This window comes from Gibbsiella dentisursi (assembly GCF_039539505.1).
Classification (GTDB): Bacteria; Pseudomonadota; Gammaproteobacteria; order Enterobacterales; family Enterobacteriaceae; genus Gibbsiella; species Gibbsiella quercinecans.
This window is the reverse complement of the sequence record NZ_BAABDG010000002.1, coordinates 1,607,779-1,665,449: the sequence shown is the minus strand read 5'-3', so window position 1 is coordinate 1,665,449 and position 57,671 is coordinate 1,607,779. Positions and strand designations below refer to the sequence as shown.

The 57,671-nt window shown below is 56.9% G+C and carries 49 protein-coding genes (1 of these 49 running past the window's edge); 28 read left to right on the top strand and 21 right to left on the bottom strand.

Features of this window, described 5'->3' with window-relative positions:
• Positions 1-1,002: the 5' portion of an aromatic ring-hydroxylating oxygenase subunit alpha gene (locus tag ABFX35_RS08045; protein WP_346080211.1), read on the bottom strand. 30 nt of this gene lie to the left of the window's left edge; the window shows 1,002 of its 1,032 coding nt (coding positions 1-1,002); it begins with the start codon at positions 1,000-1,002; the stop codon falls past the left edge of the window.
• A 145-nt stretch (positions 1,003-1,147) separates the two neighbouring features.
• Between ABFX35_RS08045 and ABFX35_RS08040 the strand changes: the two genes are divergently transcribed.
• Complete coding sequence (locus ABFX35_RS08040; protein ID WP_279024198.1) at positions 1,148-2,062, top strand: LysR family transcriptional regulator; 915 nt, start codon at positions 1,148-1,150, stop codon at positions 2,060-2,062.
• 21 nt (positions 2,063-2,083) lie between these two features.
• On the opposite strand, the gene ABFX35_RS08035 is transcribed toward ABFX35_RS08040, so the two are convergent.
• Positions 2,084-2,986 carry a GntR family transcriptional regulator gene (locus tag ABFX35_RS08035; protein ID WP_095848711.1) on the bottom strand — a complete coding sequence of 301 codons (903 nt, stop codon included), beginning with the start codon at positions 2,984-2,986 and terminating at the stop codon, positions 2,084-2,086.
• Between the two features lie 194 nt (positions 2,987-3,180).
• Between ABFX35_RS08035 and ABFX35_RS08030 the strand changes: the two genes are divergently transcribed.
• The 7 genes from ABFX35_RS08030 (at position 3,181) to ABFX35_RS08000 (ending at position 10,023) form a co-directional block, all read left to right on the top strand.
• A complete protein-coding gene (locus ABFX35_RS08030) occupies positions 3,181-4,005 on the top strand; it encodes an ABC transporter substrate-binding protein (RefSeq protein WP_279024195.1) in 825 nt (274 codons plus the stop codon).
• A 42-nt stretch (positions 4,006-4,047) separates the two neighbouring features.
• The gene (locus ABFX35_RS08025; RefSeq protein WP_095848713.1) at positions 4,048-4,761 is read left to right on the top strand and encodes an amino acid ABC transporter permease; all 714 of its coding nucleotides are present in this window, start codon (positions 4,048-4,050) and stop codon (positions 4,759-4,761) included.
• Positions 4,762-4,771: 10 nt separating this feature from the next.
• On the top strand, positions 4,772-5,515 hold the full coding sequence (locus ABFX35_RS08020; RefSeq protein WP_346080208.1) for an amino acid ABC transporter ATP-binding protein: 744 nt from the start codon (positions 4,772-4,774) through the stop codon (positions 5,513-5,515).
• Positions 5,516-5,552: 37 nt separating this feature from the next.
• A complete protein-coding gene (locus ABFX35_RS08015; protein WP_279024190.1) occupies positions 5,553-6,716 on the top strand; it encodes a M20 family metallopeptidase in 1,164 nt (387 codons plus the stop codon).
• 10 nt (positions 6,717-6,726) lie between these two features.
• Positions 6,727-7,824 (top strand): mandelate racemase/muconate lactonizing enzyme family protein, encoded by a 1,098-nt coding sequence (locus tag ABFX35_RS08010; RefSeq protein ID WP_346080205.1) that lies wholly within the window; start codon positions 6,727-6,729, stop codon positions 7,822-7,824.
• Positions 7,821-9,023, top strand: a complete 1,203-nt coding sequence (locus ABFX35_RS08005; protein ID WP_346080204.1) for a M24 family metallopeptidase — start codon at positions 7,821-7,823, stop codon at positions 9,021-9,023. The genes ABFX35_RS08010 and ABFX35_RS08005 overlap by 4 nt, the downstream gene beginning before the upstream one ends.
• A 76-nt stretch (positions 9,024-9,099) precedes the next feature.
• Positions 9,100-10,023, top strand: coding sequence for a dihydrodipicolinate synthase family protein (locus ABFX35_RS08000; protein ID WP_121552601.1), 924 nt, complete (start codon positions 9,100-9,102; stop codon positions 10,021-10,023).
• Positions 10,024-10,062: 39 nt separating this feature from the next.
• On the opposite strand, the gene ABFX35_RS07995 is transcribed toward ABFX35_RS08000, so the two are convergent.
• Entirely contained in the window at positions 10,063-11,247 is a 1,185-nt protein-coding gene (locus tag ABFX35_RS07995) for a glutamine amidotransferase-related protein (protein ID WP_346080202.1), read from the bottom strand.
• A 168-nt stretch (positions 11,248-11,415) separates the two neighbouring features.
• Here ABFX35_RS07995 and ABFX35_RS07990 point away from each other — a divergent pair, with 168 nt between their 5' ends.
• Both ABFX35_RS07990 and ABFX35_RS07985 read left to right on the top strand, forming a co-directional pair.
• Positions 11,416-12,624 carry an aminotransferase class I/II-fold pyridoxal phosphate-dependent enzyme gene (locus tag ABFX35_RS07990; RefSeq protein WP_346080200.1) on the top strand — a complete coding sequence of 403 codons (1,209 nt, stop codon included), beginning with the start codon at positions 11,416-11,418 and terminating at the stop codon, positions 12,622-12,624.
• A 197-nt stretch (positions 12,625-12,821) separates the two neighbouring features.
• On the top strand, positions 12,822-13,739 hold the full coding sequence (locus ABFX35_RS07985; RefSeq protein WP_279024181.1) for a bestrophin family protein: 918 nt from the start codon (positions 12,822-12,824) through the stop codon (positions 13,737-13,739).
• Positions 13,740-13,857: 118 nt separating this feature from the next.
• On the opposite strand, the gene ABFX35_RS07980 is transcribed toward ABFX35_RS07985, so the two are convergent.
• The gene (locus ABFX35_RS07980) at positions 13,858-14,115 is read right to left on the bottom strand and encodes a hypothetical protein (protein ID WP_346080198.1); all 258 of its coding nucleotides are present in this window, start codon (positions 14,113-14,115) and stop codon (positions 13,858-13,860) included.
• Between the two features lie 889 nt (positions 14,116-15,004).
• On the opposite strand from ABFX35_RS07980, the gene ABFX35_RS07975 reads away from it, so the two are divergent.
• Complete coding sequence (locus ABFX35_RS07975; RefSeq protein ID WP_346080196.1) at positions 15,005-17,443, top strand: TonB-dependent siderophore receptor; 2,439 nt, start codon at positions 15,005-15,007, stop codon at positions 17,441-17,443.
• A 49-nt stretch (positions 17,444-17,492) separates the two neighbouring features.
• Positions 17,493-19,190, top strand: a complete 1,698-nt coding sequence (locus ABFX35_RS07970; RefSeq protein WP_346080194.1) for an ABC transporter ATP-binding protein/permease — start codon at positions 17,493-17,495, stop codon at positions 19,188-19,190.
• Between the two features lie 53 nt (positions 19,191-19,243).
• Here ABFX35_RS07970 and cbpM read toward each other — a convergent pair whose 3' ends face one another.
• From cbpM to ABFX35_RS07955, 3 genes are all read right to left on the bottom strand, one after another.
• Positions 19,244-19,549, bottom strand: coding sequence for a chaperone modulator CbpM (gene cbpM, locus ABFX35_RS07965; protein ID WP_279024173.1), 306 nt, complete (start codon positions 19,547-19,549; stop codon positions 19,244-19,246).
• Positions 19,549-20,484 carry a curved DNA-binding protein gene (gene cbpA / locus ABFX35_RS07960; protein WP_346080192.1) on the bottom strand — a complete coding sequence of 312 codons (936 nt, stop codon included), beginning with the start codon at positions 20,482-20,484 and terminating at the stop codon, positions 19,549-19,551. Before cbpA ends, cbpM begins: the two co-directional genes overlap by 1 nt.
• Before the next feature lie 101 nt (positions 20,485-20,585).
• Positions 20,586-21,347: a GntR family transcriptional regulator gene (locus ABFX35_RS07955; RefSeq protein WP_346080190.1), complete on the bottom strand. Its 762-nt coding sequence runs from the start codon at positions 21,345-21,347 to the stop codon at positions 20,586-20,588.
• Between the two features lie 253 nt (positions 21,348-21,600).
• On the opposite strand from ABFX35_RS07955, the gene ABFX35_RS07950 reads away from it, so the two are divergent.
• The 4 genes from ABFX35_RS07950 (at position 21,601) to ABFX35_RS07935 (ending at position 24,927) form a co-directional block, all read left to right on the top strand.
• Positions 21,601-22,392: an ABC transporter substrate-binding protein gene (locus ABFX35_RS07950; RefSeq protein WP_346080189.1), complete on the top strand. Its 792-nt coding sequence runs from the start codon at positions 21,601-21,603 to the stop codon at positions 22,390-22,392.
• Positions 22,393-22,430: 38 nt separating this feature from the next.
• The gene (locus ABFX35_RS07945; RefSeq protein WP_346080187.1) at positions 22,431-23,399 is read left to right on the top strand and encodes an SIS domain-containing protein; all 969 of its coding nucleotides are present in this window, start codon (positions 22,431-22,433) and stop codon (positions 23,397-23,399) included.
• 51 nt (positions 23,400-23,450) lie between these two features.
• Positions 23,451-24,263: a PfkB family carbohydrate kinase gene (locus ABFX35_RS07940; protein WP_346080185.1), complete on the top strand. Its 813-nt coding sequence runs from the start codon at positions 23,451-23,453 to the stop codon at positions 24,261-24,263.
• A gap of 451 nt (positions 24,264-24,714) precedes the next feature.
• Entirely contained in the window at positions 24,715-24,927 is a 213-nt protein-coding gene (locus ABFX35_RS07935; RefSeq protein WP_095848732.1) for a glycine zipper 2TM domain-containing protein, read from the top strand.
• A gap of 123 nt (positions 24,928-25,050) precedes the next feature.
• Here the strand turns inward: ABFX35_RS07935 and ABFX35_RS07930 are convergent, their stop codons facing one another.
• Entirely contained in the window at positions 25,051-27,009 is a 1,959-nt protein-coding gene (locus ABFX35_RS07930) for a glycoside hydrolase family 3 protein (RefSeq protein ID WP_346080886.1), read from the bottom strand.
• A gap of 269 nt (positions 27,010-27,278) precedes the next feature.
• A complete protein-coding gene (locus ABFX35_RS07925) occupies positions 27,279-29,021 on the bottom strand; it encodes a penicillin-binding transpeptidase domain-containing protein (RefSeq protein ID WP_428832182.1) in 1,743 nt (580 codons plus the stop codon).
• A gap of 330 nt (positions 29,022-29,351) precedes the next feature.
• On the opposite strand from ABFX35_RS07925, the gene ABFX35_RS07920 reads away from it, so the two are divergent.
• The 3 genes from ABFX35_RS07920 to ABFX35_RS07910 all read left to right on the top strand — a co-directional run bounded on the left by ABFX35_RS07920 (position 29,352) and on the right by ABFX35_RS07910 (position 31,953).
• On the top strand, positions 29,352-29,633 hold the full coding sequence (locus tag ABFX35_RS07920) for a YjcB family protein (protein WP_095848733.1): 282 nt from the start codon (positions 29,352-29,354) through the stop codon (positions 29,631-29,633).
• Between the two features lie 305 nt (positions 29,634-29,938).
• On the top strand, positions 29,939-30,745 hold the full coding sequence (locus ABFX35_RS07915) for a mannosyl-3-phosphoglycerate phosphatase-related protein (protein ID WP_428832170.1): 807 nt from the start codon (positions 29,939-29,941) through the stop codon (positions 30,743-30,745).
• Positions 30,742-31,953: a glycosyltransferase family protein gene (locus ABFX35_RS07910; protein WP_095848735.1), complete on the top strand. Its 1,212-nt coding sequence runs from the start codon at positions 30,742-30,744 to the stop codon at positions 31,951-31,953. The genes ABFX35_RS07915 and ABFX35_RS07910 overlap by 4 nt, the downstream gene beginning before the upstream one ends.
• 72 nt (positions 31,954-32,025) lie before the next feature.
• Here ABFX35_RS07910 and ABFX35_RS07905 read toward each other — a convergent pair whose 3' ends face one another.
• A complete protein-coding gene (locus ABFX35_RS07905) occupies positions 32,026-32,895 on the bottom strand; it encodes a helix-turn-helix domain-containing protein (protein ID WP_346080182.1) in 870 nt (289 codons plus the stop codon).
• A 182-nt stretch (positions 32,896-33,077) separates the two neighbouring features.
• On the opposite strand from ABFX35_RS07905, the gene ABFX35_RS07900 reads away from it, so the two are divergent.
• Positions 33,078-33,983 (top strand): DMT family transporter, encoded by a 906-nt coding sequence (locus ABFX35_RS07900; RefSeq protein ID WP_346080180.1) that lies wholly within the window; start codon positions 33,078-33,080, stop codon positions 33,981-33,983.
• Between the two features lie 70 nt (positions 33,984-34,053).
• Here ABFX35_RS07900 and ABFX35_RS07895 read toward each other — a convergent pair whose 3' ends face one another.
• Complete coding sequence (locus ABFX35_RS07895; protein WP_346080179.1) at positions 34,054-36,312, bottom strand: TonB-dependent receptor domain-containing protein; 2,259 nt, start codon at positions 36,310-36,312, stop codon at positions 34,054-34,056.
• A gap of 252 nt (positions 36,313-36,564) precedes the next feature.
• Between ABFX35_RS07895 and ABFX35_RS07890 the strand changes: the two genes are divergently transcribed.
• Positions 36,565-37,734 carry a pyridoxal phosphate-dependent aminotransferase gene (locus tag ABFX35_RS07890; protein WP_346080177.1) on the top strand — a complete coding sequence of 390 codons (1,170 nt, stop codon included), beginning with the start codon at positions 36,565-36,567 and terminating at the stop codon, positions 37,732-37,734.
• A 28-nt stretch (positions 37,735-37,762) separates the two neighbouring features.
• On the opposite strand, the gene ABFX35_RS07885 is transcribed toward ABFX35_RS07890, so the two are convergent.
• The 3 genes from ABFX35_RS07885 to ABFX35_RS07875 all read right to left on the bottom strand — a co-directional run bounded on the left by ABFX35_RS07885 (position 37,763) and on the right by ABFX35_RS07875 (position 40,305).
• Positions 37,763-38,284, bottom strand: a complete 522-nt coding sequence (locus tag ABFX35_RS07885) for a chromate transporter (protein WP_346080175.1) — start codon at positions 38,282-38,284, stop codon at positions 37,763-37,765.
• The gene (locus ABFX35_RS07880; protein ID WP_346080174.1) at positions 38,281-38,850 is read right to left on the bottom strand and encodes a chromate transporter; all 570 of its coding nucleotides are present in this window, start codon (positions 38,848-38,850) and stop codon (positions 38,281-38,283) included. Before ABFX35_RS07880 ends, ABFX35_RS07885 begins: the two co-directional genes overlap by 4 nt.
• Positions 38,851-39,009: 159 nt before the next feature.
• Positions 39,010-40,305: an aminotransferase class I/II-fold pyridoxal phosphate-dependent enzyme gene (locus tag ABFX35_RS07875; protein WP_346080172.1), complete on the bottom strand. Its 1,296-nt coding sequence runs from the start codon at positions 40,303-40,305 to the stop codon at positions 39,010-39,012.
• Between the two features lie 148 nt (positions 40,306-40,453).
• On the opposite strand from ABFX35_RS07875, the gene pdxY reads away from it, so the two are divergent.
• Positions 40,454-41,293, top strand: a complete 840-nt coding sequence (pdxY, locus tag ABFX35_RS07870; protein ID WP_095848743.1) for a pyridoxal kinase — start codon at positions 40,454-40,456, stop codon at positions 41,291-41,293.
• Positions 41,294-41,301: 8 nt separating this feature from the next.
• On the opposite strand, the gene ABFX35_RS07865 is transcribed toward pdxY, so the two are convergent.
• The 3 genes from ABFX35_RS07865 to olsF all read right to left on the bottom strand — a co-directional run bounded on the left by ABFX35_RS07865 (position 41,302) and on the right by olsF (position 44,695).
• Complete coding sequence (locus ABFX35_RS07865) at positions 41,302-42,018, bottom strand: flagellar brake protein (RefSeq protein ID WP_346080170.1); 717 nt, start codon at positions 42,016-42,018, stop codon at positions 41,302-41,304.
• 73 nt (positions 42,019-42,091) lie between these two features.
• Positions 42,092-42,874: an N-formylglutamate amidohydrolase gene (locus ABFX35_RS07860; RefSeq protein WP_346080168.1), complete on the bottom strand. Its 783-nt coding sequence runs from the start codon at positions 42,872-42,874 to the stop codon at positions 42,092-42,094.
• Positions 42,875-42,991: 117 nt separating this feature from the next.
• Entirely contained in the window at positions 42,992-44,695 is a 1,704-nt protein-coding gene (olsF, locus tag ABFX35_RS07855; RefSeq protein WP_346080166.1) for a bifunctional ornithine lipid synthase OlsF, read from the bottom strand.
• 272 nt (positions 44,696-44,967) lie between these two features.
• Here olsF and ogt point away from each other — a divergent pair, with 272 nt between their 5' ends.
• Positions 44,968-45,489, top strand: coding sequence for a methylated-DNA--[protein]-cysteine S-methyltransferase (gene ogt, locus ABFX35_RS07850; RefSeq protein ID WP_346080164.1), 522 nt, complete (start codon positions 44,968-44,970; stop codon positions 45,487-45,489).
• Between the two features lie 2 nt (positions 45,490-45,491).
• Here ogt and ABFX35_RS07845 read toward each other — a convergent pair whose 3' ends face one another.
• The gene (locus ABFX35_RS07845; RefSeq protein ID WP_121552578.1) at positions 45,492-46,445 is read right to left on the bottom strand and encodes a sugar-binding transcriptional regulator; all 954 of its coding nucleotides are present in this window, start codon (positions 46,443-46,445) and stop codon (positions 45,492-45,494) included.
• Between the two features lie 186 nt (positions 46,446-46,631).
• On the opposite strand from ABFX35_RS07845, the gene dalD reads away from it, so the two are divergent.
• From dalD to uspE, 5 genes are all read left to right on the top strand, one after another.
• A complete protein-coding gene (gene dalD / locus ABFX35_RS07840; protein WP_346080162.1) occupies positions 46,632-48,017 on the top strand; it encodes a D-arabinitol 4-dehydrogenase in 1,386 nt (461 codons plus the stop codon).
• An 11-nt stretch (positions 48,018-48,028) separates the two neighbouring features.
• Positions 48,029-49,498 carry a xylulokinase gene (xylB, locus tag ABFX35_RS07835; RefSeq protein WP_346080160.1) on the top strand — a complete coding sequence of 490 codons (1,470 nt, stop codon included), beginning with the start codon at positions 48,029-48,031 and terminating at the stop codon, positions 49,496-49,498.
• Between the two features lie 54 nt (positions 49,499-49,552).
• Positions 49,553-50,845, top strand: a complete 1,293-nt coding sequence (locus ABFX35_RS07830) for an MFS transporter (RefSeq protein ID WP_346080158.1) — start codon at positions 49,553-49,555, stop codon at positions 50,843-50,845.
• A 281-nt stretch (positions 50,846-51,126) separates the two neighbouring features.
• On the top strand, positions 51,127-51,891 hold the full coding sequence (gene fnr / locus ABFX35_RS07825; protein WP_095848752.1) for a fumarate/nitrate reduction transcriptional regulator Fnr: 765 nt from the start codon (positions 51,127-51,129) through the stop codon (positions 51,889-51,891).
• 125 nt (positions 51,892-52,016) lie between these two features.
• Positions 52,017-52,979 carry a universal stress protein UspE gene (uspE, locus tag ABFX35_RS07820; RefSeq protein ID WP_346080156.1) on the top strand — a complete coding sequence of 321 codons (963 nt, stop codon included), beginning with the start codon at positions 52,017-52,019 and terminating at the stop codon, positions 52,977-52,979.
• A gap of 102 nt (positions 52,980-53,081) precedes the next feature.
• Here the strand turns inward: uspE and fabV are convergent, their stop codons facing one another.
• From fabV to pntA, 3 genes are all read right to left on the bottom strand, one after another.
• Entirely contained in the window at positions 53,082-54,275 is a 1,194-nt protein-coding gene (gene fabV / locus ABFX35_RS07815) for an enoyl-ACP reductase FabV (protein WP_279028495.1), read from the bottom strand.
• Positions 54,276-54,476: 201 nt separating this feature from the next.
• Positions 54,477-55,871 (bottom strand): Re/Si-specific NAD(P)(+) transhydrogenase subunit beta, encoded by a 1,395-nt coding sequence (pntB, locus tag ABFX35_RS07810; RefSeq protein ID WP_346080153.1) that lies wholly within the window; start codon positions 55,869-55,871, stop codon positions 54,477-54,479.
• Between the two features lie 10 nt (positions 55,872-55,881).
• Entirely contained in the window at positions 55,882-57,417 is a 1,536-nt protein-coding gene (pntA, locus tag ABFX35_RS07805; protein WP_279028493.1) for a Re/Si-specific NAD(P)(+) transhydrogenase subunit alpha, read from the bottom strand.
• Between the last annotated feature and the right edge of the window lie 254 nt (positions 57,418-57,671).

Sequence of the window (57,671 nt, the reverse complement as noted above, 5' to 3'; positions counted from 1 at the left end):
TTTCTTCAAACCGCGGCGATAAGCGATCGAACTGCGGTCCGCCGGGATGTGGGCCTCCAGCGTCAGATCCAACGGCAAACGTTCCGGGCGCTGGGTTTCCACCATCAACCGATCTTCTTCAAACACCTTCAGGTTGAAAGCATGCACATCTTCCACCGGAATATGCTGGTCAAAATTACGTGCGATCGGCGCAAACAGCCGGGTTTTTCTGGCGGAGACCGGGCAAGCGGCGTTCATGATCACCAGCCGGGCATCGCCCGGGAAGTGAATGGTCAGCGTGGCGGTAAACGGCAGGTGCATTTCAAAATGCCGTAGCCATTTAAAATCTTCAGGCGCGCGGTAATCCGAGCTGGCCGGGTAGTTACCCACCGTGCTCCAGTAGTCGACGCTGAAACCGTATGGCGTTTCCACCGGGTTATAAGCCGGCACCACCTGGTTTTCCGGATCGGCAAAGGTTTCGGTGTGGATCCAGGCAAAGTGCGCCACGTCGAGGAAGCCTTCTACCTGGCGCCCGGCAAAGCCGGCAACATCAAACGCCGGGCATACGATCTGTTGAAAACCTTCATCTTCCCAATGCGGCATGGTCGGCAGCGCCGGCATTTCATCTTCCGCTGGCGCCAGGCAGGTCCACACCAGCCCATAGCGCTCGGCCACCGGGAAGGTCAGCAAGTGCAGTTTGGCAGGGATCGCCTGATCCGGGCTGGAAGGCACACGGTTGCAACGGCCGTTCTCACCAAAGCGCAGGCCGTGATACGGGCAGATAATCCCTTCGCTATCGTGCGTTGATAGGCTAAGCGGCACGCCCCGGTGCGGGCAGATATCCCGTGCGACCACCACATTGTCTTTCACACGGTAGATCACCAGTTGTTCATCCAGCAGCGTCACCTTTTGCGGTGCGTTGGTCACTTCAGAGGAAATGGCGATCGGGTGCCAATACTGCGCCAGGCGCAGCCAGTCATCGGGTTCAAAGCTGCATTGCGGCGGAGGGGTAATTTTCGTCATTGCATTCACCTGTCTTCATATCCAGGCCTGGGCGATGCCCGGCGCTGTTGTTATCAGTGCTTACATTGTGGATAATCGAAGGTGTTGCAGTCCATAACAGTTTTTTTACTTATCATCTGCAAAAATTAGTACAGGGCATTAACCTATGGATCCATTTTCACGTTTTTCACACTATTTTTTGGCCGTCGCTCGCACCGGCAGTTTGCGCAAAGCGGCGGAAGTGCTGCACGTTTCCGCCTCGGCAATTAACCGCCAGATCCTGCTGGCTGAAGAGATGATGGAAACCCTGCTGTTCGAACGCCTGCCCTCCGGCCTGCGCCTGACCACCGCGGGCGAACTGCTTTACGATGATATTTTGCGCTGGAACAAAGAGTACCGCCGCACCCGGGAACGCTTTGACGAACTGCAAGGGTTGAAGCGCGGCCACGTCAGCATTGGGCTGATTGCCGCGCTGAACGAGGGGCCGGTGGTTGACGCCCTGGCGGCCATCGCCCGGGAATACCCGTGGTTTACCTTCGATATCGGCATCCACGACAGCCAGGTGATCGGCGAGCAGGTGGCCAATGCCGACGTTGACTTCGGTATTTTGCTCGATCCGATTGAAAGCACCGGCCTGGAAGTGCGTGCGTTTTCTGAAATGCCGATCGGCGTAGTGATGCCGCCGGCGCACCCGTTGGCCGATCAGCCCCGGCTTTCCATCGGCCAACTGGGCGAATACCGCCACCTGATGCCGGCCGCGCCGCTGATCGTGCACGATCGCACCGCGCTGCTGTATAAACGCCACAATATGACGCCGGCAGCCAGCATGACCTGCAATGATATCCGCATGATGAAATCCCTGATCCGCGCCGGCGCGGGGATTGCGGTGCTCAGCGTGCTGGACGTCTTCACCGAAGTGGAAACCGGCGCTCTGGCGTTTGTCCCTCTACAGGGGCCGCCGGTTCGCCCGTTAACGCTGGCGCTGTGCGTCGCCCCGCGCCGGCAGCTATCGCGCGCCGCGCAGCTGGCGATTCAGAAAGTCAGCGCGGTGATAGAATCGCTGCAACAGGCGGACAAATGATCGGCATTTGGGCGGGGCCGTTTACTGACTGGCCTTGCCCACCTTATTCAACACCATCTGGTAAGCAGACTGTAAATGGCTGCGCATCATTTCCGCCGCCGCGTCCATGCGTTTATCCAGCACGGCGTCGATGATGGCCACATGCTCCTCGCACCATTCGCGCACCCGCTGCTTGTTGGTGTAGCTGCCAAACTCCAGCAACCGCCGCAGGCGGTTTTGTTGTTGGATCGCCTGCAACACAAAGATATTGCCGCTGAACTCGGCCAGCATCTCATGGAAGCTGGCATCGGTGTCGAAGATCTGCCGGCCGTCGACGGCCAAAATGTCCGGGTGGGAAATCAAATAGATATGCTGTAAACGCAGGCGCTTGAGCGCACTGCGTTCCGCCCGAAACGCCGGCGAAAGCAACGCGGCCGGCTCAATCATCAAGCGAAAGCCGTAGCCGTTGCTCAGCGCCACATCGGTATTGAGCGTCGGCAAAAATGACCAACCCTGCCCTTTGTTACGGGCGATCAGCCCATCTTCCGACAGGCGCAGCAGCGTGCGCGCCATTACGCTGCGATCCACATCATAGCGCTGGGCGATCTCAATCTGGGTGAGTGAATCCGGCAGCTTGCCGGCAATCCGATCGCGCACCAGTTGTTCATATAAATCCTGATCGCTGCTGACCGGAATATCAATATTGATCTGGTGCAGTTCATTAAAGGATTTAACCAAGAAGAATCCCTGATTGCGCCGGGCTTCGATAATGCCCAGCTCGCTCAGCAATTTCAGCGCCGAGCGCACCGGCGTGCGTGAAACGCCGAGCAAATCGGCAAGCTGTTGCTCCCTTAGGTGATGACCTGGCTCAAACTTTGCATCACGTATTACGTCAAGGATTTGGTTCGCCAGTCGCCGTCCGCTGGCTGTTGCTGTCTGGGTCATGGAAGAATGCGCCTGAAAAAGTATTTATTGTGATTATTGTACAATAGCACAGGTGATTTTCAGGGTGAATACAATCCAGAGAAAGCCCCACTATCGTGCATTTAATGCACCAAAGAAGAGCCTTGACGCACGCCATTAATTGTATTTAATGATGCATAAAGAGCAATTTTGATAACCGGAATGAGGAACCCCACATGTCCAAGAAAGCGTTTTTGCGCCGTTATGCCACCGCTTCGTTGGCGGCGCTCTGCCTGAATGCCTTTGCCCTGGGCCACGCACAGGCGGCGGAACCACAGTTGGTCAGCAAAGGCAAACTGACCTACGGCACGGCGGCCACGTTCATGCCGTTTGAGTACATGAAAGACGGCAAGCTGACCGGGTTTGATATTGATTTGATCAATGCCCTGGCGGCCAAAGTGGCGCTCACCCCGGCCCCGCTGTCCATGGAGTTCAAAGGCCTGATCCCAGCGCTGCAAGGCAAACGCATGGATATCATCAACTCGGCGATGTACATCAACCCCACCCGCGCGGAACAGGTGGATTTTGTTCCCTACTTGAAAATCGGCAGCCGCGTGGTGGTGGTGAAAGGCAACCCGGAAAAAATCACCGGCCGCGATTTATCGCTGTGCGGTAAGAACATCGCCGTCACCCTCGGCGGGATCGAAGAGAGCCAGGCGCGCGCAGACAACCAGAACTGCCTGGCCGCCAGCAAGCCGGCGATCAACGTGATGACCTTCCCGGCCGCCACCGATTCCGCCGTGGCGGTGGCGCAAAAACGGGCCGATGCGGAATACCTGTCCACCCCCGGCGCGGTAGCCCTGCTCAACGAGAAAGGCGACACCTTCGAAGCCGTCGGCGAAGAGTTTGAAGCCGGCACCCACATTGGTTTTGCAATTCGCAAGGGCGACGGCGAAATGAAAGCCTTGCTGGAAAACGGCCTGCAGGCGTTGGTTACCGACGGCACTTACAAAACGCTGATTGAGAAATGGCAGTTCCCGGATTCTGTCGCCATTTTCTGACCCACCGTTTAAACGCTCGGCCCTGAAAAGAGAGGAAAACTCATGTCTCTGGATCTTGTTTGGCAATACCTGATTTCGCCTGCGTTCTTTCAGGGCGCATTAATGACCTTGTTGATCACGGTGTGCTCACTGTTTTTCGGCATCATCATGGGGCTGATCCTGGCCCTGTTGCAGGAAGCCCGCTTCCGTGCGGGCCCGCTGCTGGCCTTTTTCTACCTGTGGGTGTTCCGCGGCACGCCGGTGCTGTTCCAGATCATTTTCGTTTACAACGTTCTGCCCACCTTCGGCCTGCGTTTTTCGGCATTCACCTGCGCGGTGTTGGCGCTGTCGCTTAATGAAGGCGCCTATATGGCGGAAATCCTGCGCTCCGGCCTGCAGGCGGTGCGCAGCGGCCAACGCACCGCGGGTATGGCGCTGGGCATGACCCAGGGGCAAATCATGCGCAAGATCGTGTTGCCGCAGGCGGCGCGCATTGTACTGCCGCCGATGGGCAACCAGATGATCAGCATGCTGAAATCCAGCGCCCTGGTCTCGGTGATCGCGGTGCAGGAACTGCTGCTGATCGCCAACCAGACCGCCAGCGCCAACTTCCGTTACTTCGAAGCCCTGTGTTCAGCCGGGATTTATTATCTGGCGCTGACTTCGCTGTTCATGCTGGGCCAGGCCTGGCTGGAGCGCGCGTTGGATCCTAAAAAACGCAAAAAAACACGGCTGTCTTTTACCGACCGTCTGCTGCGCAGCAGCACACAACATTGAGGAGATGCCCATGGCCCGCAAAAAACCGTTACTCGAAATCATTGGCATCGAAAAGCACTTTGGCGCCCAGCACGTCTTAAAGAACTGTTCGCTCGACATTACCCAGGGGGAAACCGTGGTGCTGATCGGCCCTTCCGGCTCCGGCAAATCCACGCTGTTGCGTTGCGTCAACCTGCTGGAACCCTTTGAAGGCGGCAGCATTTTCTTTCGCGAACAGGACATCGTGCGTTCCGGTGTTTCACCGCACCGCTTGCGCCAGGAGATCGGCATGGTGTTCCAGAACTACGAACTGTTCTCACACCTGACCGCCGGCGAAAACATCATGCTGGCGCCGATGACCGTGCTGGGCGTCAGCCGCGAACAGGCCCGCGCCCAGGCCCAGGAACTGTTGGGCAAGGTGCGCATCCCCGACAAGTTCGACGCCTTTCCGGACGAGCTTTCCGGCGGCCAGCAGCAGCGGGTGGCTATCGCCCGAGCGCTGGCGATGAAACCCAAGCTGATGCTGTTTGACGAACCCACTTCGGCGCTGGATCCGGAAATGATCCGCGAAGTGCTCGATGTGATGGCCGATCTGAGCGCCGAAGGGATGACCAGCATCGTCGTCACCCACGAGATGGGCTTCGCTAAGCGCGCGGCCAACCAAATCGTGTTCATGGAAAACGGCGAAATTATAGAAAACGCGCCGAGCGATAGGTTCTTTGGCGGCGATGTCAGCCCGCGGGCGCAGCGCTTTCTCAGCCAGATTTTACATTGATCTTTTTTAGCCACACCAAGGGAATCAGGAGTTAACGATGAGTCTTCCATCGCCCGATATTGACCGAATGAAACGCGATCTCGCCAGCCTGGTGGCGATCAACACCGAAAACCCACCCGGCCGCGAACGTGAAGCCGCAGAATGTATTCACAACTGGCTGGTAGCCGCCGGGTTTGATTTGACGCTCAGCGAATATGCGCCAGGCCGCACCAATGTGATCGCCCGGTTGGAAAACGGCGCCGGGCCGTGCTTTGCCTTTAACACCCATATCGACGTGGTGCCCGCCGGCAACGGCTGGAGCCAGGATCCGTTCACCCTCACCGAACGCGACGGCAAGCTGTATGGCCGTGGCGCCTGTGACGCCAAAGGGCCGCTGGTGGCCATGCTGGAAGCGATGCGGATGCTGGCTGCCAATCGGGAAAGCTGGCGCGGCACGCTGATGGGCATTTTTGTTGCCGATGAAGAAGTCGCCAGCGAAGGCGCCAAGTTCTACGTGCGCGAAGCGCCGGCGAAAATCGATTACGCGGTGATTGGCGAGCCCACCTCGAACAGCACCTACTCCGCGCACAAAGGCAGCCTGCGCCCACTGGTGCGGGTGCACGGCGTTACCGCCCACTCCGGCACGCCGGAACTGGGGGAAAACGCCATTTTTCGCGCTGCGCAACTGCTGGGGCTGGTCGAACAGGCGCATAACCAACAGGTGCGCTGCCGCTGCCACCCGCTGGTGGGCGCCGCCAGCCTGACCGTTACCCGCATTGCCGGCGGCCATGCCGACAACGTGCTGCCGGACAGCTGCGATCTGCTGCTCGATCGCCGTCTGGTGCCGGGGGAAGACCAACAGCAGGTGGAACAGGAACTGCGCGATCTGCTGGCGCTGGCTGAAGAAAAGTTCGGCGTTAAAAGTGACATAGTCACGTTTAAACCCACCACCGGTGGCGCCACGGAAACCCCGGCAGACGAGGCTATCGTGCAGGCTGGCCTGGCCGCCTGCCGCAAGCACGGCCAGCCGGATCCCGGCCCATTCGGCTTCCAGGGCGGCTGCGATTTAGTTCATTTCCGCAGCCTGGGAACCAAGGGCGTGGTGATCGGCCCCGGCGCGCTGGCGGTTGCCCATAAGCCGGACGAATTCGTTCCGGTCAGCGAGTTTATCGCCGCCAGTAAAATCTATCGCGATGTCGCCCTGGCGATGTTAAACCCTTAAGGAGTTGCCGGTGAAAGCCACTCTGTACCGCGCCAATGTGCATTATCAGGCGCTGCAGCTATATACCGCCGCCTCCGGCAGCGTGACGGCGCTCGAAGAACTTTACCTGCTGCTGGAGGCGGATGGTGCCTGCGGCCTGGGTGAAGTGCGCGTCAATATCGCCTACCTCAATGGCTATAGCCCGGAGCAGGTGCTGAACGATGTGATGCGCGCCCTGCGGCGGCTCGATCTCAGCCAAAGCGCCAGCACCCTGCTGCTGACGCTGGAAACCCAGTTGGCCGGCTGTCTGGCGCCCACGCGCATGCTGATTGATATCGCCCTGCACGATCTGTTCGCCCGCCAACAGGGCCTGAGCGTAGCGCAGTTGATTGGCGCGCAGCACCCGCTGCCCGTCAGCTATAGCACCAATCAGACGCTGTTCTGGGCGCCGGATGAACAGATGTTGCAGCAGGCCAGCGCCTATGTGGAACGCGGCTTTACCCAGTTGAAACTGCGTATCGCCGTCGGCAGCTTCACGCACGATCTCAAACGCATTGCCGCGCTGCGCGATCGCTTTGGCGACGGCATCAGCCTGTCGGCAGACGCCAATGGCCAATGGCGCCCGGATGAAGCGCTGGCAAAGCTGCAGGCGCTGGCGCCCTTTTCACTTAGCTATCTGGAGCAACCGCTGGCGGACAAGGATGCGCACCACTACGCCGCGCTGGCCGCCGCCAGCCCGATACCGCTGATGCTCGACGAAAGCATGAGCAACGAAAACGATCTGGAACGGATTATCGCGCTGCGCGGGCAGGTTTGGGCGCATCTCAAACTGGTCAAAATGGGCGGCATCGCGCCGGTGCTGCGCGCTGCCCAGCGGCTGCAGGCGGCCAATATCCCTTTCATGATCGGCCAGATGAATGAGGGCGGCGCCGCCACGGCGGCCGCGTTGCACGTGGCGCATGCCTGCCGGCCCGCCTACGCAGAACTGTATGGCGCCGACGGCGCCGCTGACGATCCGGCCAGCGGCCTGCGCTATTCCCAGGGGCTGGTCAGCAGCCCAAACGGCGCCGGGCTGGGGATCGCCTTTGACCCGGCTCAGGCACAATTCATTCAGGAGTTTAATTCATGAACCCACACAACGATGTACCAGACAGCGCGCTACCGGATTTAGGCCGCATCATCCGCGGGGCGGAATCTGCGTTCAGCGCCGGCGAATACCAAACGCGTGTCCAGAAAGCGCGCCAGTTGCTGACCCAGGCCGAGCTGGACGTGATGATCATTACCGGGCCGGAAAACATTTTTTACCTGACCGGCCAGCAAACGCCGGGCTATTACACCTTCCAGGCGCTGGTGCTGCCGGTCGAGGGCGATCCGGTGTTTGTGATCCGCCAGTTGGAATACTTTAACTTCAGCGCCAACACCTTTATTCGCGACGCGGCGATTTATACCGATGGCGATAATCCGGTGGGCTTTCTGCTCAACGTGCTCAACGCGCGCGGCTGGGCCGATCGCCGCATCGGCATCGACAAGCGCGGCTGGTTCTTGCCGATTGCGGTCTATGAAACCTTGCAGGCTGAACTGGGCACGCTGCACGATGGCGCCGGGGTGGTTGAGCAACTGCGGGCGGTAAAATCCCCCGCCGAGCTGGAAAAATTGGCCTATGCCGCGCGCTATGTCGATGCAGGCATGCTGGCCGGGCGTGAGGCCATCAGGGCCGGCGCCACGGAAAACGATCTGGTGGCTGCCATGATGGGTGCGGCGATCGCCGCCGGTTCGGAATACATGGGCATGGAGCCGTTAGTTTCCACCGGCCCGCGCACCGGCGTCCCACACGGCACCTGGCGCCGCCGCAAAATGCTCGATGGCGACCCGATTTTCCTGGAAATGGCCGCCGCTCACGATCGCTACCACGCCGCAATGATGCGCTCCGCCTGGCTGGGCAAACCGCCGGCCATCGCGCTGGAAATGGAAAAAGTCTGCCAGGAAGCCCTGCAGGCAGCGCTTGACGCCATTCGCCCCGGCGCCACCTGTGAAGATCCGCATCTTGCCTGCCAACGCGTGATCGACCGCGCCGGCTATACCGATAACTTCAAGAAGCGCACTGGCTACTCGATTGGTGTGTCCTTCGCGCCCGACTGGGGCGAAGGCGCGATCCTTAGCCTCTACAGCGGCATCACCACCGAGCTGCAGCCAGGGATGACGTTCCATATTCCGCCGGCGCTGCGGATCTATGGCGAATTCACCGTGGGCGTCAGCGAGAGCGTTGTGGTAACGGAAACTGGCTACCGCATTCTGGGGACGGTAGATCGCCCGCTTTACCTGCGTTAACCCGGCAGCAGGGTAAGCCAGGCGTATGCCCGGTTCCCCCGCGCCCTTTTTATCTTTCTTTAAGGAAAATGGCTGTATGAAAGACATCAGTGAAAGCAAAGCGCGCCTGCGCGGTATTTTCAACATCACCGTGACGCCGTTCACCGCCAGCGGCGAGTTTGATTTTGACGGGCTGGCGCGCAACATCGAACGCGTTATCGGATTGGGCTATGACGGTATTCTGATTGGCGGCACCTACGGTGAGTTCCCGGCGATGACCGCCGATGAACGCGCCGTGCTGTTCCGCAAGGTGATGGATGTGGTCGGCGATCGGGTGCCGGTGATGTTGTGCAGCGCCGGTTCCGACGCGCGTACCGTGCGCGATCTCACGCAGTTGGCCGGCGAACTGGGCGGCCTGCCGATGGTGACGCCGCCGTTCGTCTCGGAAGTGACCGATGCGCAGATCGTCAGTTTTTTCAAACAAATGGCGCCGCTGTCCCGCACCGGCATTCTGGTCTATAACGCGCCGGGCATCGGCATTACGCTGCCGCCGGTGGTGCTGGAACAGCTCGCGGATATCGGCGGCGTGGTGGGCATCAAACAGGGTGATTTGAACCCTACCGCCATCGACCAAATCGCCAACCGGCTGGCCGGGCGCCTGCGCCTGTTCTGCGCTTCGGATCTGGCCTTCCTTGGGCCAATGATGTGCAATTTTGACGGTATCAGCACCACCAACAGCTGTGCGCTACCGGAGTTGATTCTGGCCAGCTACCGCGCGCTGGAACAAGGCGATGCCAACACCGCCCGTGAACTGCATGCGCTGTGGTACCCGTACCGCGCGTTGGCGCGCCGCCACGGCCAGCCGCAGTGGGTGAAGGCGGTGATGAATCTGCGCGGCTTCGACGGCCACCACGTGCGTGCCCCACTGCTGGATCTGGGGCCGGAGGTGATTGAACAAGCCGCGGCCGAACTGCAACGTTTGGCGGCGGATCAACGCAGTGGCGTGACATTGTCACGATAACCTCTTGCGCCGGTGGCTAATCCGGCGCACCCAAGCGGCTTAATGCTGGCGGGCGGCAGCCCGTAAAAACGCCATCAGCAGTGGGTGTGCTTGCCCCACGCGAGACGACAATTCCGGGTGCCCCTGCACGCCAAGGAAAAACGGATGGCGGGTAAACTCAATGCCATCGGCCACGGCGCCGCTGGCATCGGTGGCGCTGATGCACAGGCCCTGTTGTTCCAGGTCCGCCTTTAAGAGCGGGTTCAACTGATAACGGTGGTTGTAACGCACGCTGTAACGCTCGCCCAATACCCCATGCATCAGGCTGCCGGGCCGGCAGTACAGGGGTTGGGCGCCCAGGCGGTGCAACGGTAGCCCGGCAGCGTCATGCAGCGGCGTGAAGGTTTTGATGGCCGCCGCCGGATCGGCCTCCGCCAGATTGGCCTGGGTGCTGCCCAACATCTGTTGCGCCACCGCAGTCGCCATGGTTTGCATGCCCAGACACAGCCCCAGCGTGGGGATGGCATGCGCCAGCGTATAGTGTACCGCCTGGATTTGCCCCGGCACGTTGGCCATGGCGGAGCCGCCCGGCAACAACACGCCGCTGAACCCGGCCAAACGCGCTTGCGCGCCGGCCTGATCGGCAATCTCCTGCGGTGCGAGGCAAACCACCTCCAGCGCCAACCCCAGGGCATCGGCCGCATCCCCCAAAGCAGCCAATGTGGCCGGGTAGGCATCCTGCTGATCCTGCCGGCGGCCGATCAGGGCGATCCGCAGCGCCACCTCCGGCACGCCGGTATCGTCGCCCTGCCGCCAACGGCCGAACCGGTCTTGCCGCCAGTGGCCCGCAAGCAGGCGGCTAAAACCAAAGCGGCCATTTTGTTGCTCAATATGCACCAGCTCATAATCCACGCCGCCGCGCTGCAACCGCTGTGCCAACGCAGGAAAATGCGCCAGCTGGCTGGGCCCGAGCGGCACCACCCCGTCCTGCCGCTGGCCGAGCAACGTTGCGGGCATGATGGGCGCCGCCAGCGTTTGCCCGGTCAGGCGTTCGTACCACACCAACCCGCTGGTGACCAACGTGCCCCCGGCGGTGACATGTTGGCAGGCGTCCGCGTAGTGGGCCAGGTTCCATGCTACCGGCAGGTGCGCCATCGGTAACCGCAGCGCGTTGGACAAGATCGCCGCCATGGCGCCGTATAACGCCGGCACCGGCGTGTTATGTGCAACAAAAATCAACGACATGGAACGCTCCCGTGGGGATGAGAACAACCGATAGCCGGCGTAGACAGACAGTGATGCCGTCATCAATGGCAGAAACCATGAGCAAAAGCATTATCGCTATGATAATTTAAAATTGGTTTATATGTATCATATAATACAATACAGATTAAGCATCAGAAAGGGGAAAAGATGTCTGCTGAATTTCTTGCGCCACGGCTACGGCGCGTACGCCCTTCACCAACCGGCGCGATATCCGACAAAGTGCGCGAGCTCTGCGCCGCCGGTGTCGATGTGATCAACCTGGGCGAAGGCGAGCTGGATTTTGACACGCCCGCGCATATCAAACAGGCCGGCATCGCCGCTATCGTACAGGGTGAAACAAAATATACCGCTGTTTCCGGCACGGCCGCGCTTAAGCAGGCGATCATCGATAAGTTTAAACGCGATAACCAGCTTAGCTATCAACCGCAGGAAGTGATCGCCGGCAGCGGTGCGAAACAGCTTATCTATAATGCGCTGTTGGCGACGGTGGCCGCCGGCGATCGGGTGATGATCCCCGCCCCGTATTGGGTTTCCTACCCGGATATGGTGGCGCTGGCGGAAGGCGAAAGCGATATCATCCCCTGCAGCGAAGAAAGCGGTTGGAAGCTGCAACCCGCCGCACTGGCGGCGGCCATAACCCCGCAAACCCGCTGGCTGATTTTGAATTCGCCCAACAACCCCACCGGCGCGGTGTACAGTGCACAAGAGCTGAAGGCGTTGGCGGCGGTGTTGCTTGATGCGCCACAGGTGCTGATCATCGCCGACGATATTTATGAGCATATCTGCCACGCGCCGGCGGCGTTTGCCACCCTGGCGCAGGTTGAACCGCGCCTGCGCGAACGCATTCTGACGGTGAACGGCATGTCGAAAGGCTATTCGATGACCGGCTGGCGGCTGGGCTTTGCCGGCGGCCCGGCCTGGTTGATTTCAGCGATGCAGGTGCTGCAATCACAAAGCACCTCCAATCCCAGTTCGGTTTCACAGGCGGCAGCCGTGGCCGCCTTGCGCCAGGAACGCGGGTTCATCGCCGGCTGGCTGCAAATCCTGGCCGATCGCCGCAGTAAAATCATGGCCTGCATTAACGCCATTCCCGGCCTGAACGTGGCACCGCCGCCCGGGGCATTTTATCTGTTCGCCAACTGCGCCGGTTTGCTCGGCAAGCGCACACCGGAAGGCGCCGTCCTGGAAAATGATGTGGACGTGGCCAACTATTTGCTACACGCCGGGCATGTGGCGCTGTTACAAGGCTCAGCGTTTGGCGCCGCCCCCTACCTGCGTATCGCTTACGCCATTGATGACGCGCGCCTGCAGGAAGCGTGCGAGCGCATCACCCGCGCCTGTATGGCCCTGCGCTAAACGGCCGCTGGCAACCCACGGGGCATTCGCGGCTTGCCGCATGCCCCGTGCAACGGCTTGCGCGCGGCGCCATTAGGGTTATACTTGTGCCGCCTGCAATAATAAAAACAACCGAGACGTAACCCCGTGGCAACACATTCCCACTACCTCAGGCCTGAAAAACACCTTCTCTTAACATATCGCTTGTACAGGTCATCATGATTGTTCGCCCCCCACAGCACTGGTTCCTACGTTTGTTCGACTGGTATGGTTCAGTGCTGTCCAAAATCCTTTTTCGCCTTAGCCTCAACCTGCTGATGTCGGTATTCGCCGTTATCGGCTACCAGTGGTATGAAACACTGGGCATCCGCCTGACCACAGCTCCATTCAGCCTGCTTGGGGTGGCCATCGCAATCTTCCTGGGGTTCCGTAATAGCGCCAGCTACGCCCGCTTTATCGAAGCGCGCCAGTTATGGGGAGGATTGCTGATCACCCAACGTTCACTGTTGCGGCAGATCAAAAGCGTGCTGTTGCACAAACCGCAAGAGGCCGAAACCTTCGCTGCTTTGCTGACGGCATTCAGTTGGAGCCTGAACCATCAGTTGCGCCATACCGATGATCGGGCAGATTTAGTCCGGCTGGTGCCCGCACGTTTTGCCGATGAGGTGCTGCGCAGCCCTTTCCCCGCCAACCGTCTGCTGCTGTGCATGGGCGTCTGGCTGGGTGAGCAGCGCCAACAGGGCAACATCTCCGATATGCTGTACACGGGTATCGATCACAATCTGAACGCGCTTTCTAAGGTGTTGGGCGGCTGTGAACGCATCTCAAATACGCCGATCCCGTTTGCCTATAGCCTGATCTTGCACCGCACGGTATACCTGTTTTGCACCCTGCTGCCCTTTGCGCTGGTCGAGGATTTACACTACATGACGCCGCTGGTTTCGGTATTTATCTCTTATACCTTTCTTTCGCTGGAAGCGCTGGCCGAAGAGCTGGAAGATCCGTTCGGCACGGCGCCGAATGATTTGCCGCTCAATGCCATTTGCAACACCATTGAACGCAATATGAAAGAGATGAACGATGATTTCCCGCTGCCAGAGAAACTGGTGCATGACAAACGGTACAATTTGATTTAACAGCGCGTGGGGAAAACGGGGATTGTGCCGGCACCGCCTGAGGCGAGGAGTGATCCATGCAAGGGGCATGGCAAGCGGCGCCGCGCAACCGGCTTCGTAGGAAGCCGGCAAACAGGGCCTAGGCCGGTAGGTAACGGATGGAGTGTTCCGGCGCGCTGCTTTCTGCGTCGATCACAAAATTCCATACGCCGGTGTACGGCACGCTAAGATATACCTCACCGTCCGCCCGGGTGCTAATAACGTTCGCGGAGTTTGCCTGTTTATTAATGCCGTCGTTTTGCGGTTCATTAATCATCGAGATACGGAAACTATCAGAACAGCGCACGATCACCGTATCGCCGCCAAAAAGACTTAAACATGTACGCACTATAGACATAACTCGCCCCCAACAGGATGTAGCCGAACAGCACCGCGACATTGATATTCCCAGACTCAAACTGGATAGCGCCTTATGTGATTCTGCTCACATAACGAACAAGGTTTATCAAAGCAAAACCCACGCGATTGAATCATGATCTGCATCAAGTTTTACACGGTTTTCGGTAACTTTGCGCGATTTTTTGAATCGTTTTACTGAAAGGATTCAGCCCGCATGATTTCTGTGGTTTATCACCGCGTTATCACGGGCATTTTCGTGGCGGTAAAGACGTTGTTGATCGCGTCCGTGCTGCACTACCATTTTTCTTCTCAATTCTGCTTCTGGCACTTTTTGGTAAAAAATTTGCGTTACGCCCAAAGCTGTAACGGTTTAGCTTTTTAGTCAAAACGGAATAATAATAAATATTATATTAATCATTGGGTTACAATACACAGTTTTCCATCCTAACCGCAGCAATATTGGCCAATCATTCGACATAAACGAACGCATCAGCGGATATCGCTACAATATTTCGTTTGAGATGAAAACCATTCTCATGTAAATATACACTTCCATACAGTTTTTTGTGATAAACCTCACGCCAAAAAGGCTTGCGCGGCATAACTCCATTATTTTTTAGTGCTAAAAAGCATATGAATATCGTTTTAGATCAGCGATACGGCTGAAGCTAACGATTTAGCTATAACGGTTCAGCTACGTGTCTGATGCAGCGAATTTGACCCATGACGTCGCCCTCGCCCGCCACCTGCTGAATGCCCACGCAATATTGGATCGCCGGGATGGCGCCAAGGCCGGTTTTGCCGTAACTGCACGCGGACGGTGCTCTGTTGTGCGGCGTAAGGCGTGAATAACAACGCGATTTCAATACTTCGTTCTCAGGAAAATTATGTCAGTACAATCGACAACGCCGCATGCTCACCCATTACGCCGCCTGCCTCTGGCAACCGCCATCCATTTACTGCTGCTGACCGGCACCGTCACATCTGGGATCCAGCCTGTTTATGCAGCCGAAACGGCGCAGGCCAAACAGTATCAGATCCCGGCTGGGCCGCTTTCCGTGCAGCTTGCGCAGTTTGCCCGCCAGGCCGGCATCCGCCTGACTGACGCAAACCAGGCCCAGGGCGTTAATGGTTCCGCGCTTGAAGGGCAATACAGCGTTGACGCCGGCCTGCAGGCCCTGCTGGCCGGGAAAGGGCTCACTGCCCTGCGCCAGCCCGATGGCAGTTATCTCTTGGCCCGCACCGGCGGCGAAGAGAATCTGCTGGTAACGGCCGCAGCGGATTACGGCGCCACCACCGAAGACACCGCCTCTTACACCACTAAACAGATGTCTACGGCGACGGGCCTGGCGTTGTCGCCGCGTGAAACGCCGCAATCGGTCAGCGTGGTAAGCCGCCAACGCATGAACGATCAGAATATGACTTCGCTTGATGATGCCATGAGCCAAACCACCGGGATCAATGTCGTCAACCAAAGCTCGTATCAGGTGAAGTTCCAATCGCGTGGGTTCAGCATGGATAACGTCAAGGAAGACGGCGTCAACTCATCGTTCCAAAACAGCGTCTCCGATATGGGCTTCTCTGAAGCTTCCAGCGAATCGCCCGATCTGGCGATTTACGATCACCTGGAAGTGCTGCGCGGCGCCTCTGGCCTGACGCAGGGCAATGGCGAACCCGGCGGCACCGTGAACCTGGTGCGCAAAAAGCCCACCTACGATTTCCGCGCCACCGCCGACGTCAGCGCCGGCCGCTGGGACAACTATCGCAGCACGGTGGATGTCTCCGGCCCATTGAACGACGATGCCACGCTGCGCGGCCGTTTCGTTGGCGTTTATCAGGATAAACAGAGTTTTGTCGACTACGTCGACAGCGATCGCCAGGTACTGTACGGCACGCTGGCCTGGGATATCACGCCGGATACCACCGTTACCACCGGCGTTAACTGGCAAAAAACCCACACCGTGCCCAATCTCTACGGCGTGCCGATGGCCAGCGACTATAGCGATCTCAAACTGCCGCGCTCCACCTTCCTGGGCGCCAGTTGGAACCGCATCACGTTTGAAAAAATTAATCCCTTCATTGAGTTCGAACACAACTTCGACAACGATTGGGCGTTGAAAAGCGCGTTGAACTATACGCGCGGCACGGCGGTTAGCAAGGCGATTGGGATTTATGGCAGCGCTACGCCGAAGCTTAACAACGCTATCCAGCGTGATAACCAATCCGACCAATGGGGCTATAACCTGACCTTGAGCGGCCCGTTTGACTGGCTGGGGCGCAGCCATGAGCTGGTGTTCGGCGGGGATTACCAAAAAGAGAACTTCGATAATCTGTTTGGCACCGTGGCTAACCGCGACGCGGTGGATATCTATGGCTGGCAGCCCAATGCGCTGGCCGAACCTGACTGGCCGGATTACACCAGCCGCTATCAGTACCGTGTCTATCAGCGTGCGCTGTTCGCCACCACCCGTTTTGAGCTGGCCGATAACTGGAAGCTGATCCTCGGCAGCCGCTATAGCGCCTACAGCTACGACATGTACACTACCAATCGCGCTACGGGCGTCACCAACCATTCCAGCAGCTATAAAGTGCGCGATAAGTTGATCCCTTACGCCGGCCTGCTGTGGGACTTTGCCGATAATTACACCTGGTATTTCAGCTACAGCGATATCTACAAACCGCAGGACTACCTCGATCGCAACAACGCCTTATTGCCGGCGATTACCGGGAAAAATTATGAAACCGGGATCAAAGGCGCCTTTTTTGATGGCGACCTGAATGCCTCGGTGGCGCTGTACCGCATTATCCAGGCCAACCGCCCGGTTGCAGACACCGACTGCCCGACCAGCGATGACTGTTACAGTGCGCAAGGGAAAGTACAAAGCCAGGGTGTGGAAGTGGAAATGTCGGGCAAACTGACTGATGGCTGGCAACTTTACGCCGGTTATACGCTGACCAATACCAAACGGCTGGAAGACGATACTAACGGTTCGAAGGGGGAAAAATACAGCCCCTACACGCCGCAGCATATGTTCAAGCTGTACAGTAGCTATACCCTGCCGGGCCAACTGAACCAGTGGACCATCGGCGCCGGGATGACGGCGCAGACCGATACCGACACCGTGTATAACATTCATCAGGGCGGCTACACGTTGTACAACGCCAACGTGACGTATCACTACAGTAAAAACCTCAGTTTGAGCCTGACGGGCAATAACCTGACCGATAAGACCTATTACCTCACGTTGAACAACCGCAGCATCAATGGCTACAACTTCTACGGCGAGCCACGCAATGTGGTATTCAACGTGAAGTGGACGTACTGATCGGGCGCAAAGGAACTCAAGCCGCACCCTGTGGGTGCGGCTACTTATTATGTTAATTCTCAAACGTTTTTTTCTTCTGATTAAGCCCTATTGGAACCACCCGCGCGAATGGTACTCCTGGCTACTGCTGGCCGGCACCGTCAGCGCCACGCTGGGGATTGTCTGGGTCAGCGTTCAGTACACTAACTGGAGCCGTGCGTTTTACGATGCGCTGGCGGAGTATTTCCAACATGCCTCCCCCTGGCAGTTAGGCTATCAATACGCCGGCTATACGCTGCTGTTTGTTTTACTGGTGGTCAGCAGCAACTGGTGCCGCAAGGCGTTGATTATCCACTGGCGCCAAAAAATGACGCTGCGCTATGAGACCGAGTGGCTGCGGCGGCATACTCACTACCATCTTGGGCGCGCCAATGGGCCGGATAACCCGGATCAACGTATTGCCGAAGATATTCGTCTGCTGATCGAACAAAGCCTGGAGCTGTTCCTCTCACTGTTGAAAAACGTCACCGGGCTATTTTCCTTTATCTTCATTCTGTGGCAGCTCTCCGGTGAACAGCGCTTTACCTTCATGGGCATGGATATCGTCCTTCACGGCTACCTGGTGTGGATCGCGCTGATTTACGCCTTTATCAGCAGTTTTCTGGCGCACCGAATTGGCCGGCCGCTGCACGATCTCAACGGTGAAAAACAACGGGCCGAAGCGGACTACCGCGCCAGCCTGTTGCGCATTCGCGAACATTCAGAACAAGTGGCGATTTATCACGGCGAACGCGCCGAATTGCGGCGCGCGCATGGTTTTTTCTCTGGGATCGTCAGCAACTGGCGGAGCCTGATGCTGCGCGAATTCAAACTGGAAAGCTTCATCACCAGCTACTTTCGCCTGAGCCTGATGCTACCGCTGTTCGCCGTGCTGCCGTTGTATATCAGCCGGCAGATTACGCTGGGGACCATCATGCAGGTGCGCGGCGCATTTAGCTATGTGCTCGATGCGTTTGGCTGGTTTATCGATTCTTACCGCCAGCTTGCCGCCTGGTCCGCCACCGTGGATCGTCTTTGGCGCTTCCAGCAGAGTATGCGCAATCTGCCGACAGCGGTGAACTATGCACGCGACGGCAGCCTGTTTTTTTTCCAACACTTTTCCCCTTGTAACCAGACCGGCGCCCCACTGTTCAACCCGGTGAATCAATGCCTTTCCCCTGGCGACTGGCTGATGATCAGCGGCGCCAGCGGCATTGGCAAATCGTCAATGCAGCGGGGGTTGGCCGGCCTGCAAAAGGAGATCACCGGCACATGGCAACTCCCACGCGGCAGGCAGCTATTTATTCCGCAGAAGGCCTACCTGCCGGAAGACACCCTGGCATTGGTGCTAAGCTATCCGCGCGTGGCCGCATTCAGCCAGGCGCAGCTTAAGCAGGCGCTGCAAGATGTGGGGTTGCCCTATTTGATCCCGGCGCTGGCGGAGAAAAAGAACTGGGGGGATATTTTGTCCGGCGGCGAACAACAGCGGCTGTCGCTGGCCCGCGCACTGCTGAACCAACCAGCGCTATTGTGCCTGGATGAAGCCACCAGCAACCTGGACGAAGAAAGTGCAGGAGAACTGTTGCAGATGATAAAACGTGCTTTACCGGAGGCGATCGTGATTGTGATCAGCCACCAGCACACGCTGCTGCAATACTGCGACTACCATTGCAAAATCACGCCAAAAACGGCCGCGCCGCCCTTGAACCGTGCACAAGGCCGTGCATGAGGTTTGCCACCTTGGCCCTGATGGGGCCAAGGGCAACATGCTGAACAAGGTGCTTAAAAACCGCCGGTGAACCTTTCCAACTGGCGGCGCAGCTGTTCATTCTCTTTGCGTAGCTGCGCAATATCGTCCAACAACCCCAGCGTAACCGCAATGCCGGGCCAGTCGATCGCCAGCTCCCGGTGCAGGCGACGGGCGCGGTTGAAATAGAACAGCGCCTGTTCATCAAACAACCACGTATCCGCTTCGTTATTGCAGGGCTCAATTACGCCCAGGCCGACCACTTCGGTCAGTTCGTCTTCCGTCACGCCGGTATGCAGGCAAAACTCACTTACGGTAAAGGTGACTTGTAGCGTTGTCATTATGCTTTACTCCATTCTTTACGCGGATCAAAGCCTTGCTGCTCTTCGGCCAGCTGTTTCCACAGCGCCGCGCTTTTTTCGTCTGGCTTCGGCGGCATAACAATTTTGATTACCGCAAACAAATCGCCGGTGGTTTTTTTCCCGACCAACCCTTTGCCTTTCACCCGCAGGCGCTGCCCGGCCTGGCTACCGGCAGGAATGGTCAGCAGGATATTGTCTTTCAGAGTCGGCACCGAGACTTTGCTCCCCAGCGCCGCTTCCCACGGCGCCAGCGGCAGTACGATTTCCAGATTATGCCCAACCACGTCGAACAACGGGTGCGGCGCGATTTGGATAACCAGATAAAGATCGCCGTTCGCCCCGCCGCCGATGCCGGGCGAACCTTGCCCTTTAAGGCGGATACGTTCGCCGTCGCCCACGCCGTCCGGGATTTTCACGTTCAGGGTTTTGGTGGTTTCCTGCTCGACCAGGCCAAAGGCGTTATATACCGGCAGTTGATAGCGAATGGTGCGCTGCTGTTCGCTGAGCGTCTCTTCCAGGAACATCGCCACCGGCATCTCCACATCTTGGCCACGCACCGCGTGCGCCTGGCGGTGCTGCTGACTGCGGGCGTGGCCGCCGAACATGGAGGAGAAAAAGTCGGAAAAGTCTTCGGCGTTGCCACTGTAGGCATGTTCCTGCTGCTGATGGTTGGCGGCGCGGCCAAAGTTGGGATCGTTGCGGTGTTTGAGGATTTCGTCGTATTCGGCACGGCGTTCGCTGTCTTTCAGCACTTCATAGGCTTCAGCGATTTCCTTGAACCGGGCCTCGGCATCGGGCTCGGTGCTGACATCGGGATGGTATTTCCTTGCCAGCCTGCGGTAAGCGGTTTTGATCGCCTTGATGTCATCCGCGGGTTTAACGCCCAGAATGGCGTAGTAGTCCTTGATTTCCATAATGCTAGGCTCTCTTTTTATCTGTTATCAGAGGAATGCCCCAATCCACAATTATCTTAGGGCATTTTGCCACCTACCGACAGGAGTTTTCATCCGCCGGCCTAACGCATACCGTGGTTGATCGAATAGCCGATTTTGAAAGAAACGCGATCCGGGTGGTTAACTGAAACCAGGTATTCCAGCGGCTGCTGGCCTGCGTCGAAAATCACGCCGCGGTAAACCAGCGCAGCGCTACCGGCCGGCGCTTCCAGCAGTTGCTGCTCATCTTCCGTCATCGCCGCCACGCTGATCAGCCCTTCGTCCGCCTCGCCGTGGAGCTGATAGCGCTCACGCAGTAGCTGATACAGCGATTCTCCCTGCTGAAGATCGCCGGCCTGCAACGTGGGCACTTTGCTGCGCGGCAAAAAGCTGGTTTCCAGGCAGAACGGCTTGCCATCCGCCAGGCGCAAACGCTTAATCATCACGATCGGTTCACCCTCTACGATCTGCAGGCGCTGGGCGATGCGCTGGCTGGCATTGGCCTCATGGAACAGGATCAGCCGGCTGCTGGGCGTGGCGGCATTCAGCTCGACGATTTTGCTGATCCCCTGCTGTATCGGCTGAGTCAACGGCCGTTCGATCGCGCTGTGCGCCAGGTAAGTGCCCTGGTTACCGCGCCTTTCCAACACACCGTCCTGAACAAATTCGGCAATCATTTTCCGCAGCGTCATACGGCTGACGCCCAACAATTGCACCAGCTCGCGCTCCGGCGGAATTTGATCGCCGGCGCTGTATTCCGCCGAGTGTAGCATCCCCTTTAAGGCTTCTTTCGCCGCCAGGTAGGATTTGCGCGGGCGGCGTGACGTGCCGGTTAATTCATTCATGGTCTAATTTCACCCATTAATACCCATCGTGATATTGTCAAAAATAAACCATAACATGGCTTTTTATCTACTCTTCGTTGTCTTCTCCGGTGAGCATAAGCACTGCAAATACCAGACCACAAGAAAACGCGCAATCCTTATATCATCATTTTGGTCTAATTATCCGCAAAAATCATTGCCAAAAGTTTAAATATCAGGCTAGATTTATTTTGTGGTCTATTTTTTGGTATTTTTAACATCACCAGGGGGAAGTATGGGCAAGATGAGGTTTCTGTCACCCGCGGCGCTGGTACTGGCGCTTGCCGCCAGCCACACCGCGTTCGCCGCGCCGCCGTTGCAGCAGATCCGTTTCGGCACCGACGCAACCTACCCACCTTTCGAATATAAAACCCCGCAGGGCAAGCTGGCGGGTTTTGATATCGATCTTGGCAACGCCATCTGCGCCGAGCTTAAGGTGAAGTGCGTTTGGGTGGAAAGCAGCTTTGACGGGCTCATTCCCGCGCTGCAGGCGCGCAAGTTTGACGCCATTCTTTCTTCGATGTCGATTACCGATGAGCGGAAAAAATCGATCGCTTTCAGTGACAAGCTGTTCAACACGCCGGCTTATATCGTCGTGAAGAAAAACAGCGGGCTGACCCCGGATGTTAACGCCCTGCGCGGTAAAACCGTCGGCGTGCAAAGCGGTTCAGTGTTTGAAACCTACGCGAAAAAATATTGGCAGGCGCATGGGGTGAATATTGTTCCCTACCCGGACGCCAGCGCCGCCTATGCCGATCTGATCGTCGGCCGTAATGATGCCGTACTGGATGACGCCACGGTGCAGGCGCTTTCATTGCTGGACAAACCCGAAGGCCAAGACTTTATCCAGGTGAAACAGCGCGTGAACGATCCGGACATCTTTGGCCCCGGCACCGGCATTGGCCTGCGCAAAGACAACCCGGAATTACTGGCGGCCCTTAACCAGGCGATCGCCAAGCTGCACAGCGACGGCACCTATGACCAGATCGCCAAGCGCTATTTCAATTTTGATATTTACGGCAACTGATACCGCCATTTTTTATTGTGAACAATCAAAGGTAAGTTATGAACACCAGAAAAATCATTGAATCCGTGGTACAGGCACGCCAGGGCAAAATACAGCACGTTTACCTGATTGCCTGCGGCGGTTCGCTGGTTGACATGTACCCGGCCAAATACTTCCTGGACAGTGAATCGGCCACGCTGTACAGCGGCATCATGACGGCAAATGAATTCGTGCAGGTGCCACCCAAAGCGCTGGGCGCCCACTCGCTAGTGATCGTGTGTTCACACGGCGGCAATACGCCGGAATCGGTGGCCGCCGCCGCGCTGGCGCAGCAACGCGGGGCGCAAACCGTCACGCTGACGCATAACCCGCATTCGCAGCTTGCCGAACATGCCGATCACAATATGCTCTACACGTGGGGCGATCACGCAGACGCCCAGGAAAACCCGGCGACGCTGATGCTGGGGCTGTGCGTCGAGCTGTTGCAGCAAACGGAAGGCTATGCGCATTATGCAGACTTCCGGCAGGCGCTTGCGCAGTTGGAGCCGGTGATTGCCGCTGCCTGCCGCCAGGTGCAGCCGCGCTGTGCGGCCTTTGCCGAGCGTTACCAACGTGAATCGTTGTTTTACATTCTCTCCAGCGGCGCCTCATTCGGCATGGCGTATGGCGCGGCGATCTGTTCGCTGATGGAAATGCAGCGCCTGCATGCCGCCGCCATTCACAGCGGTGAATTTTTCCACGGCCCGTTTGAAGTGACCGATGTGCAAACGCCGCATATCCTGTTGATGAACACCGGCCGCACCCGGGCGTTGGATCAGCGGGTTAGCGATTTTCTGGGGCAGTATGCCGAAAAGGTTGAGATCATTGATGCTCAGGAACTGGGGCTGGACGCACTGCCTGCCAGCGTGCGGGAGTTCTTTAACCCAGTGCTGTTTTACCGCGTTATCTGCGAATACCGCGCCGCGTTGGCCGCGATTCGGCAGCACCCGCTGGAAACGCGCCGCTATATGGGCAAAGTCCCTTACTGACCTGCCTTGCCGCCGTGCCTGCACGGCGGCATAACCCCGTGAGATTATGTAATGAAAGTGATAGGAATAGGCGATAACGTCGTCGATCAATACGCCCATCTGCGCATCCGCTACCCCGGGGGCAATGCGCTTAACTTCAGCGTCTACGCGAAGCTGCTGCAGGCGCAGGCGGCTTATCTGGGCGTGTTCGGCGACGACGCCGCGGGCCAACAGGTGCAACGGGCGTTGGCGGCACATCATGTGGACATCTCGCGTTGCCGCCAGGTGACCGGGCCAAACGGCTGCGCAAGCCTGACGGTTGAACAAGGGGAACGTATTTTCACCGGCTCCAACCAGGGCGGTATCCGGAAAACCACCCCGATGGATTTCGTGCTTGACGATACGGACTATCTGCGCGGTTTTTCCCTGATCCACACCAGTTGCTACAGCTATATTGACCCGCTATTGCCCGCGCTGCACGCCCTGCCGGGCCTGTTGTCCTATGATTTTTCGGACGACTTTAACCCAGAGACGGCGCTGCCGCTGTGCCAGTGGCTCGATTTCGCCTTCTTTTCCTGCGCCGATCTTGAGCCGGCAGCATGCCGGCAATTGCTGGAAGCCGCGGTCGGTGCAGGCTGCCGCTATGCGATCGCCACCCGCGGCGCACAGGGCGCATGGCTGTTTGACGGCGCCAAGTTGTTTGAGCAACCGGCCTTGCAAGTGGTGCCGCGTGATACGCTGGGCGCCGGCGACGCCTTCATTACCGCCTTCCTGTTGGCCTTCTGCCAGAGCAATGCCATTGCGGCAAGTTTGCAAAAAGGCGCACAGTTCGCGGCAGAGATTTGCCTGCAGGACGGCTCTTTCGGCTTTGGCGAAAGCTATTAAAACACGTGGCTATTGCCAGGTTATGGGCAATAGCCACGCCACATGTTTTTATTTATCTTCAGATAACGCCATAAATGCCGATAGCCAACACCTCGTTTTATCATTCGTACTCTAAGAGCCTATCCCATTAGGGCTATTTTACTTGTCATTTTGGCCCTGGGCAGTGCTCGAAATCCTCACGTACTCCGTGTACGCTCCGGTTTACTCGCTACGCTCGCCTACGGGCCGGACTAAAGTCCGTTCAACATGCGCGGCATGTTGTCTGCGCGCTGTCCGTGTCCAAACTGGCTGCGACAATAACGCCTACTGGGATAGGCTCTAAGCCATTAAATTAAGAATATTTCCCTGTTTTATCTCTCTGCGACGGAATACATTCATCCCAACATTTAACGATGCTTTAAATTGTTACCTTTGGTTTTTTATTAACAAGAGTTGTTACCAAGGAATACCTATGAACATTAAACGTGCTGCTGGCGTAACCGTTTTGATTTTGGCAACGCTTTCTGTGACTGCGTGTGGAAGTATGTCTAACCGCGATCGTAATACGGCGATTGGTGCCGGGGTGGGTGCCGTCGGCGGCGCCGTTCTGACCCACGGCAGCGCGCTGGGTACGTTGGGCGGCGCGGCGTTGGGCGGCATTATCGGCCACCAGACCAGCCGTTAAGCACCGGAGAATGGCAGCGGCCACAATCGTTATTTCCCGCCGTGGCCCGCTATATATTGTTCATCCCCCCTTCTGCCATATCCCGGTGGCGCACTGCGCCACCGGACAATCACCAACCCAGGCTTAAAGCAGCCCAAACCCGGTCGGGTAAAGCGGTTTATCACTGTCGTGCGGTGCAGCGGAATGCTGCTTGCGCACGCTCTCCATCGACGATGGCAGTTCAAAAGGCAGCTTACCGCTGAAGGGGTGGCCATCCGTCAGCGCGCGCAACAGCACCCTGTCGCTAACGCCAAAGTTACCGATCAGCACCGACGCCTTTTCTTGCACCGGGGTTAAGATCGCCGGCCGGTCCAGGTAGACCGTGACAATCGTCGGCACCTGGCTTGCCGCCTGAATCGCCAGCCAGTCCGGGTTGTCGGCGGCGAACGCCAGCGAACCTTCATGGTACTGCGCCCCAAAAAAATAGTTTTTATGCGGTTGTTCGTAAGGCGCGCTGGCCCGCACCAGCGCAAGGTCGGCGTTTTCGGGTTTATCCACCACCGTCAGCCCGGCCTGTTTCGCTACCGCGGGATCAATGCCGTAGAGCCAGACTTTTTGCCCTTTTTGCAATGGCAGCAGCTTGGTTTTGTTCTCCAGCAACACCAGCGAAGCGCGCTGTGCATTATCCGCTTCTGCCTGCCAGGCGCGATTCGGCAGGGTTTTCCCGGCGGTAACGGGATCGACATAGGGGTTTTCAAACAGACCGAGGGCAAATTTCTGCTCCAGGATACGAGTGACCGACTGATCGAGGCGGCTCTGGCTGATACGCTTTTCTTTAACCGCCTGCACCAACAACGCACTGTCCGTAACGCCGCCGAACTGATCGATGCCGGCATTAACGGCCTTCGCAAAACGTTCGACTTTGCTAAGCGTCTCCACACCCCACGGCATCCCTAAACTGCTCGGATCGGGCGTTTCGCCCTCAGGGTGCCCATGAATACACTTTTCTTTACAGTCATCGGTAATCAGCCAGTCGCTGATAATCACGCCCTTGAAATGGTATTTCTGCCGCAACAGATCCTGCAATAAATAACGGTTAAAGCCCGCCGCCACCGGTTCAACCTTCCGCCCCTGATGCTGCAGGTTTTTCAACACCGAGTAGGTCGGCATCACTCCGGCAACGTGGGCCTCGAAGGCACCGGTAAACGGCAGAATATGCGCATCAAGTTTGCGGCCGGAGAAGTCGGCGTATTTTCCGTAACTGTTATGGCTGTCATAGCCCTGCTCAGACGCGCCATAGCCCACCCAGTGTTTGACCACCGCACTGACGCTGGCGGAATTCAGCCCCTCGCCACCGTGCTGCATCCCCTTGATATACCCACGTACCATGCGCTTGGTCAGTTGCGGATCGTCGCCGAAGGTCCCTGCAATTCGTGACCAGCGCGGCTCCGAAGCGATATCCGCCATTGGCGAGAGCGCCTGCGTTATCCCCAATACCCGGTATTCCTGACGCGTGATATCCGCATAGCGCTGTGCAATATTTTCATCGCCAATCGCGGCGATACCCAACGTTTCTGGCCATTTTGAAAAGCCATCGACATTCGCTGGCACCTGCGCTGAATACTGATAGACATTGCGTGGATCGGCGCTCAGCGTGATGGGAATACCTAAATGGGTGGATTCGGCGATGGCCTGCAGGCGGTTGTTTTGCTTCGCCATTGCTGCAGGTGTGGTAGTCAGGCGCGTAATAAACGTATTCACCTTTTCATCGACGATCATCGTGGCGGCGGCGGCAATGTCGTATACCTCACCGCGGCCAATGCTGCTGCCGGGCGCCGGGGCCGAGCCGTGCATCATCACCCCGGCTTTCTCTTCCAGGCTCATCCGAGCCACCAGATCCCTGGCCCGTTGGTGAGGCGATAAACGCCAGTCTTCGTAAGGGGTGAGCATGCCGTCTTTATTCAAATCTTTGAAAGCGAGCCCGTCTTGCTGAATAACCGCCACGCCCCGTTCGCCTAACACCGGTTGATCCAGCGCATGCGCTGCGAGCGGGGAAAAGAGCGACAGCGTAATAGCATTCGCGATAAGCCTGGTTTTCTTCATCATTCTGCACCTTCCTGGTTTGACGTTTTGCGGAATAAAAACAAAAAAACCTGAGCGCCTCATGCTGCAATAGCAGATGAGCCACTCAGGTTTTGCTCACTGGCGGGATAGCCAGCGATAACAATCCGATAATGCGTAAAAAAACACCGCATTCAAGCTAACATGGATTGCCAGATGTAAAGTGTGAGCCGGCGGGCAATTTGCCATCCAGGCGGCTTCCGCCGCCGGAGGGTAACCGGCTGATATTCGCGTTACGCCCTGTTTTGTCTTTACTGCTGCGTTGCCGTGCCGCCGGCATAACGGCTGGCGGTATTGATCACATTCAACGGTTGCGCATCCGGCAACACGTTCATGTGCTCCAGCACCTGCCCCATGATTTTGCCAAATACCGGCCCGGCAACCGAACCCCCAAAGTGCTTGCCCGCTTTCGGGTTGTTGACCATCACCACCAATGCAACCTGTGGATCGCTGGCGGGAGCCACGCCGGCGGTATAGTTGATATAGCCGCCGTCGTATTTACCGTTGGCGCCCATTTTTTCGGCGGTACCGGTCTTGATCGCCAGCCGGTAGCCAGGCACCGCGGCGCTCACCCCACTCCCGCCCGGCAAGGCGTCGCTTTCCATCATATGCACCACCGATCTGACCACGCTTTCCGACATGATGCGTTGCCCCATCACCGGCGGCGTGACCTTGGTGATCGACAGTGGACGATAGACGCCAAACGCGCCAATGGCCGCATATTCGCGCACCATTTGCAGCGGCGTGACGCGCAAACCATAGCCGAAGGAAAACGTCGCGCGTTCAATATCCGCCCAGCGGCTGCGGTGCGACGGCAGGTAGCCGCTGCTCTCGTTGCCAATGCCAAGCTCGGTCGGGCGGCCCAGGCCAAAACGCTGGTAGACATCCGGCAGCACCGTTGCCGGCATCGCCAGGGCAATATGAGATACCGCAATATCACTGGATTTTTGCAGCACGCCGGTCACCGTCAGCTTGGTCCAGTGCCCCACGTCTTTGATCAGATGGCCGTTAACCCGATATGGCGTGGTATCCAGCACCGTGTCGGGCCTGATCAGATTACGATCCAGCCCAACCATCACCACCACTGGCTTCACCGTTGAACCGGGTTCGAAACTGTCGCTGCTGCAAACGTTGCGGATATCCTTTGCCGGCGTATTGGCATAGTTGTTGGGGTTGAAGGACGGGTAGCTAGCCATGCCCAGAATTTCGCCGGTGCTGACCTTAACCAACACCGCACAGCCGGAATCCGCTTGGTTGGCGATCACGCCGTCGCGGATTTGGGCAAACAACACATACTGGATAAATTTATCAATGCTCAGCGTCACGTTAGGCGGCGGCACCGGATCCACATTTTTCAGCACGTTGATGATCGCGCCGTTGCCGTCTTTTTGGTACACCCGCAGGCCGTTCTTGCCCTGCAACAGGTGATTAAAGCCCAGCTCAATCCCCTCCAGCCCCTGGTTATCCTGCCCGACGATGCCGATAAGCCCGGCGGCGTCTTGCCCCATAGGGTAAAAGCGGCTGAAATCCTGTTCACTGCTCACCCCGACCAGGTGCAGTTTGTTGATGTAGTTGGCGTTATCGTCCTCCACCTTGCGCGCCAGATAGACGAAACGCTTGCGCGCATTATTGTGGATCAGTTGCTGAATCACCGGCAGCGGCAGCTTCAGCACGTTGGCCAGGCTTTGCCAACGCTCATTGTTCAAATCCACACCGCTATCCAGGATGTGCTTGGGATCGAGCACGATGTCTTTGGACGAGACGCTGACCGCCAGCGCTTCATTATTGCGATCGGTAATCATGCCGCGGTTGGTGGGCACCACCTGGGTACGCACCGAGCGCTGGTCTGCCTGGCTGGCCAACTGCTGGTTTTCCAACAGTTGCAGATAGCCAACCCGAAACATCAGCAGGAAAAAGCACACCAGGATGCCGGCGCAAAGCCAGGCAAAGCGAGCGGAAGAATAATTACTGACCTTTTTGCGGGATGGCGGCAACACGTTTAACCCTACGTTTTTATTCGGTTTATCTCAGAATGCCAGTCTACCCCGCCGGGTTTGGTTATAAGATTGCAGTTTGTAAAAAAGTAAAAGTAAACGCGATTGGTGTTGCCGGCTGCGACAAACGGTTAGGCGATTTAACGGTAAATATCTTGCCGGCCGCAGGTGCTCATGTATTGAGCACGCCATCATCCCAATGCTATAATGTGACCTGCATCACATTTTGATGCCTACTACCCTTTTTATTTTATCGCAATGCACACCGTTTCCTTCAGCGCTGCACGCTGGGCGGGTGCGCGCTGCAAGCAACATAGGATCCAAGGTTCGATGAGTGCCATAGCTACCGGTTTTATCATGATGCGCTGGGAATTGCTGAGCGCAGTGATGATGTTTTTCGCCAGCCAGTTAAACGTGCTTTGCCGTAAAACCAGCCGCCACGGCATGGCATTCATGTTCAGCAGCCTGGGAATCTTCACCAGCATTTGGTTCGTGATGGGGCTGATGGGTGTGGAATACAGCCAGGAAGGCATGACGTATTTCTGGTCTGTGGTGAAAGATGCGTTTATCGATGTCATGAGCCAAACCCCTACCCAGTGGCCGACGCCGTAAAATACCTTCGGCAGGCAACGCCCCTTTGCCTGCCTGGCCTGCCCGCTTCCCCTGTCTGTTTCCCCCTTATTTTAAACCCAGCGCCGCGGCCTGCGTTTTCGGCAATCGGCGCAAACTTGCACAATCAACAATTTATCGCTAGGGTTAAGTGTGAGTTAAATCACGCTTTTTTGGCTACAGGAGGCCCTATCCACCGCTAATCGCCCACCTTACCGCACTGCTCGTCACACGGCTTCCTGGCCCGCGCACAATCGAGACATCCCCTTTGTTTACCGGCGAATGACTCACGAGAGAATGGAGAGGAAATGCTGAAATTGAGTCCCAATCTGTTGCTGTTTAGCGATCTTGACGGTTCGCTACTGGATCATCACAGCTATCGCTGGGATGCGGCGCAACCGTGGCTGGATCGCCTGGCTCGGCATCAGGTCCCCTTGGTTATCGCGACCAGTAAAACGGCGGCGGAAGTCAGCCTGCTGCAACAGCAGCTTAATCTGACGCATTTGCCATTTATTGCAGAGAACGGCGCACAAATTGTATTCCCCACCGATTGGCAGGAAGCCGATAAAGTGTTCGGCGCCGATTACGCCACCCTGCGCGCCACCCTGGCCGAACTGCGTGCCAGCCGGCAATTCTCATTTCAAGGCTTCGCTGATGTGGATGATGCCACGGTGGCCGCCTGGACCGGCCTGCCGCTGGCGGACGCCCAACGCGCGCGCCGACGCGCCGGCTCAGAGCCGATCCGCTGGCTGGGAAATGATGAACAGTTAAGCGTATTTCGCAGCCAACTGGCGCAGCACCGGCTAACCTTGACCCAGGGCGGCCGTTTTTATCACGTCATGGGGGAAAACGTCAGCAAGGGCCATGCCGCCCGCTGGCTAACCGAATACTACCAGCGCCGGCGGCAACAGCCGGTCACTACGCTTTGCCTGGGTGACGGCCCGAACGATATCCCCCTGCTAAGCACCGCTGACTATGCCGTCGCGATCCGGGGGCAGCAAGATACTGAAATTGATTTTCCGAGCGACTTTGCCGGCCAACTGTACCGCACGCACCAAGCGGGGCCACAGGGCTGGAGCGAAGGATTAGACCATTTTCTGGAGAAGCAGCCATGAGCGAGTTTTACCAAGACGGCATCATCACCAATTTCCATAACCTGGCCAACCGTGATTTGGCCGAGCTGGAGTATGAACTGCAGGTCTTTTCCGGCCGCAATACCATGGGGCTGATACTGCCTTCGTTGTATTCCGAGCTAGAAGGCCCGGCACTGGATCGCATCGTGGAAATTCTGGCGCAGGTGCCCTATCTGGAAGAGATCATCATCGGGTTGGATCGCGCCGACCAGCAGCAGTTTGAGCACGCCAAAGAATTTTTCTCGCGCCTGCCGCAACGCCACCGCATTCTGTGGAACGACGGCCCGCGCCTGAAAGCGATCGCCGATCGGCTACAGGCGGAAAAGCTGGCGCCGGATGAACCCGGTAAAGGCCGCAACGTGTGGTTCTGCGTGGGCTATACGCTGGCATCGCACCGCAGCAGCTGCGTGGCGCTGCACGATTGTGACATTGTCACTTACGATCGCCGCATGTTGGCGCGCCTGCTGTACCCGGTGGCGAACCCCAACTTCCACTATGACTTCTGTAAAGGCTATTATGCTCGCGTGGCGGATGGCAAACTGAATGGCCGCGTGGGCCGCCTGCTGGTGTTCCCGCTGCTGAAGTCACTGCAAAAAGTGTACGGTAATTCCGATTTTCTTGATTACCTGCGCAGCTATCGCTACCCGCTTTCCGGTGAGTTTGCCATGCGCACCCACATCCTCAATAACCTGCGCATCCCCAGTGACTGGGGGCTTGAAATTGGCGTGCTGTCGGAAATCCACCGCAATACCGCAACCAGCCGCATCTGCCAGGTGGATATAGCCGATAACTACGATCATAAACACCAGCCGATGTCGGAAAACGATCCTCAGGCCGGGCTGCAACGCATGGCCGTCGATATCACCAAGGCGCTATACCGCAAGCTGGCTATTCTGGGGGTAAATATCACCAGTGATTCATTCCGCGTGCTGCGTGCCACCTATTACCGCACGGCGCTGGATATGATTGATGCGTTTGAACACGATGCCAAAATGAACGGCCTGAAGTTTGATCGCCACAGTGAAGAATCCGCGGTTGAGCTGTTTTCCAACGTGATTTCTCATGCCGGGCAAGCCTTCAGCGAAAGCCCAGGGGATAAACCCTTTGTCCCCAGTTGGAACCGTGTGCAGTCGGCATTCCCGGATATTCTGGAGCAGTTGTACGATGCGGTAGAGCAGGATAACAAGTAGCCAGACATATAGAGCCATAAACATCTTGCGCCAGGGGCCGTTTACAACGGCCCCTGCTATTTATGCGGATGATTACTGCGCCTGGCGCATACGCAGCGGCGCCAGGCCATACGCGGCTTTAAAACGGTTGCTGAAGTGGCTGGCCGAACTGAACCCGCAGGCCAGCGCGATTTCCGTCAACGGCAGCGGGCTATGGCACAGCAGATGTTTGGCCTGCTGCAACCGTGCGCGCATCACATACTGGTGCGGCGCCAGCCCGGTATTGTGTTTGAACATCCGGGCGAAATGAAATTCGCTCAGCCCGGCCTGTGCGGCCAGCTCTGCCAGCAGCAACGGCTGGTCCAAATGGCCGGCGATATAATCGCACACCCGTTTTAATACCACCGGCGCCAGCCCGCCGCGCACCGACGGCAGGCGCCATTGCAGATGGGTATAATGCTGTATCAGGTGCGACATCAGCATCGACGATGCGCTACTGAGCGCCAACTGGTTGGCACTGTCCTGCCAATCGACGTTGAGCAGGAACTGGCGATAGAGCAAGGTAATTTGCTGATCTTCGGCAAACGAGCGCGGTTCCAACTGAATGGCGGCCGGACTACGATCCCAGGTTTGCTCCACCAACTGGCGCAGGTGGCGATCGGTGCAGTACAGGTGGACAAAAGAAAGATCGCTGCGCACGTCCCAGGTGGACTCATACTGGCGCGGCATAATACAGAAGCGATCCGGCCCACCGCCGTTTTTCCAGCCGTTGGCGGTTTTTTGATAGCACTCGTAGCCGTCGGCAATGTACAGGCTCAGGGTGTGGTGATCGGCGCTTTCCTGCGTAATGCGGTCATGGCTATTGGACCAGGCGGCCAGCTCCACGCCGGAAGCCAGCAACACATTGTTGTGCAACGTGGCCCGGTGTTCACTCAGTGTTTCGAATGCTTGATAGCTGGACATAGCTCCCCCTTTTCTTGCCCTACCGCTTCAGTGTAAAGAGCCGCCCGCCCGGATACCAGCCGTTGCGGTTCACCGCGATAAAAAAAGCGCAAGAATATGCAACTGTACGCAGCCAACTGCAAGCGGCACGCGGGCAAGGCGTTGATACTGGCGCTCTGTTTCTTTCGTTTGCGGAGTCAATAATGAACGCGCTGTTGTACCTTGCCGTGGTGCTGATTTGGGGCACCACCTGGATTGCGATAACACTACAACAACAGGGAACGGTGGCGATCCCGGTTTCGATCAGCTACCGCTTTCTGATCTCGGCAATCACCCTGCTGGCGGTGTTGCTGCTGCTGCGCCGCCTGCGGCGGATCGGCCCGCGTGACCATCTGTTTTGTGTGATCCAGGGCTGCTGTGTGTTTGGCTTCAACTTTTACTGCTTCTATCACGCCGCGGCCTATATCAGCAGCGGCTTAGAATCGGTAATCTTTTCCATGGCGGTGCTGTTCAACGCGCTGAACGGCATGATCTTCTTCCGCCAACGCCCAACGCCTAATCTAATGCCGGCGGTGATCCTGGGGCTGACCGGGATTGTTGCCCTGTTCTGGCAGGATCTGCGCGCCACGCAGTTGGCGCCGGAGCTGTTGAAGGGCATTGGCCTAAGTATGCTGGGGACTTATGGATTCTCGCTGGGCAACATGATCAGCGCCCGCCACCAACGCCACGGGCTGGACGTGTTAACAACCAATGCCTATGCCATGAGCTATGGCGCAATCCTGATGGCGCTCATCGCGCTGGCGCAAGGCGCTTCGTTCCAGATCGCCTTCAGTACACGCTATATCGGATCGCTGCTGTATCTGGCCATCTTTGGCTCGGTGATCGCCTTCGCCGCCTATTTTATCCTGTTGGGCCGTATTGGCGCCGGAGCCGCCGCCTACAGCACCCTGCTGTTCCCGCTGGTGGCACTGACTATATCCACCCTGTATGAAGGCTATCAATGGCACCTGAATGCCGTGATCGGTCTGTGCCTGATCCTGTTGGGCAATCTGGTGATGTTCAGTAAACCCGAGCATTTCACCCGGCTGTGGCGGCGCAAGTTGGCCTGAACCGGCGGCACCAAAAGAAAACGGCGGCGCTAAATGCACCGCCGAACACATATTGCACGCAACAGCGAGCTTAAAAGCGGACATCAATCCCCAGAGTGACGGTGCGCCCCGGTTCAGGCATGCTGATCACCGATCCCGGCTGAATATCATAGCGGTTAGTGAGATTATTCACCGCGGCGAACAGCGTCGCATTTTTATTAACCCGGTATTGACCGTATAAATCAAGTTGATAACCCGAGGGGATATCAATAATGGGCGACGCCCCGGTGCCGATCAGCCAATCCGACGGGTTTGTTTTGGCAGAGTGATATTTATAACGCACCCCGGCATCCAGATCCCCCGCCATGAATTTTTTCCCCACGTTGACCACCAGATTCTTTTTGGCCGGAATGCGGCTGGGGGTTAATCCCCAGGCAAATCCCAGGCTATTACAGTTATCGGTGTTGGCCCGCTGCGCCTGATAATGGGAGCAAACCTGGGTATCGGTATACAGTGTCGCGGAAACATGGGTATAAAACAGCGCTGCATCATAATTGGCCAATAACTCAAATCCGGAAAGATCCAGCTTGTCGTAGTTAATGAAGGTATAATTATCCCGCCATTCAGACATGCCTGGCGTTTTATCCAACACGCCGCCGGAAATAAAGCCATTAACCTTGTTGCGGAAATAGGACAGGGAAAGATCCAGTTTGTCCTCTGGCAACAAAAGATCTTGCTGCCTGGTTTTCAGCCCAATTTCCCGCTGCAATGAAATCTCTGGCGATAGCCGGTTATACGGGTTGTAACTGAACACCTCATTTGACACCGTGGTTTCATAAAGGCTGGGCATACGATAGGTTCTTGACGCTTTAAAAAACAGTGCCGTTGCTGGCGTCAGGTGATAATTCAGCTCAGACAGCATATCCAGTTTTGGGCGGTAGTTTAGCGATTCATTACTCTGGAAATCGGTTATTTTCGCACCGTGCAGGTTAAAACCGATATTCACTGTCACGGGGGAGAGATCAAGCTCACCGTTAATAAACGCACTTTTCTCGCTTCTTTTACCGTTACGCGAAGTTACCGCGATATCGCTAAACCGAATGATGCCATCTTGTTCGGGTTTAAGCCGTTCATCCTGCAAGGCCACCCCATAGCGCAAAACCAACGGCAGCCGTTGCAAAGCGCTTTCATTATAAACGCTCACCCCTTTTCGATCGTTGCTGTAGGCGTGCAAATACTGTTGCGCATTGACGCCGATGCCCCACAACCCGTTGTATTGCCGCAAATTGGCATCGGTTAACCATAGGCCAATGTTCAAATTGACTAAATCATTGTCGTAGGGTTTATAGGCATAGCTGGCGCTGTAGCTGTTGACGATAGCGCTGCCCAACGCCCATTGCGGCATGGATTCAACGCCATCCGGCAGTGGGTTGAAATCAATATCATTGTTATTTTGGTACCAATAGGCCGCTAAAACCTCACCTGCTTGTTGCCGATGGTTACGGTAGGCGAATTCGAAATCCTGGCCATTATTGGTATGCAGCCCCATTTTCGCCAGAAAAGACTGGCTCTGGAAACTGGTGTTGACCACCTCATGATTCGGCGTAACCACCGGTTCATGATAGCGGGAAAAACCGTGCTTCCCGGCATAGTAATTCCCCGTAGCCCGTTCGCTGTAAGCGATTACCGTATCGAAAAAATCATCACGAAAACCAAAAGCCGCCGTCGCCGAGCCATTGTTGAACTGGCGAGACTTCGGCTTTTGCGTCAGTTGATAATAATTTTGTTGTTCGTAGTCATCGGGAATATCGGGCTTGCGATTATTGTTGTAACTGCGCAGTTTGATCAAAAAACCGCTTTGTTCGCCGGGGTTAACAATATCATCCACCGTAAGGGTTTTGATATTAACCACCCCACCAATCGCGCCGGATGCAAATGGCGAAGCGTTAACCGCCGCCCCTTTTTGCACCGCCACGCGGCTGATCAAATCAGCGTCGATATAGGTTCTGTCACTGGTCCCCTGATAACCACGTGAAGTATGCGTAGATTGCAGGCTGCCATCAATAAATACCGGAACTCGCCCTTCACCCTGCAGGCCCCGGATGCCAATATCAATAGCGCCCGCCTCATTGCGCATATTATTTGCCTGCACGGACGTCATTGATGAAAAAATATTCGAATTAGAACTGCCTCTGTATTTATCCATGTCTTGCGCCGTGATGATATGTTCATCATCGCGTGCGGCTGAAACAACAACGGTATCCTCACTAACCGTGGATTTATTTTCTGCGTATGCGTAAGCCAAAGGGAAAAATAATGTCGATGACAAAATAACAGGATTGATTTTCATAAAATGATACAAAGAGAAATAACAAGGAGCGCAGATATTATTGAAATCAATTCTCATTCTCAATAACGATTTGGAGGTACGCTGTATCACGCTATAAAGAGCGGGCTATCATAAGGTGCATTATAATGCATCATCATGATGCACTATAATGCACCTTTATTTAATTAATCATATAAATCAGCAAATTAACTATTGGCATGCATCCTGCTTTGTCTTGAGTGAAGTTTGAATCTTTACAAGGAGAAAGTAGATATGTCAGAAAACAACGTATTAAACGCCAAACGCAGACAACTATTAAAACTTTCAGGCGCACTGATGGGCGGTGTCGCACTGGCGGGATTGCAGCGCAACGCGCTGGCCGCCGCCCCCAGCGGTGTCAGCAATTTCCAACCTCCGACGGCAGAGCACCCAATCCGCATAAACTTCAATGAGAACCCGTTGGGTATGTCGCCCAAGGCGCAGGCCGCCGCGCGAGAGGCGGTGAGTAAAGCCAACCGTTATGCTAAAGAGGAGATTATTGCCCTGCGCAGCAAGTTGGCCAGCCAGTATCAGGTGCCGGAAACCGCTATTCTGCTCACCGCCGGCTCTTCCGAAGGTATTCGCGCTGCGGTGGAGGCCTATGCCACGCTGGATACCCAGTTGGTGATCCCCGAACTGACCTATGGCGATGGTGAACACTTCGCCAAAATCGCCGGCATGAAAATTACCAAGGTGCCGATGCTCGACGGTTGGCAGTTCAATATCGAAGGCCTGAAAAATGCCGTGGCAAGCTACGCCGGCCCGTCGCTGGTGTATTTGGTGAACCCTAACAACCCCACGTCAACCATTACGCCGGCGGATCTGATTGAGCCGTGGATCGCCAGCAAACCGGCCAACACACTGTTTATCGTCGACGAAGCCTACGCCGAATTTGTTAACGATCGCCGCTTCCGCTCCGTCGGCCCGTTAATCCATAACGGCGCCGATAATGTCATTCTGTTGAAAACATTTTCGAAAATCTTTGCCATGGCGGGGATGCGGGTTGGCTATGCGGTTGCCCAACCGGCGCTCATCGCGCGGCTCGGCAACCATGTCGCCGGTGAGAAAATCAACTTCTGCGGGGTGGATGCGGCGCTGGCGTCACTGGACGATCACGCTTTTATCGCTTACAGCAAAAAGAGCAACGACACCGCGCGGCAAATCCTGCTGCAAGCACTGGATCAGTTGGCGATCCCTTACCTGCCTTCAGAGGGAAACTTTGTTTTTCATCAGCTCAACGTGCCGCTGAAAGATTACCAGCAGCAGATGAAAAGCGCCGGTATCCTGGTTGGCAGAGCGTTTCCGCCGGCCGATAACTGGTGCCGCGTCTCGCTCGGCACCCCGGAAGAGATGGCGTTCGTGGCGAAAACCATGCACCAATTCCGCGGTAAAGGCTGGGTATAACGCACCGGGGCCCGCGCGGGCCCTGTTTTCATGCCGTCAACAAACCGAGCAGCGCGCCCCCAGCCAGCACCCACAGCGGGTGAATGCGTTTGCTCATGCCGAACCCCGTGGCGAACAGGATCAACACCGCCAACCGCCAATTGGTGGCCGAGGCTTCAGCAATCAGAAGCCCGCTGGCCGCCACCAGGCCGACGGTCACCGGCACCAGCCCAGTCTGCACAATGCGCCGCCACGGTTTATCTTTGAAACGCTTCCAGGCGTTCATCACCAGCAGCGTCACCACCGACGAAGGGCCGAACTTGGCCACGGATGACACCAACAGCCCCGCCCAGCCGGCGACATGCCAACCGATCAACGGCACCACCATCATATTCGGGCCCGGTGCCGCCTGCGCCATGGCAAACAGCGCGCTAAATTCCTGGGCGCTCATCCAGTGATGCACCTCGACCACCTGGCGCTGCATTTCCGGCAGGATCGACACACCGCCGCCAAAGGCCATCAGCGAAAGCTCGGTGAAGATCAGCGCCAGCGAGATCAATACCCCCGTCATTGGCGGATCTTCCATGTCAGCAAAATACTGAGCGGCGCCAACACCAACATGGTTGGCAACAAGGGCAAACGCAGCCAGGCGATAGCGATCAAGCATGTGGCAACAAGGGTTAACGACAACCATTTACCGCGCAGCGGCAGCAGCATTTTTAAGGCGGTAGACAACAGTAACCCTGCGGCGGCGGCAGCCAGGCCGGCAAACACGTGCTGCACATGAGGATCATTCTGATAGCGGGCGTACACCACCCCCAGCCCGATCACGATGGCGGTCGGCGCGCAGATCAACCCCAGCAGAGCACACAGCGCCCCGCGTAGCCCACGAAACTCCATCCCTACGGCAACGGAAAGGTTGATGATATTGCCGCCGGGCAAAAACTGGCACAAGCCCAGCAGCTCGGTGAATTGCTCGCCACTCAACCAACGGCGTTCTTCCACCAACATATTACGCGCCAACGGCAACACACCGCCAAAACCGATCAACCCCAGCATCAGAAAGCCGGTAAACAGCTGGGTTGCGGTAGGCGGCGCACTGAGTTGTTCTGTGCCAAGGGTTTTCGTTTCTGGCATGGCGTTCCCCTTCTGGAGTTTGTCATCGTCTATTGCCACGTATCAGGCAGTAGCGCACAAAAGCGCGTGGCGCTATTTAGCTATATCTAGCTATAGCGCACTGAATTTAACACGACTGTAAGCTAGTATTTGCGGATATATCCTGCGCGCGCCACGGCTTTAATTCACCTGCACATTGGCCTGCATGGCGGCGCAAAGATCCTGCGCCAGCGTGGTTAACTGTTCCTCGGCCACATTCGCCAGGCTAATGCGCAGCGCCGGGCCGCTTTTCAGCCGGAACGGTTCGCCGCTTTGCACCAGCCAGCCACGCTGCGCCATCAGTTGGCAGGCGGCCGTTTCCGAGCGCACCGGCAGCCAAAGATACAGCCCTTCCCCCGGCGGCAAAGGGATGCCGGCCAACTGCTGCAGTTTTTCTACCAGTAACTGCCGCCGCTGGCGATAGACTTGTCGCGCCTGCGCCAGCACCTCGCCCGCTCCGGCCCAGAGGGTTGCCGTCGCCTGCTGCAAAATATGGCTGACCCAGCGCTCGCGGATAGATTGATCGGCGCGCATCGCCTGCAACACTGCGGGCTTGCCGCAGGCCAGCGCAATGCGCAAATCCGGCCCCAGGAATTTACTGACCGACAGCACATACAGGCCGTGTGTACCGTCAAACGGCAGGTGCAGCGGCTGGCCGGACAGTGGGCCCCAGAAATCGTCGGCGATCGCCAGGCAATCCGGATTTTGGCGCAAGAACACACGCCAGCGCTGCGCCCGTTCGGCGCTCAATGCCAACCCGGTCGGGTTTTGCGCGCGTGGGGTAAGGATCACCGCGCAGCCCCGCTCGGTATGGCTCTCCGGCAGGCAACATCCCTGTTCGTCGAGCGGCAGCGGCAACGCCTTCAGGCGCAGATGGCGCAGCAGGGTGAGCAGCGGTGGCCAGCAGGGATCTTCCACCCAGATGGCGGAACCGGGCACCGCATGGCAGCGTAACGCCTTTTCAATGGCGTCCAGCGCGCCGGAAAACACCGCCAGGCCATCGGCCGCCACGCCCTGCCCAGCCAGCCATTCACTCCCCAGCGTACACAGCGCCGGCAAATCTTCGCTAACGTCATAACCGCTATGCTGTGGGAAAATATCCGCGGCGGTGAACGCCAGGCGCGGCAGCAGCGCCGCATCCAGCTTGCCACTAGCGAGATCCCGCATGCCCGGTGGAACCGGCAAAGGGCTGCGTGCTACCGGCGCCAACGGTTGTAACACCACCGTCCCGGCGCGGCCGCGGGTAGCCACCAGCCCGGCATCACGCAGCTTGCCGTACGCGCTGGCCACCGTATTGGGGTTAACGCCCAGCGTCTGCGCCATTTTCCGCACCGGATCCAACACCTCGCCCGGCTTCAATTCACCGGCTTTAATCTGTGCGCTGATATGCTCGGCTATCTGGACAGCGCTGCCGCCTTTTGCATAAAATGAATTCATACATATCCATTTTTGTACTAGTTCAAATAAGCATAGCAGCCTCTCGCCGCCCAAATAAAGCTGGCGAGATAAAAAGATGATCGGCCTAACATTTATCATGTTTTCCGCCCAGGCTGCTGGGGCTGACCGCCATAACTGAGGAAACACCATGCAACAGAACCCCACGCTGCGCCCGCCGCTGATTGACGTTATCACCATCCAATCGCAGGTGGTTTATGGCAGCGTTGGTAACGGTATTGCCTATCGCGCCCTGCTCAAAAAAGGCCTGGAAGCCTTGCAGGTGCCCAGCGTGTTGTTCGGTTGCCCACCTTACTATGGCGCCCCCAGCGGCGGTGTGATCCCCGACGATTGGTTCAGCGGTTTTCTGGAAGATTTACTTACACGTGGGGTCGTCCAACGGGCGCGCGCCATCGTTATCGGTTATCTGGGGAACGTTTCGCAGTGCCATATTCTGGCCAATTGGCTACCGCGCGTTCGCAGCGTTAACCCGGCGATTCAGATCTATATCGATCCGGTAATGGGCGATTACGGTGAAGGGATCTACGTGGATGAACGTATCGTAAACTGCTACCGCTCCCCTTTTCTGCAGCTCGCCAACGGCCTGACGCCGAACGGTTTTGAACTTGAGCAACTGTGCGGCCGCAAGCTAAACAGCCAGGAACAAACCCTGCAGGCCGCGCAGGAATTGCTGAGCGGCAAAACGGAATGGGTGCTGGTGACCAGCGCGCCGGGCATCGCGAAAAGCGCTGATGAAGTGGGCCTGCTGCTTGTCAGCCATAACGATGTGCAAAGTTTCTGCCATCCTAAACGCCAATCGGCGGTCAAAGGCACCGGCGATCTGTTCACCGCGTTGCTGATTAGCTATCTCCTGAACGGTAACAGCCTGCGGGAAGCCATATTGGCGGCCAGCAGTGAAGTTTGCGAGGTTTTAACTGAAGCCGAACGTTACGGCTGGGAAGAGATCGGCAGCCTGCGCGCCCTCGGCTGAGGCGCAGTTCAGCGCCGTTTCCTTTTATTAAAATCCAGTTCCAGCGCAAACACCGCGCTTTGCAGTTTGCGCTCCATCGCCAGGCTTTGATTAACGAAACGCCAGGACAAACGCCAGAAACAATGCTCACGGCTGTCGTCGTCAAGTTCGCAATCTTCACTGACTCCGACCAATTCCATGTTGACGGTAAAACTGCCGTACTCTTCCAGATCCAGCTTCGCTTTTTTTAACTGCAGCCCGCTAGCGATACAGGCGGGGAGCACACCATCAATACGCAAGCCAACGCCGCCGGCGGACAGATTATGGATGGGGAACACGTAGCGCCGGCCGCCATGCTCGGCATGGCATAAAAAACCGCGCCAGGACGGGGTGATGATACGGAACTGGCGCCGGCGTTGAATGTAAAACAGTGCTTTCGGCAATTGAGCCATATAAGCAGATTGCTGCGAGAACTGAACCGGCTCCACCTGTTGGACGGAAAATTCGATCTTGGCATCGTGGCTTTCGATCTCGAATTTCAACGGCTCCCCCGGGGGGCGGTTCATCTGATCCTGATCACAACAAAATACGATATTATCGGCCCCGACGCTTAGGAGCCTGGCGTGAAATCTTCGTTGCTCGTTTGTTATACGCATTGATATGCGTTGTTTATGGATTTCACGTAAAATTGCGAGCACTTCAAAACGATCTTCCTTGATAAACAATCCGTTATCGATATGCTCCATTCATTTCTCCCAGAGAATCCATTATCAGACTTACAATATCTTGACAGTATAATCACTGGGAATAATTTGGAAATCAATTTTGCCAGCGTTGCCACGCTTGGGTTAACAAACGCACAAAACGTGCCGCCCAGGCCTGCTGGCCGGCGCTATTGGCCAGCAGATCCTGGCGGATCTCAACCCCCACATACGGCAACTGACGGCCGCTGGCATGCACCGGCAGCGTATAATCCGTGGCGTCCGTCATCGCATAAGGCTCATTAAGCCCAACCTGCAGGTCCCCTTCCTCACGCAACAACTCGGCCAGTAATAACGCGAATTCAGGCTGGCGGTTGAACAGCAGCCCCACCTGCCATGGGCGCGATACCCCCTTAAACACCGGCGTAAAACTATGCATGGCAATGATCACCGTTGGCCGTTGCCGCAGTTGCCGGGTGGTTAACACCTCGTCGATCATGCGGTGATACGGCTGGAAGATCTCTTGCTCACGCGCCAACGCCTGGGCAGCACCGATGTCAACGTTGCCGGGGATCGGCGTCAGTTCAGAAAGCGTGGGAATTGAGCTGGCAATACCGGGAGTGCGGTTGCAATCAATCACCAGGCGGGAATAGTGCTGATGGATCAGGGTGGCATCCAGCTCCTGGCTGAGGCGGCGTGAAACAGCCAACGCCCCGATATCCCAGCCGATATGCCGGTCAATTTCGCCCGGCGGCAGGCCAAGATCGCCCAGGCAAGCGGGAATGGCCTGCCCGGCGTGATCGCACAACAAAAGAAAGGGTGACGCGCCCTGCGGCGTTTCAATGACGGCAGGGGCAAGATCCGCCGGCGACAGCAGCGGCGGGACGAACGGTGTGGACATATCATAACTCCAGCAGAAAAACGTTATCTTAACGTTTCCCCCGCGCCGGGCCTACGCCCTTGTTTAGATCAAAGCGGCATAGCTTGTGCCCATCCACACCGTGGCGCAGCAATGCGCCTATTGCTGATGCACCGCAATATAACGCTGATAACGCCCCGGTTTCAGGCGCGAGACATCCACCAGAACCAACCCGTCAATGCAGTTATTAAACGCCGGATCGGTACCGAAATCGATAAACTGCACCCCGCCCGGCTCGCACAGCTCGGTATACTGTTTATACAGCGTCGGGATCGAACAGCCGATATTGTTCAGCAGGCTTTTCAGCCGCACCAGATCTTCCTGATAGTTATCGCCGGCAAACTGCGCCAACACCTGCGGCAACGAGGCAGGATAAGGCTGGCGGGACTGCGCCAGTGAATGATCCGGCGCAAAATAGAGCCGGTAAAACGCGATCAGCAGATCGCGCGCCGCCACCGGCATGGTGCCGGACATCGACACCGGCCCAAAGAGATAGCGGTATTGGGGGTACTTCGCCAGATAAGCGCCGATCCCCAGCCACAGATAGTCCAGCCCCCGTTTGCCCCAATAGGCCGGTTGAATAAAACTGCGGCCAAGCTCAATCCCCTGTTCCAGAATCGGATTCATATCTTCCCCGTAATGGAACAGGCTATTGCTGTAAATACCCGCCAGACCTTTTAGCCTGAGTTGCTCGGCCGTGGGGATAAAGCGGTAGGCGCCGACGATCTCCAGTTCGTCTTCATCCCACAGCACCAGGTGGTAATAGTCGTCGTCAAAATTGTCCAGATCGCGCCGGCGGCCTGAACCTTCCCCCACGGCGCGGAAGGCGATTTCACGCAGGCGGCCAAGCTCACGCAGAATCGGCGTGCGCGCTTCGTCGCGGCGGCGATACAGATAAATGATTTTGCCGTCCGGCGTGGTGCCCAATAGCTCACACGCGGCCAGCGCTTTTTTCAATTCGATGCGGTCTTCCTGCAAGGCGATGGGCGCTTCGCTCACGAACAGCCCGGGTTTGCCTTGCCCCAGGCGGTACACATGGCGGCGGAACCGTTCGGCCAGCGCCTTGGCGCTGGTATGGCCGTCATACCAGTTGGTAAAGGCAATGCGCCCGCCGATACGGATCTTGATGTGCCCCCCTTGTTGCTGAAACATTTCCCGCACCAACAGCAGAGTGGAAAGCGGACGGTAGAGCATGGAAACGCAATAGAACAGGCCACTGTTGCGCGCCCCGATATGCACCGGCACGACCGGCGCGCGGGCTTTGGCCGCCAGCCGCAAAAAACCGGTGTGCCAATGCCCATCGCGGATGCCCTTCATGCTCATGCGTGAAACCTCCCCGGCGGGGAACAGGATCAGCGCGCCCTGGGCATTCAACTGCGCTTGCATCGCTTCGATCTGCTGGCGATTGGTCTTGTAGCCGATATTGTCCACCGGCACGAACAGGCTGCGTAGGGGCTCGATATGATTCAGCATCTGGTTGGCCACCACCTTGACATCCGGCCGTACGGCCGCCACCGCGCGCAGCAGCGCCAGTCCGTCAAGTGAACCGATGGGATGATTCGCCACCAACACCACTGGTCCCTCGGCGGGGATATTCTCCAGGTCACCTTCGGCCAGCTCGCAACGAATATTAAAATGGTCCATCACCTGCTCGATCAGATCCAACCCGCGCAAATACGGGTAGTCCGCAGCAAATTGTTTGAATTCTTTTTCGAAGAGGAGCGCTTTTAGCAGGCGGCGCTGCCAAGGGGGAGTCTTGCGGTCTGGAAAGGCATCATGCAGCAAGGTATCCAAGTTAAACATCGGTGTTATCTCCTGGCCTAGTCGCTTGCAAACTTAGGCTAGCGCCATGACCTTAACATGTCATATTAATGACAGAAAAATGAAATCCCTCCATTCAGGTATAGCAAAATATTACAAAATTTCGCCATGACTATGATTTTGTGACAGTGGCGGCACCAGAGAGTGCGCACGTACGAGCTTCGCCGCACCGTAAAAATCCATGTCCGGAAGCCGCCACCACCGGATGCCAATGCGTGTGATAATCTGTTCATCAACATAACGGAGTGACCAGGATGCAAAACTTCTATATTGATCGAATGGCGAGCCCGCTGGGCGAGTTGCTACTGATTGCCGATGCGCAGGGCCAACTGCGAGGCCTGGACTGGGGTGACCATGAAGCACGGCTGATGGCACTGATGCACACACATTACCGCTCGGCCCCCTTCCAACTGCAGGAAAAAAGTAACCCCGGGGGCCTGACCGAGACGTTAACGCGTTACTTCGCCGGCGATCTGGCAGCCATCAATGATGTCGCGGTATGCACCGCCGGCACGGAATTCCAGCGCAGCGTCTGGCGGCAATTGCGCCTGATCCCATGTGGAGAAGTGATCAGCTATGGCGAACTGGCACGGCGCATCGGCCGCCCCACCGCTTCACGCGCGGTAGGCATGGCCAACGGCGCCAACCCGATCAGTATCGTCGTGCCTTGCCACCGGGTGATTGGTGCCCAGGGGGCGCTGACGGGTTACGCCGGCGGCGTACATCGCAAAGCCTGGCTGCTGCGCCATGAAGGCTTTCTGCCGGCGCAGGGCTAAGGCTAAGCCCCTTCGGCCAATAGCCCGGCCGCGGTTTCTTCATCAGTTACCAGGCCGTTAATCCATTGGCCCGCCAACGCCGCGCGGATGGCGCTGTATTTTTCCCGGCCACCGGCCAGAGCGATCACGGGTTTTTCCGGCCGTTGGCGCAGGCTAACGCTGGTCAAACGCCCATCCAGTTCGCTGGCGACCCGCCGGCCTTCGCGATCGATAAAGTGGCCGAGCATTTCAGCCACTGCATTGTCCGCCTGCAGGCGCTCAACCTGCTGTGCGGAGATAAAACCATCCTGGTGCAGCGGGCACTGGCGGCCAATAGTACCAATGCCGATGAAAGTGACATCCGCCTGATTGGCTTTTTCACTGACCGTACGGTAAATCCGGTGATTGCACCATAGCGCCCGGTCCTGTTCACCGTCGGCAAACAGCGGCGCCGGCAAAATAAAGTAGCGCCCCTGGGTTTTCTCCGCCATCCATAACGGCACATCGTAACGAGTACAAGAGCCGTCGGAGGCTATCGCGCCGATCAGCGACACGCAGCTGTGCTGCGGCCGTTCGAATTCCGGCAGTTCATCAATCGCCGCCTTAAGGCTCCGCCCCGATCCCACGCCGATAATCAACGGTTGCTCACTGCGGATAAACTGCGCCATTACCTCTGCGCCCGCTACCGCCACTGCGCGATTGATACCCGCGGCCGCCATGCCCTGGCTCGGCACCACCTGACATAACCCCAGGCTGAAGCGCTCGCGCAATTGGGCGGCCAGCGCCATGCAGCGGCCCTCAGGATGCGAGATGGTCACGCTGACCAACCCGTTGTCTATCGCGCAGGCGACCAGCCGCTGCGCAACCTGCCGTGAAACGCCCAGCGCATCGGCAATCTCATGCTGCGTTTGCCCGGCGACGTAATACATCCAGGCGGCGCGTGCAGCCTGATCCAGCTTCTTATCATGTTTCGTCATTTATCCAGCCCATAGGTAAAGCCACTGCGCGCCATTTTACTGCCGAACGGCCAATGCGATGTGGTCAATTTGCACATTTGTGAGCCAAAGCCCACTAAATGGGCAAAAGTTTATCTAAGCTACACGCCAGCAATAGAGCAATTGCCCAATAAAGGGGCTAATGCCCAAATCACTAACGGAGTGCATATGAATCAAACAGCAAGTGCTTCCCCGGCCGTGTGGCTGCATATCGGCGCAGGATCTTTCCACCGTGCCCACCAGGCCTGGTATCTGCATCGCTTGAGGGTAAGCGGTGATAAACGCTGGTCGATTGCCCTGGGTAACATTCGTGACGATGCCACCCCCTTGTTGGATGCGCTGGCGGCGCAAGATGGCCGTTACGTACTGGAAACCGTCACGCCGCAGGGTGAGCGCCAGTATGAAACCATTACCTCAATCCAACAGGTGATACCGTGGGATAAAGAACTGGCAGCGCTGATCGCGCAAGGCGCCAAACCCGAAACCAAGGTCATCTCGTTCACCGTAACCGAAAGCGGCTATTACCTGGATAATCAATTCAACCTCGATCAGTCTAACGCTGACGTTCAAGCCGATTTGCAGGGCGGATGCAGCACCATTTACGGCGCTGTCGCACAGATTTTACAGCACCGTCAGCGGCTAAATGGTGACCCTGTCACATTATTGAATTGCGACAACCTGCGCCACAATGGCGACCGCTTCCGCCACGGGCTGAAGCAGTTTCTCACCCTGCGCCGCCAGGATGCGCTCATCGCCTGGATTGACAGCCACACCCGCTGCCCCAACACCATGGTGGACAGGATCACGCCGCGCCCATCCCCCGAGGTGGCTGAACGCGTCGCCCAGGCGACTGGGTTCCACGATCGTGCGGCGGTAATGGGCGAAGCGTTTATCCAATGGGTCATTGAGGATGATTTCATTGCCGGCCGCCCGGCGTTGGAGAATGTCGGTGTCGAAATGGTCAATTCGGTGCTGCCGTATGAAGAAGCCAAAATTCGTATCCTGAACGCCAGCCATAGCTGTATCGCTTGGGCCGGCACCCTGATTGGCCAGCGCTATATTCATGAAAGCACCGATACCGATGCCATTCGCCAAATGGCGTATGACTATGTTACCGAGGATGTTATCCCTTCCCTGACACCCAACCCGCTCGATCTGGCGGCCTACCGCGACGTGGTGCTGGAGCGTTTTTCCAACCCCTATATCCGCGATACCAACCAGCGCGTCGCTGCAGACGGCTTCTCGAAAATCCCCGGCTTCATTACCCCGACGTTGCTTGAATGCTATCAACGCGGGCAACAACCGCGCGCCACCGTGCTGCTACCCGCCTTGTTCTTCGTCTTTATGCAACGTTGGCATGAAGGCACCCTGCCTTACGACTACCAGGATGGCATTCTCGATGCGCCGGCGGTACACCGGATGTTTGCGGCTGAAGATCCGCTAGCAATTTATGCCGCCGATGAAAAACTGTTTGGCGAGTTGGCGCACAGCGAAAGCTTCGCCCAACTGCTGCGCCAGGCGATTGCCCGGATCAACCATTGGCTGACCGCCTAAAGGAGCTGCGCATGTATCTGGGACTCGATCTGGGCACTTCTGAAATCAAGGCGGTAGTGATCAACGACAACGGCGCCCTGGTTGCCAGCGCTGGCGAAACGCTGGACGTGCAGCGGCCGCATCCGCATTGGGCTGAGCAACACCCCAGCGCCTGGTGGCAGGCCACGCAGATAGCCGTTGCGCGCCTGCGGGCCAAAATGCCGGCCGCGCAGTGGGCGCAAATTCAGGCGATTGGCCTTTCCGGGCAGATGCACGGCGCGGTGCTGTTAGACCATGAGGATCATGTGCTGCGCCCGGCCATTCTGTGGAACGACACACGCAGTGCGGCTCAGTGCGAGGCGTTGACGGCCAATGCGCCTGAGCTGCACAGCATTGCCGGCAACCTGGCTATGCCGGGTTTTACCGCCCCCAAACTGCTGTGGGTGGCGCGCCATGAGCCGGAGATCTTCGCCCAAACCGCCTGCGTACTGCTGCCTAAAGACTACCTGCGTTGGATGATGAGCGGGGATAAAGTCTCCGATATGTCTGACGCGGCAGGCACGCTATGGCTGGATGTGGCTAAACGCGACTGGTCAGACAGCCTGTTGGCCGCCTGTGGGCTGACGCGCGATCACATGCCGCGCCTGGTTGAAGGCAGTGAACCCACCGGGGTGTTGAAAACGGATATCGCCAACGCCTGGGGGTTGGGTGACAACGTCACTATTGCCGGCGGCGGCGGTGATAATGCCGCCAGTGCGGTGGGCATCGGTGCCGTCAACGCCGGTGACGCGTTTATTTCGCTGGGGACTTCCGGAGTGCTGTTCGCCGTGAACGACCGTTTTCGCCCCAACCCATTGTCTGCAGTGCATGCGTTTTGCCATGCGTTGCCAAACCGCTGGCACCAGATGAGCGTGATGCTCACTGCCGCCAGCGCGCTGCGCTGGTTCTGCCAGTTGGTCGGCAGTAATGAAACCACCCTGCTGGCGGAAATCGCCCAGATGAACCAAGCCGAGCAACGGCTGGCGCCGATCTTCCTGCCGTATCTTTCCGGTGAACGGACACCACATAACGATCCGCAGGCCAGCGGGGCTTTCCATGGCCTGACCCATAGCCATGCACGCTCTGCGCTCGGTTACGCCGTGCTGGAGGGCGTGGCGTTCGGTATGGCCGACGGGCTGGAGGTTCTGCGCCAGGCGGGCACCCAACTGACGCAATGCTCGCTGATCGGCGGCGGCGCCCGCAGTGAGACGTGGGCGCAACTGATGGCCGATGTGCTTGATCTGCCCATCATCACTCATCAGGGCGGCGATGCCGGCGGCGCTTTGGGCGCGGCCCGTTTGGGCTGGCTGGCACAAGGGGGCGAACTGCAACAGGTATGCTGCAAACCGCCGATCGCCCGGCGGTTTACACCTGAGCGCGCACGCCAGCCGCTACTGGCTGAGCGGCTGGCTACCTATCGCCGGTTGTATCAACAACAGGTCGCACTGCGGCACCCGGCTTAAAACAATAACAACCGCCCTTCATCCCTAGCGGCTATGGCCGAGGAGGAGTTTGCTATGCAACAACACAAACATTGGTTCGGGTTACCGATGAACCTATTCTGGGGCTATATCGCTATCGCCATTTTTATGAGCGGCGATGGCTTTGAGATGGCCTTCTTGTCAAAACATATCACCGATATGGGGTTTTCACCGGCGCAGTCGGCACTGGTGTTCACGGTGTATGGCCTGGCCGCCGCGCTGGCCGCCTGGAGCTCCGGCGTGGTGGCCGAGATTATTACGCCGCAAAAAGCCATGCGCATCGGCTTTATCCTGTGGGTCGTGATGCACGCGCTGTTTATGCTGTTCGGGCTTGGGATGAAAAACTACCCGTTGACCATTCTGTTCTACGGCATCCGCGGCTTAGCCTACCCGCTGTTTATCTACTCTTTCGTGATGTTAGTGGTACAGAATGTTCCCAAGCAGCAGCTTTCGTCCGCCATGGGCTGGTTCTGGGCGATGTACTCGATCGGTATCGGCTGTATCGGCAGCTATTTGCCAAGCTTTACCATCCCGCTGATCGGCGAAACCGGCACCCTGTGGTTCGCTATCGCCTGGGTATTGGTGGGCGGCCTGATGGCGATGCTGATGCTGCGCCACGTCGGCCAGGCCAGCACCAAGGCCCATTTGCCGCCGAAAGATAAACTGAAAGAGCTTTCGCGCGCGGTGACCATCCTGTTTACCAACCGCAATATTTTCCTGTCCTGCCTGATCCGTATTATCAATACGCTGTCGCTGTTCGGCTTCGCGGTGATCATGCCGATGTTGTTTGTCGGCCGGCTGGGTTTTAGCATGCCTGAATGGCTGCAAATCTGGGCGGTGTTCTTCTTCGTCACCATCTTTACCAACATTATGTGGGGAATTTTGGGCGAGAAAATCGGCTGGATGCGCCAGGTGCGCTGGTTCGGTTGCATTGGCTGCGCCATCTCCAGCCTGGCGTTCTACTACCTGCCGGTGTACTTCGGCCATAACTTCTGGATGGCGCTGGTGCCTGCGGTGATGCTCGGCATCACCGTTGCCGCCTTTGTACCGATGACCGCCGTTTTCCCGGTGCTGGAACCTAACCATAAAGGGGCGGCTATTTCCATCTACAACCTCTCCGCCGGGCTGAGCAACTTCGCCGCACCGGCCATCGCTTCTATCATTTTGCCATTCTTTGATATCGTCGGCGTGGTATGGGCATATACCGGCCTCTACCTGTTTGCCGCGGTCTTGACGTTGATCGTCAAGGTTGAACAACCGGGGCACAGCACGGCGGCCGCAGGCTATGCCATACCCGACAAGGCGCTCGCCAAGGAAAGCAACCCGTAGTCGCCCAAACGGCCTGGTGACCAGGCCGTTTGGCTGTTCAGTGTGCCCCAATACCCTACATCACCAAGCATGATTGTGTTGTTATTGCCCGCTTGAACCGGGCATTGTGCAAGCAGCGTGATGTAATCAACCACTTTGATATCAATAAGCTAAATAAAACCCTACTGCCAACGTGTACAAAAAACGCACATAATATCCCGGTTCTTGTTATTGCTACCCTTATCACCCGCAATAAAAGATGTTAAAATTGACGCATATCAATTATTGCATGAGCGTAATCTATGATTCCGGAAAAACGCGTGATTCGTCGTATCCAGTCGGGTGGTTGTGCAATCCACTGCCAGGACTGCAGCATCAGCCAACTGTGCATTCCCTTCACTCTTAATGCGCACGAACTGGATCAGCTCGACAACATTATCGAAAGGAAAAAGCCAATTCAAAAAGGCCAAACCCTGTTTAAAGCCGGTGATGAGCTGAAATCGCTGTACGCTATCCGCTCCGGAACCATCAAAAGCTACACCATTACCGAACAAGGCGATGAGCAAATCACCGGTTTCCATCTGGCCGGCGATCTGGTGGGTTTTGACGCCATCGGCGCCCTGAAGCACCCTAGCTTCGCGCAAGCGCTGGAAACCTCAATGGTGTGCGAAATACCGTTTGAAACCCTGGACGATCTTTCCGGCAAAATGCCAAACCTGCGCCAGCAAATCATGCGCCTGATGAGCGGTGAAATTAAAGGCGATCAGGATATGATCCTGCTGTTGTCGAAGAAAAACGCCGAAGAGCGCCTGGCCGCTTTCGTGTATAACCTGTCGCGCCGTTTCGCGCAGCGTGGCTTTTCACCGCGTGAGTTCCGCCTGACGATGACCCGTGGCGATATCGGCAACTATCTTGGCCTGACGGTTGAAACCATCAGCCGCCTGCTGGGGCGCTTCCAGAAAAGCGAAATCCTTAGCGTGAAAGGCAAATACATCACCATCGAAAATATCGACGCCCTTTCCCTGTTGGCCGGCTCACAGCATATCAACGTGAGCGTTAACGCCTGACTGCCTGCCGGATCGCTAATTTCACTCAATTAGTGATCCGGTACGTTACTGCCGCTGTTCTGTTTTTCAATGTTGGGTTACTCTGTTACTGACAGACTGTTGATTTCAGCTGTATAGGAGGCCCTATGGCGAAGTATCAGAACCTTCTGGTGGCTATTGATCCCAACCAGGACGACCAACCGGCGTTGCGCCGGGCGGTATATCTGGTGAAACGGAATGGCGGGCGCATCAAGGCCTTTCTTCCCATCTATGATTTCTCTTATGAGATGACCACCCTGCTTTCCCCGGATGAACGCACCGCGATGCGGCAAGGCGTCATCAGCCAGCGCGCCGCCTGGATCAACGAGCAATGCCGCTTTTATTTGCAGGATGGCATTCCGATTGAAATCAAAGTGGTCTGGCACAATCGTCCCTTTGAAGCGATTATTCAGGAAGTCATTAACGGCAAACACGATTTACTGCTGAAAATGGCGCACCAACACGATCGTCTGGAATCGGTGATCTTTACCCCAACCGACTGGCACCTGCTGCGCAAATGCCCATCACCGGTGTGGATGGTGAAAGACCAGCCGTGGCCGGAGGGCGGTAAAGCCGTGGTGGCGGTCAACCTGTCCAGCGAAGAACCTTATCACGATCCGCTGAATATCAAGCTGGTGCAGGAAACCGTTGAATTGGCCAATAACGTCAACCAAACGGAAGTGCATCTGGTTGGCGCCTACCCAATAACCCCAATTAACATTGCCATTGAACTGCCTGACTTTGATCCCAGCGTTTATAACGATGCTATCCGCGGCCAGCATTTGATTGCCATGAAGGCGCTGCGGCAAAAATTCCACATCAAGGAAGAGTTCACCCACGTGGAAAAAGGCCTGCCGGAAGAGGTTATCCCCGATCTGGCTGAACATCTGGGCGCCGGGATTGTGGTGCTCGGCACGCTGGGGCGCACCGGTATCTCGGCCGCATTTATCGGCAACACCGCCGAACACGTGATAGACCACCTCAAGTGCGATCTGTTAGTGATCAAGCCGGATGATTTCACCTGCCCGATTGAAAGCGACGAGGATGACGAACATGACGACGAGGATTAACCGCTAAGGTTCTTCGCCGGCAAACGGTGCGATAAAATAAAAAAAGCCAGTCAGTTAAACTGACTGGCTTTTTTGCTATCGTATTGCCGCCGTGGACGGAACTTACAGCTCTACTACGTCAAAACGCACGTCAGGGTTTACGTCCGCGTCGTAATCCACTTCCGGCAGGCCGAAGCCGAACAAACGCAGGAACTCCTGTTTGTAGCCGGTGTAATCCGTCAGTTCGCTGAGGTTTTCCGTGGTGATGGACGGCCACAGATCGCGACATGCCTGCTGCACATCATCACGCAGTTCCCAGTCGTCCATGCGGATGCGGTTATGGTCGTCCAGCGCCATATCGCTGCCGTACAAACGGGTGCGCATCAGGCGGTCAACCTGTTCGATACAGCCTTCGTGGATACCCTTTTCCTTCATGATCTTGAAGGCCATGGATATATACAGCGGCATGACCGGGATCGCCGAAGACGCCTGGGTGACCACAGACTTGAGCACGGCCACGTGCGCGGTGCCGCCTTTGGCCGACAGATCGCCACGGATGGCCGTGGCAGCACGATCGAGATCTTCTTTCGCGCGGCCCAGCGTGCCGTGCCAGTAAATTGGCCAGGTCAGATCGGTGCCGATGTACGAATAAGCCACGGACTTGGCGCCTTCGGCCAGCACGCCGGCTTGCTCCAGCGCGCTCATCCACAGCTCCCAATCCTGCCCGCCCATCACGGTGATGGTGTTCTGGATTTCTTCTTCCGTCGCCGGCTCAACGCTGGCGCTGATGATCTGGTCTTTGTTGGTATCAATCGCGGTGGTGGTGTAAACCTCGCCGATCGGCTTCAAGGCAGAACGCACCACTTCGCCGGTATCCGGCAGTTTGCGCACCGGGGATGCCAGCGAATAAACCACCAGGTCAATCTGGCCAAGATCGGCTTTAATCAGCTCAATCACTTTTTCGCGGCATTCATTGGAGAAGGCATCGCCATTAACGCTCTTGGCGTAAAGGCCGGCCTCTTTCGCTGCCTTGTCGAAGGCGGCTGAGTTATACCAGCCGGCAGTGGCCGGTTTGGTTTCCGTGCCGGCTTTTTCAAAGAACACACCGATGGTAGCGGCGCCGCTGCCAAATGCGGTGGCAATGCGGGAGGCCAGACCATACCCGGTAGATGCGCCTATCACCAGCACACGTTTAGGGCCGTTGGCGATAACGCCATGCTCTTTGGTGTAGGCGATTTGGCGGCGAACATTGGCTTCACAACCCACCGGATGAGTGGTGGTACAGATAAAGCCGCGAACCTTAGGTTTGATAATCATAATGGGTCTAGGATCCGTTAAATGGATGAAATCGGGACATAAGATACCTCATTGCGCCCCTTTATTGTGATCTGATGTGTTAGATTGCGCAAATTCTGCGCCATTTTGCGCGATAAACCGGCGCAAATACCGCTGTGGCGCAAAGAAAAATGCCAGCCGGGGAACTCAGGCTGGCATTTGCGGTTAACACTGGCTGTGAAATTACTGCTTCAGAGCATGCAGGATGGCTTCCACGCTCTGTTTGGCATCGCCAAACAGCATCTGGGTGTTCTCTTTAAAGAACAGCGGGTTCTGCACGCCGGCATAGCCGGTGTTCATTGAACGTTTGAATACGATCACGTTCTGCGCCTTCCACACTTCCAGCACCGGCATCCCGGCGATCGGACTGCGCGGATCTTCCAACGCTGCCGGGTTCACCGTATCGTTGGCGCCAATCACCAGCACGGTATCGGTATCGGCGAAATCGTCATTGATTTCGTCCATTTCCAACACCACGTCGTAAGGCACTTTCGCTTCCGCCAGCAGCACGTTCATGTGGCCCGGCAAACGCCCGGCGACGGGGTGAATACCGAAGCGCACGTTAACCCCACGGGCACGTAGCTTCTCGGTGATTTCCGCTACCGGATACTGTGCCTGCGCCACAGCCATACCGTAGCCTGGGGTGATGATCACCGAGCTGGAGTTTTTCAGCAGCTCTGCCACTTCTTCCGCCGTGGTTTCACGGTATTCGCCCATTTCCTCGCTTTCACCGGTTGAAGAGCCATCGGTGCCGAAGCCCCCGGCGATCACGCTGATAAACGAGCGGTTCATCGCCTTACACATGATGTAAGACAGGATCGCACCGGAAGAACCCACCAGAGCGCCGGTGACGATCAACAAATCGTTGCTTAGCATAAAGCCCGCGGCGGCGGCGGCCCAACCGGAATAGGAGTTGAGCATTGAAACCACCACCGGCATATCCGCGCCGCCGATTGACGCCACCAGGTGCCAACCAAACGCCAGCGCGATAACGGTCATGATCAACAGGGCGAACACTTCCAGGCCCACGCTGTCGGTGCGGACAAAAATCACCATCAGCAGGAAAGAAACCACCAGTGCAGCCAGGTTCAGCTTATGACGAGCCGGCAGCATCAGCGGTTTGGATGAAATAATACCGCGCAGTTTGCCGAACGCCACAATCGAGCCGGTGAAGGTGACGGCACCGATGAAGATCCCGAGGAACACTTCGGTCAGATGAATGTTTTCCATCACCGGATCGGCCAGGGTGCCGTGATCCAGGTAGCTGTTGAAGCCCACCAGCACCGCCGCCAGGCCGACGAAGCTGTGCAGCACGGCAACCAGTTCCGGCATTTCGGTCATTTCAACTTTCTTCGCCAGGTAGATACCGATGGAGCCGCCGATAATCATCGCCAGGATGATCCAGCCAACGTTGCCAGAATCCGGGCCAAGGATGGTGGCAATCAGCGCGATCGCCATCCCGGCCACGCCAAACAGGTTACCCTGCTTGGACGTTTCATGGCGCGACAGGCCCGCCAGGCTGAAAATAAACAAAATAGCGGCAACAATGTATGCAGCTGTAACTAATCCTCCAGACATTTGTTACCCCTTAGTTCTTACGAAACATCTTCAGCATGCGCTGAGTGACGGTGAAACCACCAAAAATATTGATACTGGCGATCAGCACGGCGATGAAGGAGAAGAAGCTCACCCAGCCACCATGGCCAATCTGCAACAGCGCCCCGACGACGATGATCCCCGAGATGGCGTTGGTCACGGACATCAGCGGCGTGTGCAACGCGTGGCTGACGTTCCACACCACGTAGTAACCCACTACGCAGGCCAGCGCGAAGACGGTGAAGTGCGACAGGAACTCTTTCGGCGCCGCATCGGCCAGCCAGCCAAACAGGATGATCGCCAGTGCGATCAGGCCATATTTCAGCGCCGGCGATACCGGTTTTTTCTCTTCTTTGGCCACAGGATCAACAGCTGCCGCCTGCGGTTGTTTCGGCTGGGCGGAGACCTGAATCGGCGGCGCCGGCCAGGTGACTTCGCCGGCACGCACCACGGTAACGCCGCGGATCACGGTATCGTCGAAATCGATGTCAATTTCGCCATTTTTCTCTTTGCAAAGCAGTTTGAGCAGGTTAACCAGGTTAGTGCCATACAGCTGGGAAGATTGCGTCGGCAGGCGGCTGGGCAAATCGGTATAGCCGATGATTTTTACCCCGTGCTCCGTCTCGGTGACTTTATCGGCCACGGTCAGTTCACAGTTGCCGCCGGTCTGCGCGGCCAGATCGACAATCACGCTGCCCGGCTTCATGGAAGCCACCATCTCTTTGGTGATCAGCGTCGGTGCCGGTTTCCCTGGGATCAGCGCGGTGGTGACAATGATGTCCACATCTTTCGCTTGCGCAGCGAACAGTGCCATTTCCGCCTTGATAAAGGCTTCAGACATCACCTTGGCGTAGCCATCGCCACTGCCGGCTTCTTCTTCAAAGTCCAGCTCGAGGAATTCCGCCCCCATGCTTTTGACCTGCTCTTTAACCTCTGGGCGGGTATCAAACGCACGCACGATAGCCCCCAGGCTGCCTGCCGCACCAATCGCCGCCAGCCCGGCCACGCCCGCGCCAATCACCATAACTTTTGCCGGCGGCACTTTGCCTGCGGCGGTAATCTGGCCGGTAAAGAAGCGGCCAAACTCATGGGCGGCTTCAACGATCGCACGATAGCCGGCGATATTGGCCATTGAGCTCAGGGCATCCATGGATTGCGCTCTGGAAATACGCGGCACCGCATCCATTGCCAGCGCAGTGACTTTGCGCGCGGCCAGTTGTTCCATCAATGCCGGGTTTTGCGCTGGCCAGATAAAGCTGACCACGGTTGCGCCCTCACGCATTAATGCAATTTCATCTTCCTGCGGCGCATTCACTTTCAGGATCAAATCCGCCTGCCAAACCTCGGCGGTCTCGGCAATGGCCGCGCCCGCGGCTTCGTAAGCGCTATCCTCAAAACTTGCCAGCTTGCCCGCCCCGCTTTCGATCGTGACGGTAAAGCCCAGTTTCAGCAGTTGTTCCACCGTTTTCGGCGTTGCTGCAACGCGGGCTTCATTGGCCAACCGCTCTTTTGGTACACCAATTCGCATAATATTCCCTTCTCACCTGTATTTGATGATATTTATTATCGTCCTACCCATAGCAATAGCACCGGCACGCATCACCCAGGCGATGCTTGTTTACCGGCGAATTCACGTGCCATCAATAACCTACTGAAATTAAGATTGATGATCCATAATTGCTTACGTCTTGGCGTCAGTTTTTACATAAAAAACCACATAATGATATGACGAATCGCAATTTCTGATAAAAAACCTGTGCCGCACGCCACTTTTCTGCGTGA

Bases quoted from the DNA above. Each gene is read 5' to 3' on its own strand.
- xylB (WP_346080160.1), top strand. From the start codon at position 48,029: ATGTATCTGGGACTCGATCTGGGCACTTCTGAAATCAAGGCGGTAGTG.
- ABFX35_RS07865 (WP_346080170.1), bottom strand. From the start codon at position 42,018: ATGGAGCATATCGATAACGGATTGTTTATCAAGGAAGATCGTTTTGAA.
- ogt (WP_346080164.1), top strand. From the start codon at position 44,968: ATGCAAAACTTCTATATTGATCGAATGGCGAGCCCGCTGGGCGAGTTG.
- ABFX35_RS08040 (WP_279024198.1), top strand. From the start codon at position 1,148: ATGGATCCATTTTCACGTTTTTCACACTATTTTTTGGCCGTCGCTCGC.
- dalD (WP_346080162.1), top strand. From the start codon at position 46,632: ATGAATCAAACAGCAAGTGCTTCCCCGGCCGTGTGGCTGCATATCGGC.
- ABFX35_RS08025 (WP_095848713.1), top strand. From the start codon at position 4,048: ATGTCTCTGGATCTTGTTTGGCAATACCTGATTTCGCCTGCGTTCTTT.
- cbpM (WP_279024173.1), bottom strand. From the start codon at position 19,549: ATGACAACGCTACAAGTCACCTTTACCGTAAGTGAGTTTTGCCTGCAT.
- cbpA (WP_346080192.1), bottom strand. From the start codon at position 20,484: ATGGAAATCAAGGACTACTACGCCATTCTGGGCGTTAAACCCGCGGAT.
- ABFX35_RS07980 (WP_346080198.1), bottom strand. From the start codon at position 14,115: ATGTCTATAGTGCGTACATGTTTAAGTCTTTTTGGCGGCGATACGGTG.
- ABFX35_RS07920 (WP_095848733.1), top strand. From the start codon at position 29,352: ATGAGTGCCATAGCTACCGGTTTTATCATGATGCGCTGGGAATTGCTG.
- ABFX35_RS07935 (WP_095848732.1), top strand. From the start codon at position 24,715: ATGAACATTAAACGTGCTGCTGGCGTAACCGTTTTGATTTTGGCAACG.
- ABFX35_RS07940 (WP_346080185.1), top strand. From the start codon at position 23,451: ATGAAAGTGATAGGAATAGGCGATAACGTCGTCGATCAATACGCCCAT.
- ABFX35_RS07915 (WP_428832170.1), top strand. From the start codon at position 29,939: ATGCTGAAATTGAGTCCCAATCTGTTGCTGTTTAGCGATCTTGACGGT.
- ABFX35_RS07880 (WP_346080174.1), bottom strand. From the start codon at position 38,850: ATGCCAGAAACGAAAACCCTTGGCACAGAACAACTCAGTGCGCCGCCT.
- pdxY (WP_095848743.1), top strand. From the start codon at position 40,454: ATGCAACAGAACCCCACGCTGCGCCCGCCGCTGATTGACGTTATCACC.
- fnr (WP_095848752.1), top strand. From the start codon at position 51,127: ATGATTCCGGAAAAACGCGTGATTCGTCGTATCCAGTCGGGTGGTTGT.
- ABFX35_RS07830 (WP_346080158.1), top strand. From the start codon at position 49,553: ATGCAACAACACAAACATTGGTTCGGGTTACCGATGAACCTATTCTGG.
- uspE (WP_346080156.1), top strand. From the start codon at position 52,017: ATGGCGAAGTATCAGAACCTTCTGGTGGCTATTGATCCCAACCAGGAC.
- ABFX35_RS07990 (WP_346080200.1), top strand. From the start codon at position 11,416: ATGTCTGCTGAATTTCTTGCGCCACGGCTACGGCGCGTACGCCCTTCA.
- ABFX35_RS07895 (WP_346080179.1), bottom strand. From the start codon at position 36,312: ATGAAAATCAATCCTGTTATTTTGTCATCGACATTATTTTTCCCTTTG.
- pntA (WP_279028493.1), bottom strand. From the start codon at position 57,417: ATGCGAATTGGTGTACCAAAAGAGCGGTTGGCCAATGAAGCCCGCGTT.
- ABFX35_RS08020 (WP_346080208.1), top strand. From the start codon at position 4,772: ATGGCCCGCAAAAAACCGTTACTCGAAATCATTGGCATCGAAAAGCAC.
- ABFX35_RS08000 (WP_121552601.1), top strand. From the start codon at position 9,100: ATGAAAGACATCAGTGAAAGCAAAGCGCGCCTGCGCGGTATTTTCAAC.
- ABFX35_RS07890 (WP_346080177.1), top strand. From the start codon at position 36,565: ATGTCAGAAAACAACGTATTAAACGCCAAACGCAGACAACTATTAAAA.
- ABFX35_RS07955 (WP_346080190.1), bottom strand. From the start codon at position 21,347: ATGAATGAATTAACCGGCACGTCACGCCGCCCGCGCAAATCCTACCTG.
- ABFX35_RS07875 (WP_346080172.1), bottom strand. From the start codon at position 40,305: ATGAATTCATTTTATGCAAAAGGCGGCAGCGCTGTCCAGATAGCCGAG.
- ABFX35_RS07930 (WP_346080886.1), bottom strand. From the start codon at position 27,009: ATGAAGAAAACCAGGCTTATCGCGAATGCTATTACGCTGTCGCTCTTT.
- ABFX35_RS07905 (WP_346080182.1), bottom strand. From the start codon at position 32,895: ATGTCCAGCTATCAAGCATTCGAAACACTGAGTGAACACCGGGCCACG.
- ABFX35_RS08005 (WP_346080204.1), top strand. From the start codon at position 7,821: ATGAACCCACACAACGATGTACCAGACAGCGCGCTACCGGATTTAGGC.
- olsF (WP_346080166.1), bottom strand. From the start codon at position 44,695: ATGTTTAACTTGGATACCTTGCTGCATGATGCCTTTCCAGACCGCAAG.
- ABFX35_RS07845 (WP_121552578.1), bottom strand. From the start codon at position 46,445: ATGACGAAACATGATAAGAAGCTGGATCAGGCTGCACGCGCCGCCTGG.
- fabV (WP_279028495.1), bottom strand. From the start codon at position 54,275: ATGATTATCAAACCTAAGGTTCGCGGCTTTATCTGTACCACCACTCAT.
- ABFX35_RS07995 (WP_346080202.1), bottom strand. From the start codon at position 11,247: ATGTCGTTGATTTTTGTTGCACATAACACGCCGGTGCCGGCGTTATAC.
- ABFX35_RS07910 (WP_095848735.1), top strand. From the start codon at position 30,742: ATGAGCGAGTTTTACCAAGACGGCATCATCACCAATTTCCATAACCTG.
- ABFX35_RS08015 (WP_279024190.1), top strand. From the start codon at position 5,553: ATGAGTCTTCCATCGCCCGATATTGACCGAATGAAACGCGATCTCGCC.
- ABFX35_RS07945 (WP_346080187.1), top strand. From the start codon at position 22,431: ATGAACACCAGAAAAATCATTGAATCCGTGGTACAGGCACGCCAGGGC.
- ABFX35_RS08030 (WP_279024195.1), top strand. From the start codon at position 3,181: ATGTCCAAGAAAGCGTTTTTGCGCCGTTATGCCACCGCTTCGTTGGCG.
- ABFX35_RS07885 (WP_346080175.1), bottom strand. From the start codon at position 38,284: ATGACGGGGGTATTGATCTCGCTGGCGCTGATCTTCACCGAGCTTTCG.
- ABFX35_RS07970 (WP_346080194.1), top strand. From the start codon at position 17,493: ATGTTAATTCTCAAACGTTTTTTTCTTCTGATTAAGCCCTATTGGAAC.
- ABFX35_RS08035 (WP_095848711.1), bottom strand. From the start codon at position 2,986: ATGACCCAGACAGCAACAGCCAGCGGACGGCGACTGGCGAACCAAATC.
- ABFX35_RS07860 (WP_346080168.1), bottom strand. From the start codon at position 42,874: ATGTCCACACCGTTCGTCCCGCCGCTGCTGTCGCCGGCGGATCTTGCC.
- ABFX35_RS07950 (WP_346080189.1), top strand. From the start codon at position 21,601: ATGGGCAAGATGAGGTTTCTGTCACCCGCGGCGCTGGTACTGGCGCTT.
- ABFX35_RS07900 (WP_346080180.1), top strand. From the start codon at position 33,078: ATGAACGCGCTGTTGTACCTTGCCGTGGTGCTGATTTGGGGCACCACC.
- ABFX35_RS07975 (WP_346080196.1), top strand. From the start codon at position 15,005: ATGTCAGTACAATCGACAACGCCGCATGCTCACCCATTACGCCGCCTG.
- pntB (WP_346080153.1), bottom strand. From the start codon at position 55,871: ATGTCTGGAGGATTAGTTACAGCTGCATACATTGTTGCCGCTATTTTG.
- ABFX35_RS07985 (WP_279024181.1), top strand. From the start codon at position 12,822: ATGATTGTTCGCCCCCCACAGCACTGGTTCCTACGTTTGTTCGACTGG.